This window comes from Porphyromonas miyakawae (assembly GCF_045865415.1).
Taxonomy (GTDB): Bacteria; Bacteroidota; Bacteroidia; order Bacteroidales; family Porphyromonadaceae; genus Porphyromonas; species Porphyromonas miyakawae.
The window spans coordinates 970,858-1,028,528 of sequence record NZ_BAAFSF010000001.1; the positions used below are offsets into that span (position 1 = coordinate 970,858).

Genomic DNA, 57,671 nt, shown 5'->3' on the forward strand with positions numbered 1-57,671 from the left:
ACATTTTAAGGACGTGTACGACTTTTTCAAGCGAGTCCCCTATCAGTCACTTAACAGAAAAACAATCGAATGTTTTATCAAGAGTGGTACTTTCGATTGCTTTGATCTCAATAGAGATGACTATTTTGCTATTCCGAAGAACGGCACTGATGCAGACTTTATAACTGCATTAATAGCCTATAGCAAGACCTGTCAGCAAGAAACAAAAGAAAGTAGCATATCGCTGTTCGGAGAAGCCCACCCTATTGATATTAACAAGCCGGAACCTACTGCGGGGGCAAGGCGTAGCCGTTTAGAAGAGCTACTTGATGAGAGCAGTCTCATCGGTATATTTTTAAGCGGCAATCCATTAGACCCATATGAATTCATTATCAAAAACTATTGTACCAATACAACTGACGATCTAAAGAATCCTGCGGATTTAGTTGGTACGGAAGTGCGTGTTGCCGGTTATATCTCCAAGGTAACTTCGGGAACATGGCAAAGTGCAAATGGAAATATTACAAAGGAGTACTCCTCTATTGTAATCAACGACTATTCCGGAAGCCATGAACTGCGCATCTGGGGTGAAGAAAACTATAAGTTTAGAGGCTACTTCAAAGAGAATGAATTTCTCTTACTTACACTCAATGCCAGCCGTCCGAAATATGATAAGACAGGAGAACGCGTTTACCTAAATGTACAGGATGTAAATGCACTGCCCAACGTGGCAGATACGCTTGTTAACGAAGTCATCTTACAATTAAACTTGGCTATGGTAGACGAAAGTTATATTGAGGACTTCATCGAAGAGTTAGTGGATGGGTGCAAGGAGAACAAAGGAAAATCTGAACTTTCATTCAATTTGTGCGATCCTCAGAAACATTATTCCATAGATGTAGCCTCCAGACGGTTTCGGATACATCCCGGATCATGGCTATGTCGAATAATTGAAAAGTATGAACTTCGCTGTAAAGTCAAATAGATTAGCTATTTTTGCAATTGTAAAGGCTCTCTTTGTGGATAGCACAGGTAGGGTGAGGTTAAACTGATTAATATCAAAGCAGATTTATTTTATGGCAATGGAAATAACGGACGCTTCCTATGAAGCAATTATGGCAGAAGGACTTCCTGTAATCATCGACTTTTGGGCTACGTGGTGTGGTCCTTGTCAAATGGTTGGTCCTATGATCAACGAACTCGCTGATGAATATGCCGGGAAGATCATTGTTGGTAAGATTGATGTGGATGCTAATAGCGAAATACCTGCTAAGTATGGCGTGAGAAATATTCCTACTATTCTTTTCTTCAACAAAAGTGGTGAAGTGGTAAAGAAACTGGTAGGCGTTCAATCAAAAGCAACCCTAAAAGCAGAAGCAGAAAATCTTCTTAAGTAACAAGAAGTAGAGAGAATCGGATTGCAATAGACACTCTGTTGAATATGCTGCATAACTAATATAGCGTAGTTTGACAGAGTGTTTTTATTGTTATTGTATAAAGCATTTTGGACTGAAAAATTAATCAAAAGGATATATTTATGGAATTGATGGATCAAATAATAGCACGAGCTAAAGAAGACATGCAACGGATCGTGCTACCCGAAGGGACAGAACCTCGTACCCTTACGGCTGCAGACAAACTTATTGCAGACAAAGTAGTTCGTCCTATCCTATTAGGCAAGCACGATGAAATCATCGCAAAAGCAAAGGAATTAGGTCTAACTAACATTGAAAAGAGCGAAATTATCAATCCGATAGATAGTAAAAAGCGAGCAAGCTATGTAGATCTGCTCGTTGAACTTCGCAAGAGCAAAGGATTGACTCGTGAGGAAGCTGAAAAGCTTGTAAACGATCCTCTTTACTATGGTTGCTTAATGGTGAAGGCCGGAGATGCTGATGGCTTTGTAGCCGGTGCCATTAGTTATACGAAGGATGTGCTTCGCCCTGCCCTGCAAATCATTAAAACGAAACCCGGGATCAAGTGTGTAAGTGGGGCTTTCCTTCTTCTGACGAATAGCCCCTACGGAGATAATGGTTTTGTACTTGTAGCTGATGTAGCTGTTACCCCACGTCCTACAGCACAAGAAATGGCTGAGATAGCGGTATGTTCTGCAGAGACTGCTCGTGATGTATGTGGCATAGATCCTCGTGTTGCCCTCTTGAGCTACTCTACTTTAGGCAGCGGCAAGGGAGATGACGTAGATAAGGTAGTAGAAGCCACACGCATTGCAAAGGAAATGGCACCGAATTTGGCTATTGATGGTGAACTCCAAGCAGATGCTGCATTAGTAGAGTCTATTGGAAAACTTAAGGCACCTAATAGTAAAGTTGCCGGTCGTGCCAACGTACTTGTATTCCCCTCTCTGGAAGTGGGTAATATAGCTTATAAGATGGTAGAGCGTCTTGGTGGAGCAACAACTATTGGTCCTGTATTCCAAGGCATGGGTGCTCCGGTGAATGATTTGAGTCGTGGTTGTGCTGCTATAGATATTTATAATCTCGTAGCTATGACAGCTAATCAGGCTATTTCACTCAAGAAATCCAATAAGAAGTAATAATCATCTACAGGAAGAACAGACATGAAAATATTAGTACTTAACTGCGGAAGTAGCTCTGTAAAATATAAACTCATAGACATGCCGGAAGGTACTGTCGTTGCACAAGGTCAAGTTGAGAAATTGGGGCTCAAGGGAAGCTTCTTAAAGGTAAAGTTGCCCAATGGAGAAAAGGTTATCCTTGAGAAGCCACTTAATGAGCATACTGCAGCTATAGACTTCATCCTTCAGACTATGCTAAGCAAGGAGTATGGCTGCCTAAAGAGTTTGGATGAAATAGGAGCAGTTGGGCATCGTTTGGTACACGGTGGTGATCGCTATAGTACCAGCACTTTAATTACTGAAGATGTTATCAACGATGTAAATGCCTTTACTAATCTTGCCCCTTTGCACAATCCGGCTACGGTAAGTGGAGTTCGTGCTGTAACGGAATTGTTGCCTAAAGTGCCACAAGTGGGAGTCTTTGATACAGCATTCCAGCAATCTATGCCGGAGTATGTGTATCGCTATGCGCTTCCCTATGAATACTGCGAAAAGTATGGTATTCGTAAGTATGGATTTCACGGTACCAGCCATCGCTATATTAGCAAACGTGCTTGTGAAATAACCGGTATAGATTTCAATCACTCTAAGATAGTCACTGCCCATATTGGTAACGGAGCTTCTATGAATGCCATAGTCAATGGTAAAGTTCTTGACACATCCCTTGGTATGACTACTATGGAAGGACTTATTATGGGAACGCGCAGTGGTAACTTAGATGCAGGCGCGCTTCTTTTCCTTGGTAAGGAAGCAGGGTTAAGCTACGATGAGTTGTCGGATGTTATATATAAGAAGAGCGGTGTAGTTGGCGTTAGCGGGGTTTCTTCCGATATGCGTGAAATAGAAGAAGCTATATCACAAGGAAACGAGCGCGCTAAGTTAGCACTAAAGATGTATGACTATCAGATCCGCAAATATTTAGGAGCCCTTGCTGCTGCTATGGGCGGATTGGATATCTTGGTATTTGCAGGTGGCGTAGGTGAAAATCAAGTTTCTACTCGCGAGTTTGTATGCGATAATATGGAGTTCATGGGCATAGAAATTGATAAAAAACTCAATGCTTCTGTGCATGGTACAGAAGCAGTAATCAGCACTCCAAATAGTCGCGTCAAGGTACTCGTTGTACCGACAGACGAGGAGCTGATGATAGCCTCCGATACTTACGAAATAGTAAATAAGTAACCTTTAGCCTCATTGGGTTGCAACTAAGAAGTCTGTACTAAATCAGTACAGACTTCTTTTGGCACTCATACCTTCATCCCTAAAATAAAATCAAAAACACAATGTTCAAGTTAGAAAAACTACTAACCGTAGCAATTGCTTGTAGCTTCATTCCTTCTCTCATTCATGCGCAATCCGCAACCGATACGAGAGATTCTCTTGCTACTGTACGTCTTGGTGAGGTTGTAGTCACATCTCCGTCTCGAGAAACGAATGCAGAGCGCTCACTCCCCACAGCACGTACTTATATAAACCCCACCGAACTGGAGCAGAGAGGCTTTCGTAATGTAAGGGATCTTTCTGCTATAGTCCCTAATCTTCATATTCCCGAATATGGCTCAGCGGCTTCAAGTGCTTTTTATATTAGAGGAGTCGGCTCACGTTATGGAGGACAGTCTATAGGAGTCTACGTAGATGGAGTTCCTCAGATGAACCGCAATGGACTGCTTTTTTCCACTCCCATGATACATTCAATAGAAGTGCTCCGTGGACCTCAAGGCACACTTTATGGGCGCAATGCATTAGGAGGTATTATTAACGTGCGTACCTATTCGCCTTTTGATCGTCGTTTAGAGCAGTACAGTATAACCGGTGGATATCCGGGGCTCTTTGCTTTTCAAACTGCCACTTCTTTTGTATATAACCCACGAGTTGCACACAGTATAGCGACCAAGGGAAGCTTTCGTAAAGGGTATTGGACAAATAGTGTAACAGGTAAACCTGCCGATTCTGAAAAAGACCTCTCTATCTTATTAAAAGTCGGCTGGCATCCCAATGCAATTGACAATCTCTCTTTCCAGCTCTATGGCAATTGGGTGGATCAAGGCGCCTTCCCATATCGTCCCTACAATGCAGAAAAGGATGTTATGGAACCACTTGCACTCAATGCTCCCTCCAATTATGAGCGTGGTATAGCTTCAATGCGTTTGCTATGGCTTCGTCAACGTGAGCAGACCTCTTTCAACTTAGCGTTAAGTGGCGAGTATCTTACAGATAAGATGCAGATGGACCAAGACTACTCTCCTCGGGATTTATTTACGGTTCAACAGCGTCAAAAGGCTTTTGCCACTACAGCTGAAGCCCTTTTCAAGTGGCACAGTAAGGACAACCGGCATCAGTTATCCACAGGCGCATTTGCCTATTACAAAGGGGTAGATCTTAATTCTCCTATCACATTTGGAATAGATGCTTTGAAAGGTATGTTTGCTCCTCAGTTTAATAAACTGTATGATAAGCTGCCAATGCCTGCTCGCTTAGTACTGCGCACCGATGCACCACAGGGAGTGGACCTTTCTTTTAAAAAGCCTGAGTTAGGCGGGTCTATCTATGCACAATATGCACTCAATGATCTCTTTACCCTTCGTGGTCTAACCTTAACCTTAGGCATGCATCTTGGAATTGATCGCTTAGCCTTAGACTACGACACGGGCATGGCGCTTTCATTTGATCTCGTAGATAAGGATGGTAATAAAAAGCCCTTTTCCGCCCCAACTCAGCTAAACGGCAAGCTGCATCGAACATTCGTACAGGGCTCGCCTAAGGTTGCTCTTCAGTATAGCTGTACTCCGAATGTGATGACCTACTTCTCATATTCACAAGGATATAAAGCCGGTGGCTACAACGAACAGGCCTTTGCTGAAGTGTTACAAGGGCGACAAGTGACCGATATTGTATCTGCACTAATGCATAAACCTGCAGCCCCACAGCCGGATCTGAGTGAACGCTTGAGCTACAAGCCAGAACGGAGCAATAACCTAGAACTTGGATTCAATAGTCTCCTATTCAACAAACGCTTACAATTTGATGTGGCACTCTTTGCCACGCGTACGTCAGATCTACAGCTTACCGACTTTGTGGCCTCAGGCCTTGGTAGACAGCAGACTAACTATGGAACGGGGAAATATCTTGGTGCAGAAGTAAGTTTGGTGTACAAGCCCATATCCTCTTTATTGTTGGCTGCTGATTATGGTTACACCCACGCTCGCTTACGCATTCCGGAGAGAGAGTCTAATCCGGCCTACGAAGTGAAAATTCCATATGTACCTGCACATACCCTTTCTCTACGCGCTAACTATACGCACCACCTTAAGCCAAGTGCCTTTATCAGCAGCTGGAGCATTGGAGCAGATTTAAATGGCACCGGCTCTATCTATTGGAGTACGAAAGAGGATCTCAAAGAGCCTTTTAATGTAGTCCTCGGAGCACAAGCCTCCGTGACTAAGGGGCATTTCACATTAAGTGCGTGCATACGTAACATCACCAACAATGAGCGCCGCGCTTTCCTCTTCTCTTCTTTAGGACGGAACTTATTCCAGTCTATTGCTCCGCGTCGCATAGAGTGTACGCTTACTTATACGCCTTGGAAGTAAGCTAACTAAATGCTCTCGATACTATTCGTTTTCATTGGAGGAGGTGTAGGTGCCTTGTTGCGCTACGGAGTAACGGCAGTTGCAAGTGGCTTGGGATGGCATGGTCGGACTGCTACTTTGTTAGTCAATGTAGTAGGATCATTTCTTCTAGGTTGGATTGCGACACGCTATTCGGCACCTATTCACCGAGATAACTCTATACGACTTCTACTCGCTGTGGGGCTGTGTGGGGGATTCACCACTTTCAGTACATTCTCAATGGACACAGTTACACTTCTAAAGAATGGCGCTTGGCTACAAGCTTTAGGATATGTCTTCTTGTCCTTAACATTGAGTTTTCTTGCATTGGGATTGGCGATTTATTTAGCCTCAAACCTTCGGACTTGACTTTCAGTATCGAAATTGCATTTATACTTAGAGAGGGTACTACGTAAGTGGCACCCTCTCTTTTTCCCAAAGCACACCCATGGTGGATTTATAAACTGATGCTCAGCCTATCACGATACCACTCCACTCTATTATATGTCGTTCCTATTTGTAGACAGTTCCAAATAAGGTGATACTTCAATCTCCTCAGCAGTCGGCCAAATTAGGTCACGTACAAAAATATTTTTCTTTGTGATGAAAAATATTTTTGTTCACGAAGAAAAAATTTTTTCTTCGTGATGTAATTTTCGTTTAGTCACGATATTATTTTGCTACCCTGTGGACAACTTAGTTACAACAAACGACCCTATTCATCCGTTATAAAACTAAGCATTAGGGAATGTAAATATGAAGTATAAGTTGCCCACTCAATATAAGAAAAGGCAGTGTTGCATAGATGTTCCAATCTTTATTACCTCTATGCCCTATAGCAAAAGCTATCTCATTCGCGTAATGGGCATGATGGCTTTGGAGGGCTCTATTTCTTCCCTCAGAGAATGGTCTCCCGGTCTGAAAGGTTGCGATGACGTAGCTCTGATGCAACAAGCAGTACTGTCTCTACTTGATGGAGAGAGTAACTCCATATTTGTAGGTGCATCGGGTGCTGTTTGGCGCTTTATGATAGCCATTGCTTCTCTGAAAACGAATCGACCTATTCATTTTGAGACAAGCGGCAGACTTGCACAAAGACCCATTCTACCCCTAATTAACCAACTCAATAAGTGGGGAGCCCGTATTCATTGGCATAAATCTGACAAAGGAATTGAAGTAACCGTATTCCCTGCCGAGAAAACACTTAGCGGAGGGGTATTGGACAGTGAAATAGACCGTGATACGAGCCAGTTTCGCTCTGCAATCATGCTTATCGCCCCCTACTTATCCGAATCGCTTACCCTCTCTCAGCCTACGGAAACACTATCAGGCAGCTACTTGGCTTTAACCCAAGCTCTTATGTGCAAAGCAGGAGGAATAATAAAAGAAAGGAGTAACGGCCTGATCATTCAACCTTCATCCTACAGTGCTGCAACACTACGACAAATGCTCCTCTGCCCGGAGCGAGACTGGTCTGCAGCCTCCTATCTATTCGGATGGGTAGCTCAAGAAAAGGGCCCTACTACTCTACTATTGGAGGGCTACAAGTGCGGTGATCTTCAGGGGGATAAACGAATTGCATACGATTTCTTCCAACTGGGCGTAGTAACTATTTTCGGAGAGGATGGCATACTCCTACAGCGCAATAGAGAACTATCTATAGCTAGTAAACTGCAGTTTCAGTTGGATGAATGCCCCGACTTAGCGCCTGCCTATTTAGCTGCCCTATTAGGTCAGCATAAGCAGTTTACACTCTCCGGATTAGCACGGCTCGCACACAAAGAAAGTGATCGATTTGAGAGCCTTGTGGGCTTAGCTGCTGCATTCGGCTACAAAGTGACGCACGACTCGGACAGCCTTAGCTTCGAAGGTCAATGGAGTGCGCCAAAAGGCCCGATTCATATTGATCCAATAGGCGATCACCGCATCGCTATGGCAGCAACTATCCTCACGGTAGCTACCGAAAGAGAGACTATTATCCTTGAACCTGAAGTTGTGAGCAAGAGTTTTCTCTCTTTTTATACAATAGCCCGACAAGTTGGCTTTACTACATAGCCTCAATTGATTAACTTTGGAACATGATTTGGAAGAGTCTTATTACCTTCTTGCCCGGTATTGTGCTTTTAGCACTGTTCATCTACTACTGGCAAGTTAAAGCTAAGCGGAGAGGACAACGCACCCTGCATCTCAACGACCTTGACAAAAGTATTGAATCATGGGGACAAAAGCCAACTCCCTCAACTCCCTGCTCTACTTGTGTAGGGGGAGATTGTTGCACGGAGCACCACAAGCCAATAAAGAAATCCAACATCGTGTACTATGATGATGAGGAGTTAGATCTATACAAAGGGCGTACCTCTACCCAATACAAAGACGAAGAGGCCGAGGAGTTTCGTGAGGTATTTGAAACCCTACGACCCGAGGAGAGGCTCGATTGGTTGGCTAGCATATCCAAAAGGGGCATTGCGCTTCCTATACAACTTAAGACAACGATAGAAAAGGCGACTCAACCGGAGCTATAGTGCGAGATGAAACATTTAGCCTACCTTGCTTTCTCTCTGTTGTTTATTTTGCTGCTCTCATTCGGCATAGGTTGCTCTGTACAAAATAACACCGCTTCAACTCGTTTCTATCATAACTTCACCACACGCTATAACGTTTACTACAACGGAGCAACCGCCTTCGATCAAAGCTACACGACACTTCTTCAAAACTACAGCGAAAGCTATACAGAGCGTCTCTCTATGGAACCCCTGCAAACTAAAGCCGCAGAGGAGAAAACCACTTCGGGAGGAGCCTTTGATGGGGCTTTAGAGAAGGGCAGAAAGGCTATACGTATGCACTCTATTCGTACAAAGCCTAAGCAACCGAGAGGTAAAAGACAAGCCAATACAGCTTTTTATCGAAAGAAAGAATACAATACATTTATCTACAATGCTTGGATACTGGTAGGTAAGTCTCAGTACTACAATGGGGACTTCTTAGATGCTATGGCTACCTTTTCCTATATGGCTCGTTTGTATCGAGACGAACCGAATATTCGTGCCATAGCACGTCTTTGGCAGTCTCGATGTTATATTGCATTAGGTTGGGTGCCGGATGCAGAGCGCACCCTTGCGACAGTATCATCGGAGGATACTCGAAAGCAAAAAGGACTGTATGCAAAAGCATTGGCAGATGTAGCGCTTACTAAGGACGATCATTCAGAGGCAATAGAACCGCTGAAACGGGCAATCAAATATGAGAAGGATAAGCTCACCCGAATACGACTGCGCTTCCTATTGGGACAAATACAGCAAGAGTGCGGACAAAATAGTGAGGCAAAGCACTCCTTCAAGAAGGTTATCTCCGCTGCTCCTCCTTTCGAAGCCGAGGTAGCCGCCCGACTGAATATAATCGGTATTGATGCGGCATCGAACAAACAGAATGCCCTTCGCCAGCTGAAGAGTATGCAGCACAATGGGCGCTATAAAACAGTTGTCGACAGAGTATCTTATACGAAAGGAATGCTTCTGCTTGAAGCAAGAGATACCATTAAAGCGATCGAAGCTTTTTCCTATGGAATAGAACATAGTACCGAACAAAAGCACGCTTATGCACTCAATGCAATTACTTTAGCAGAGATATATTTAGCACAAAATGACTTTATCGCAGCCCAAGAGATGCTTTCTTTAGGAATGGGAGCTCTGGATCATAACTTTGAACGTTATGACACGCTCTCAACGCTAAGCAAACAGCTTGATAAGCTCGCGATACACTTTCGCAGTGTAAGGGAGCAGGATAGTTTGCGCGCTTTAGCTTCTATGCCCGAGCAAGAGCGCTTTCGAATTATAGACAGTGCCATTACTGCATACAAAAAGGAACAGCGTGAGTCTAAGCGAACGGCCCAAATGGAAGAGCAACAATCGCGTTCGCAAAGCTTCAACGAACAGATGGGAGAAAGGAATACCGGGGAAATCCTTCCTCCTTCCGGCACAATCAGTGATAATTCATTCTATTTTTACAATCCTCAACTAATCGAAAGAGGAAAGGCTCTATTCAAAAAGACCTGGGGGAGCCGTGCATTAGAAGATGATTGGCAGCGACGTAATAAGCAGCTAGTACCCGGGAAAGGCTTCTCTACACTGGAAAGCACTTCACAGCCTACTCAAGGAGATGACAGTACAGCTACAGAGATCAGCAATACCCCCACAGGGGAAGAGCAAGATGCCTCACAAGACCCAACGAAACGAGAGTACTACCTTGCACAGCTTCCTTTTTCGGAAGAGGCTATTACGGCAAGTGATGCTATTATACAAAAAGATCTATCTGAGGCAGGTGCTATCCTAAACGAGGAAATGGAGCTCTTTGAACCGGCTATACACACTTATGAAGACCTGCTCAGGCGTTATCCGGATTATGAAAATCGATTCCGAGTTTATTATACTCTTTATATGATTTGCGAGCGAATCAATAAAGCGGAGGAAGCGTTGAAGTGGCGCAATATGATGATCAAGTACTACCCCAACGAAGTACTGACTAAAAAAGTAGCTAGTCCTGATTACCTTCTCTCTCTCAAGCAACAAGAAGATAGAGAGAATGAGCTCTATCAACATGCTTACGATGCCTATTTCCGAGGAGATGCCTCTTCTGTACTAACGACTCTCGATTCATTGATAAGCACATATCCATTAACCGAACTAAAGCCAAAGGCACTCTTTTTACAAGGACTTGCCTATGCCTTAAAAGGAAATGCAAATAACTTTTCAGAGAAGCTAACGGCTCTCGTTAGCGAGTACAGTAAGGACGAAACTGCACTCATAGCTCAAGAAATGCTTGCCGGACTTAAAGCCGGACGAACGTTGGTTCCCGGTGGCTACTCAGGGTTAGACTACTCATCAATCTTTGGCACCGGAGATAATGAGTTTGCAGTGGATAGTCTTACTTTCTCCCACTCATTTGAAACCGATAAGTACCATGCTTTACTCGTAGCTTCACCTAAGATTGAGCGTAATGCCCTTCTATTTGCTATTGCCACATTCAATTTTGCGCATTATACAGATTATATAATGGACTTAAAGCTTGAGGAGCATGCCGACTATCTACTCATTGATATAGCTCCTATACCTGATAAGACGATTATGAGAAGCTATATGCGTAAAGCCTATTCTCCGGAAGGGTTCATGAAAGAGTTGTCCGATAATGCCCTATTGCTTCCCATCAGTGAGGATAATCTGCAAAAGATTAAAGCGGGGCTTTCTCTACCACATTACATTAACTATTTAGCCGATACACTAATTACCTCCCTACCGGAAGCGGCTATTCCGTTAGAGCATTATGCCGAACAGCGAATCCTCAAAGAGGAAGGAAATAGTAACGCAGAGCCTACTACAGATAGGCCAAAAGATACAGTTAGAGAATTACCTGATCAGCCTAATGAGGTTCACAAGGAGGTTAAGCCGATTGAACCGCTTCCGCTACCCCAGGACTCTACCACCTCAAGAAATAAAAACCTCCCTCTCCCTGTAGACTCCGTAACTATTTCCACAGGAGTGGTGGATAGTGCTATAGTGGACAGTGTTCTCATTCTCACTGACAGCACTACCATAGCCGAAACTCCTATTAAATATGAAGATGTACGCAAGCTACGTCAAGAGCGTATAAAAGCGGAACGAAAAGCGAAAAGGGAGCGTCAGGAGGCCCTGAAGAGAGCAAAAAAAGAGCGTGAAGAGCAGCTTAAAGCACGTAAAAGGGAAAGAGAAAAGAAAGAGCGATTACGCAAAGAGCAGCAACGGCAACGCGAGAAAGAACGCAGAGCTCAGCAGCGAAGTAAACAGAGGAAAAGATAATAGGGAATAAAAACAGTAATGAGAAAAGGAGTGGAGCGTATCGGACTCGAACCGATCACCTCGACACTGCCAGTGTCGCGCTCTAGCCAGATGAGCTAACGCCCCTTGCGACACGCCACTTTCGTTGCGTGCGCTGCAAAGATAGTAAAAGAAAAGGGAATTCACTACTTTTGCCATCCGTAAGGATACCTCTACCAAGGCTGAATAAATACATAATGGACCTGAGCAAAATAGAAAAAATCAGAAGGGAGTTCCCCATATTCAATAACGGATCACAGGAATCGTTTATTTATTTCGATAGTGCAGCCACAACACAAAAGCCGGCTTGCGTTATCGATTCTATTTCAGAGGCATACCGCTTCTGCAACGCAAATGTTCATCGCGGCACCTACAGGATGAGCCGAGAAGCTACTGAGCACCACGAAAATGCTCGTCAAACCATTGCTAACTGGATTGGAGCTTCTCCGGAAGAGATCATCTTTACTTCCGGTACTACTGCCTCTCTCAACATGGTGGCTTATTCGTTTGGTGATATGCTTCTGAAGCAAGGGGATAGTCTCGTGACCACGCTGATGGAGCATCATTCCAATTTTGTTCCTTGGCAGCAGTTGGCTCTTCGTAAGAACGCTCTTTTGCATGTAGTTTCTCTCACAGAAACAGGAGAAATAGATCGTGAAGCCTTTACAAAGGCACTTTCAGACCATCCGAAGATAGTAGCCATTGCCCATGTAAGCAACGTACTGGGCACGGTAAATCCGGTGAAGGAATTAGTGGCTGAGGCACATGAAGCCGGAGCTTTTGTCGTAGTAGATGGAGCTCAGGCAATCGCTCACAGGGCAGTGAATGTAAAAGAGATTGATGCCGATTTTTATGCGTTTTCGGGACACAAGATGTACGGACCAACAGGAATAGGGGTTCTTTATGGGAAAAGAAAATTGTTGGAAGAGATGCCGCCATTCTTCTTTGGAGGAGAAATGATTGACAAGGTCACAACTGAGCGCACCACTTTTGCTCCACTACCCTATAAGTTTGAGGCCGGCACTCCCGACTTCGTATCCTCTGTCGCATTAGCTAAGGCTGTGGACTTCATCACCCGCATAGGATTTGATACTATCTCTCAGCACGAGCAATTACTACTCCATAAGCTAACCGATGGTTTGGCGACAATTAAGGGTATCAGCATCCTTGGAGCGGCTCCCCGTAAAGAGGCTGTGGTCACCTTTGTATGTGATGGTGTCCATCCCTACGATTTGGGAATTCTTTTAGATGAGTTAGGTTTTGCTCTACGAAGTGGCCATCACTGTGCTGAACCTCTTATGAATGCTTGCTCAGTAACCGCTACGCTGAGAGCCTCTATGGGTATCTATAATACAGAGGAAGAGGTGGACAAACTTATTCAAGCCGTTCAACGTGCCGTAAAAATATTACGTCGCTGATGCTGGCACCCTATTTCATTAATGATGGCTTATTAGAAGCAGGATGCGATGAAGCCGGTAGAGGGGCCTTGGTTGGAGGTGTATATGCAGCTGCTGTCATATGGGATCCCGAAATAGCTCTTCCCGGCATCAATGACTCTAAGCAGCTTACCAAGCATCAGCGAAATAAACTGAGGACTTTAATAGAGCAAGAGGCTATTGCATGGGCCGTAGGAGTAGCCACACAAGAGGAAATTGATCGCATCAATATACTGCATGCTTCATTTTTAGCAATGCATCGTGCGATTCAAGCCTTGCAGCAAATTCCTGACAGACTGCTTATTGATGGCAATCGCTTTACCCCATATCCGAGTATTCCTCATCGATGTATTGTCAAAGGGGATGCCACACTTCTTCCTATTGCTGCAGCTTCTATTCTTGCTAAAACACACCGTGATGAGTACATGGATCGTTTAGCTATCGAGTATCCCCAATACGGCTGGGAGCATAATGCCGGGTATCCCACCAAAGAGCATCGTGCAGCTATCGCCAGATATGGACTGACTCAATACCATAGAAAGAGTTTCCGATGCTTGCCGGAAGAGAATCTATTCGTCGAAAAAGACTCCGTAAAGGGCGTCTAAATCGGATCTCAAACGGCCGACCTCACTCTGTCTAAGCCGTATTTCAAGCAGAGACAGCCCATCCGCATAACCGTGAGCTATTATCTCTCCGCTTGCATTATGCACTCGGTTCATCACGATGCCGGTTAACTCGGGATTGAAGCGTATGGAGAGCTGCTCTTTAAGTATGATTTCCTTCTTGGAAGCGCTCTCTAATGCCATTTTAGCACATTCTCCATAAGCACTGATTAATCCGGATGTACCCAATTTAACCCCACCAAAGTAGCGAACTACCAAGACAACAACGTCACTGACATTCTGTGACAGGATGGCACCATAAATAGGCCGCCCTGCTGTACCGGAAGGCTCTCCATCATCATTGGCCCTATTGGGCTCTCTATCAATTCCTATTGCGTAAGCCCATGCTACGTGTGTAGCATCAAAGAATCGCTTTTGGTAGACAGCAATAATAGATTTTCCTTCCTCTTCACTTCGCACAGGATGGGCAAAACCAATGAAGCGACTACGCTGAATCGTATAGCGAGCTTCACTCTCTTCAGCTATCGAGTAATAACTATCCTTATCGCACATATGCAAAAAAGAGGAGGTAATGGCATGAATACATGATCATTTCCTCCTCTTCACTTACCACTAACTCTCCCGGGTGGCCGGTGGGGCTCGAACCCACGACAACCAGAACCACAATCTGGGACTCTGCCAGCTGAGCTACGACCACCATTTTACTGCATTTTGCAGCAACTGTTCTCCAAACAGTGGTGCAAAGATAGAGAAAGACTTTAACATGACAAAATTTCCGCTCCCCTTGAACCTCACAAAGCAGACTACTTTCGTACATATGCGTAAGTTAAATGTATACTTGTATAGGCGAGAAAAAGATATTGAACAAAGTAATTAAAAGGTATAGATGTTTCAATTGAAAGATACAGATCTATTATTCAAAAGGTATAGACAAGTGAATCAAAAGATACAGATGTTTTTTTGGAGTAATATGGGTTGAAATATAATATTGATCATAGGAATAATGAAATTTAGATAGAGAGCGTGATCTAAGTGTACGCTAATCGTAAAAAGGACCTTACCAGATGAAAGAGATAGCCACCATCAAGAGAGCACTCATATCGTGCAAAGTATCCCTTTGTCAATACATTATTTATGGTTACTTTTGAGGTAGAATAAGAATAATGGCAAATGCCAAAGATGCGTTTGTTACACACTGAGTGAGCAACAATAACAACCCTTTCACTTTCCTTTCGTAATAGGAGCTTATCGATGGACTTTTGAGTAGTAAACTCCGCTATCCAAATAGGTATCAAAGAGAGAAGCTAAAAACTCTCACGAAAACGGATGACATCGGTATATGCCAAACGATTTTTTTAAGTAAAAGGGGGAAAGAAGAATCGCTAAATGGACAAAATAAAAATTAGACACCTCGTTGTAATAGTGCTATGGAGTATGCTGAGTTGTATACTTCCTAAATGGAGCAAAGGAGAAAATATATTGTCGCACGAAACCGTAGTAGCCGATACGCTTTCACAGCCGGTTCGACACACCATAAGCTTGCTTGTAGTTCCCTCTCTGGAAGAGCATATTTGGACTATCTATGGGCATGCAGCAGTGAGAGTGGTTAGTAGCGATGGGCAAGACCGTGTATACAATTGGGGTATTTTTGACTTTGAGGCGCCCGGATTTATACCACGCTTTGTAGCAGGTACAAGTACAGACTACATGCTGGCAGAGCAACCTACAGAGCAATACATATACAACTATACCTCTGATGGCTGTGAAGTAAGCGAATTGGTGCTCAATCTATCTCAAGAAGAGGCAGAGCACTTTCTCTCTTTAGTAGAAGAGAATCTCAAGCCGGGGAATCGTTTTTACCACTATGACTTCGTTTTTGATAACTGCGCTACCCGACCTATTGTTCTCTTAGAGAAATCGTTACAAGGAAGACTTATTCTACCACAAAACACCCCTACCACTACACGCCGCACCATGGTTGATCAAAGCAGTAAACAGCGTCCGTGGCTTAAGTTTGGGACGGATATGGTATTAGGCAAACCGGCTGATACACCAATTGAAGCTCATGATCAGCTATTTCTTCCAATCTACATGAGAAATATTATTAGAGAGGCACAGTTTGAGGATACAGCAGGAAACGTGCGTCAGGCAGTAATAGCCGAGCAAACCTATCCACAGCTAAAGGAGCAGGAACCACTCAAAAGTACTCCATGGGTATTTCAACCCTTTGCGGTATGCCTTTATCTACTGCTTATAACCCTCATTGGGGCACTCACTGCACGAGGGAAAGCTTATTTCATGCGTACATGGAGTGCAATTATGCTGGGGGTTATGGGATTAGCCGGCTGTCTTACCTTCTTCCTAACAGTAATATCGCTACACCCACTAACAGCTCCAAATTGGACATTAGTAAGCATTCATCCGCTCCACTTCTTTTTGGGACTACCCCTGTTGCTTTTCTTCCGCAATAGCCTCGTCGCACATTTGTATCATTATATAAATATATTGCTACAATTACTCTTTCTCTTAGTGCTCTCGTGGAGTACGGGGCAGCATTTCAGTCCCTCTCTTTATATGCTGTCAGCAGCTTTACTACTTATATCTTTTTGGGTATCTCGTTACAATAAGTTGTTACCACGCACAACACCTCGATTAAGGATAAAAAAGCAACAATATGCGTAAAGCACTACTTAATAGGGTGATGAAAGCAGTATTGCTCACTAATAACTAAAAATGACCTAACTTTGCTTCTTGTAAGCACTAAATAAAAGAAACAATGGCATTGACCCAATTCTTATCCAAATTATTTGGAAATAAGTCACAACGTGACCTTAAAGAGGTTACTCCCTACGTGACTAAGATCAAGGAAATATATCCTACTATAGAGAAACTCTCCAACGATGAATTGCGAGCTCGCACCGATGCACTACGCAAACGTATCGCAGACTATACGCAAGATAAGGTAGACGAAATAGAAAAGCTTAAGGAAGGTCTCGAAGAGCTCAATTTAGAGCAACGTGACGAGGCTTGGAAGCATATAGATAAACTAAGGGAAGAAATATTAGACAAGAATGAGGAGATCCTCGATGAAATACTTCCTGAAGCATTTGCTATAATGAAGGATACAGCTCGTCGCTTTAAGGAAAACGAGCATATCATTGTTCAGGCAAACGAACAAGATAAAAAATTAGCTGCTACGAAGGACTTTGTCACTATTGAAGGAGATCAGGCCATCTACCAAAACCACTGGATGGCAGGAGGTAATGAGATTATATGGGACATGGTTCACTACGATGTACAGCTCATCGGAGGTGTAGTTCTTCATAAAGGAAAGATCGCAGAGATGGCCACCGGAGAAGGAAAAACACTCGTCGCTACCCTGCCGGTATTCCTTAATGCACTCACCGGACGAGGGGTTCATGTGGTAACCGTAAATGATTATCTTTCCAAACGAGATGCTGAGTGGATGGGGCCTCTCTACATGTTCCATGGACTCACGGTAGACTGTATTGACAACCATAAGCCCAACTCGGATGGGCGTCGTACTGCCTATAATGCAGATATAACCTTTGGTACAAACAATGAGTTTGGTTTCGACTACTTGCGTGATAATATGGCAGTGTCTCCCTCCGATTTAGTTCAGCGGAAGCATAACTATGCAATTGTCGATGAGGTTGACTCTGTGCTCATTGATGATGCGCGAACTCCGTTGATTATCTCAGGACCCACCCCAAAAGGTGAAGAGCAACTTTTTGAGACCTATCTTCCTAATGTAGAGAAGGTAGTAGAGGCGCAGCGCAAACTTTGCAGTCAACTCTTAATTGACGCAAAGAAAAAGATGCAGAGCACAGATAAGAAGGAGCAAGAAGAGGGAGCTCTACTTTTATTTAGATCATACAAGGGACTTCCTAAGAATAAAGCTTTAATCAAGTATCTCAGTGAACCTGGCGTCAAGAGCACAATGCTCAAAACAGAGGAACTCTACATGCAAGACAATATGCGCCAAATGCATATTGTAACCGATCCTTTGTACTTTGTGATTGATGAAAAGATGCAAAGCATCAATTTGACAGACTTAGGGCAGGAATTCCTTTCTCGAGGTACACAAGATTCGCAATTCTTCGTATTGCCTGACATAGCTTCACAGCTCTCTATGCTCGATGCTGAAGAACTTACTCCAGAAGCAAAAGCAGAAAAAAGAGATGAGATAGTTACTGATTATGCTATCAAGAGTGAGCGCGTACACACAGTCAACCAGCTTTTCAAGGCCTACGCATTATTTGAAAAGGATGACCAGTATGTAGTCATTGACAATAAAGTGATGATTGTTGATGAACAGACCGGCCGTATAATGGAAGGACGTCGCTATTCCGATGGGTTACATCAAGCGATTGAGGCAAAGGAACGAGTTAAAGTAGAAGCAGCCACGCAAACATTTGCCACTATTACGCTTCAGAACTATTTCCGTATGTATCATAAGCTCGCAGGGATGACCGGTACAGCTGAGACAGAAGCAGGTGAATTCTGGGATATATACAAACTTGATGTGGTCGTTATTCCTACCAACAAGCCGGTTATCCGTAAGGATATGAATGACCGTATCTATAAAACAGCTCGTGAGAAGTACAAAGCTGTCATTGATGAAATAGAAAGCTTGATTAACGAAGGACGTCCTGTATTGGTAGGTACTACCTCCGTGGAGATCAGTGAATTGCTCAGCAAGATGCTTTCTCTTAAAAAGATTCCTCACAATGTATTGAATGCTAAATTACATCAGAAGGAAGCAGAGATCGTTGCAGAAGCAGGAAAGAAGGGAACAGTAACCATAGCCACCAACATGGCCGGCCGTGGTACGGACATCAAACTATCCCAAGAAGTTCGAGATGCCGGTGGTTTAGCTATCATAGGCACAGAGCGTCATGAGTCACGCCGAGTAGACCGTCAGTTGCGAGGACGAAGCGGACGTCAGGGAGATCCGGGTTCATCCGTCTTCTTCATCTCATTAGAAGACCATTTGATGCGCCTTTTTGCCAGTGATCGAATAGCTAGCTTGATGGATAGAATGGGCTTTAAGGAGGGAGATGTATTGGAAAATAAAATGCTCTCTAAGAATGTTGAACGAGCCCAAAAGAAAGTTGAAGAGAATAACTTCGGTATTCGTAAGCGTTTGCTCGAGTACGATGACGTAATGAATTCGCAGCGTGAAGTGATCTATACACGTCGTCGCCACGCATTGATGGGAGAACGTATTGGATTGGATACGCTCAACACTCTCTATGATGTCACAGAGCAAATTGTAGAAAAAAACAAAGAAGCCGATGACTTTGAAACCTTCAAACATGAGATGCTCAGCACCCTCGCTGTTGAAAGCTCAATAAGTGAAGAGCAATTCCATAAGACAAAGGCGGATGTATTAGCAGCGGATGTATTTGATCAGGTGTATGCAGCTTATAAGAGAAAGCTTGATGCTATTGCTGCTATTGCCTATCCTATTATACATCAGGTGCGGGAGCAGCGCGGAGATAAGTTTGAGCGTATCATTGTACCCATTACTGATGGCAAGCGTGCCTACAACATTGCGACTAACCTTAAGGAATCAGATGAAACAGAGGGTCGTGCACTACTCAAAGATATTGAGAAGAGCATTTCTCTCTATACGATTGATGAGGCGTGGAAAGAGCACTTGCGGGAAATGGATGAACTGCGCAACTCTGTACAAAGTGCTGCTTATGAGAACAAAGATCCTCTACTCATTTATAAGCTTGAAAGCTACGAACTATTTAAGAACATGGTAGAAACCATGAACAGAAAGACCGCTTCTATTCTAATGCGTGCACATATTCCCATGCCGGATCAAGGAAGCGGTGAACAGAATGTAAATGTTCGCGAAGCTGCTCCTGAACGCAGAAGCGATATGAGCCGATATAGTACTCGTAAGGATGACGTATTGGAAGAGTCGCGACAGATGCAACGCACTGCCTCTCAGAGTGCCGGTGGTAATGCGCCTCTTAAGCAGCAGCCAATCATAGCAGAGAAAAAAATCGGCCGCAATGACCCATGCCCTTGCGGAAGTGGGAAAAAATATAAGAACTGCCACGGCAAAGATCTGTAATTGATATGATAAGCTCCATGACAGGCTTTGGCACAGCCACGGCTACCTTGGACAACAAGAGCTACACGCTCACTATAAAAACTCTCAACAGCAAGCAAGCGGATATAACTATCCGCTTGCCTCAGTCCTATAAGGACCTGGAATCTGTTATTAGAGCCACAGTTGTACAAGCACTTACAAGAGGGCGAATAGAGGTTGCTCTAAATATCTCGGATATATCAACAGACACTCCCTCCCCAATGAGCAAGCTAATTGATATGACTTGCTTAACCTCTTATAATGAGGAATGCCAAAGAGCGGCAATGAAACTTGGGTTGACTGTACAAGATCCTTTCTTTATTAAGTTGCTCTCTATGCCCGGAGTTATTCTCCCTCGCGAAGAAACACAATACAAAGAAATGACACCTGAGGAGGAACAGCTTATTCAACAGCTTACTGAGGAGGCTTTACAAGGCGTTAATGCTTTCAGAGCAAGTGAGGGTAAGATGCTTGAGAAGATCTTAATGGATAATCTGCACGCTATTGAGCAAGAGCGCATTGAGACTGTAGCTTTAGCTCCGCAACGCATCACTAATATTCGGGAAAAACTGAGCGAAGCTCTCTCTCTCACAGAAGGAGTAGTGGAGTATGATAAAGGGCGTTTAGAACAAGAGCTCATCTATTATATTGAGAAGCTTGATGTAAACGAAGAGGTAAACCGTCTTGCTAAACATATTGCATATTTTACCGAGACAATCAATAGTAATATTGCTCAAGGGGTTGGGAAAAAGCTTGGCTTTATTGCACAAGAAATGGGACGTGAGATCAATACGTTAGGTTCAAAGAGCAACGAGAGTACTATGCAACACAAGGTGGTTCGCATGAAGGATTATTTAGAGCAAATTAAAGAGCAGATTCTCAACGTACTTTAATACTCATGGCAGATACTCAACCAAAAATCATCATCATATCAGCGCCCAGTGGGACAGGAAAGAGTACAGTTATTTCCCGCATTATAGATGATCCTACACTGAATCTCAGTTTTTCTATATCTGCTACTAATAGGCCGCCTCGTATAGGCGAACAAGACGGAGTTGACTACTACTTTCTCTCTGAGGAGCGCTTGCAAACGCTCCGTAATGAAGGGGAGTTCATTGAATGTGTAGAAGTTTATCCGGGGCGTTTTTATGGCACGTTGCATAGTGAGTTGATTCGCATTTCAGAGGCAAATAGGAATCTCCTTTTGGATATTGATGTCGAGGGCGCGCTAAGCATCAAAGAGCGATTTGGAGCTACAGCATTTGCTATTTTCTTGGAGCCGCCTTCCTTAGAGATACTGCGTGAACGCTTAATAAATAGAGCTACTGACTCGGCAGAGGTAATTGAGCAGCGACTAAGCCGTGCAGCTTATGAATTAAGCCTTGCACCACGCTTTGATATTGCTATTATCAATGACAACTTAGATAGAGCGGTTATAGAAGTTGCTGACGCTATTCGCACGTTCTTAAGAAAAGAATAGTATGATAAGGGTTTATCCATTATCCGACAATTCCATTGAGCAGCAAATACTCCCTCTTGTAGATGGCGGAGTCAAAGCCGGATTTCCCACACCGGCTCCGGATGTGGAAGAGATTGGCATTAACCTTAACGAAGAGCTTATTCATCATCCTGCGACTACTTTCCTTGCCAGAGTGGATGGGAACTCTATGGAAGAGGCCAATATATTAGACAAAGATATCCTTGTGGTTGATAGAGACCTTGATCCCCAAGAGGGGGATGTGGTCATTTGTTGTCTTAATAACGAATTCACTGTCAAGCGTCTACAACACATTAACGGTGTCCTTTACCTCGTTCCTGCCAACAAAGAGTTTGAGAAAATAGAAGTGGTAGAAGGGGACGATCTCTTTATTTGGGGAGTTGTAACTTATTGCATTCACAAAGTCAGATAATTGTCTGCAAGAGCACCGGCACTCTATGATAGGGCTCATTGATTGCAATAACTTCTTCGTGTCATGCGAACGGGTCTTTCATCCCGAATTGAACAACCTTCCCGTTGTTGTATTGTCTAATAATGACGGCTGCGTCATAGCCAGATCCGAAGAGGCTAAACAACTTGGGATTCCTATGGGAATACCTCTATTTAAAGCGTCTCCGATAATCAAAGCACATAATGTAATCGTACGCTCTTCGAATTACGAACTCTATGGCGATTTATCCCTTCGCATCATGACGTTAATAGCAGAGCATTTTCCGGAGCAAGAGATATATTCTATTGACGAGTGCTTCGTGATGATGCCAAAGCTTCCATGGGCTGAAGAAGAAGCTCGTGCACTACGCAAACGTATTCTGAAAGGGATCGGTATTCCAGTAAGTATAGGAATTGCCCACACAAAAACTCTTGCTAAAATAGCCTCTAAAGAAGCTAAAAAGCACATTGAGTTAGGAGGGGTAAAAGTACTTACTGATGGGACAGAATGCAAGGCAATTCTTCAGCAGGTACCTATAGGAGATGTATGGGGAATTGGCCGACGTCACACAGCTCGTCTTATGGTTAAGGGAATTCTTAATGCCTACGATTTTACGCAACTGAGAAGTGAGTGGGTGCTAAAGAATATGACTATACAAGGGGAACAAACCCGCTTAGAGCTTCTTGGTCAGAGAGTTATTCCATTAAAAAGAGAGCGACCCCGTGCCTCTATATCACACTCTCGCTCGTTAGCCATTCCCCTCACAGAGTTTGATCCGCTATTCTCCTTGATTATACATTTTGCAGATCTCTGTACTACAGAATTACGGAAGCAGGGATTATCTGCGACAAGATGCTCCCTATTCATCGCTCCCAGTCGATTTGACGAACGATACAAAGGAGAGGCCCGTATGATTGAATTTCAATTCGATAATTCCACTAATTCGCTTAGCATCATTGCCCCCCTACTCCGCTCTGCCTTGACCTCTATTTTCAAAGAGGGAATTCCATATAAGCAATGTGGTATTGTATATACCCACTTGGTACCGGAAGGTACAAATACCAATCTTTTTGTTTCTCACGAAGTAGAGCAAGCGGCTAATAGACTTTCAAAGACGATTGATACACTACGAAATCAATTCGGTAAGAACGCTCTTATGCCTGCATCTGCCGTTACTAATACTTTGGAAAAAGTTACCAACCACAAAAACGTATCGCCTCGTTACTCTACACGCTGGGATGAAATTCTAACGGTTAAATAAAGTCCATAATGGCTAGCGCTTTATGCGGGCAACTACTTCTTTATTTTTATTTATACTTACATGACCTATTGGCTTATTAGGTCGTAATAAAAAAGTGGAGTACCGCATCAGTACTCCACTTTCATTATAAAACTTGCTTATCGCTTTATTTACTTGATAGAAGCCTCATACACCGACTCTATAGAATCAGCAAATAGCTTATTAAACTCATCATCTGTCTGGCTTGCCTTTAGTCCCTCGCACAGAGCACGCGAGAAAGAAGCAATCATACCATGATTAGCCGCTAACTTCTTGTTAGCATCTTCGCGGGTATACCCCCCTGAGAGAGCTACCATGCGAATTAGATTGGGATGAGAGATCAACTCTTCATAGAAATTTGCTTCTGTAGGTATGCTCAGCTTAAAGATTACAGGGGCACTTACTTTGTCAAGATGACGCTTCAGTTCATCTCTAAGGATTACTTCTGCTTCCTTTTTATCAGTTGCATGAATGTCCACTTCAGGCTCAATAATAGGTACAAGACCTGCTTTCAGAATCCGCTCAGCCCACTCAAATTGCTGATCTACGATAGCTTTAATACCTTCTTTATTAGCCGACTTGATGAAGCTACGCATCTTAGTACCAAATACATGATACTTGACACCATCGGCAAGAAGTTCTTCCAAGCCGGGGAAGTCCTTCATCAGCTGAACACCATTCTTTTCCTCTTGTAGACCCTTATCCACCTTAAGGAAAGGAACAATGCCTTTCTTCTCCCACACGTAGTCAGCCGTTGGCATTCCTTCCACTTTATCGCGCATGGTACGCTCAAACAAGATTACACCAATGATGCGATCTCCCTTGAATGCAGGAGAAGTCATCATACGCGTTCTCATCTCGTGAACGAGCTTAAACATTTCTTCATCTCCGTTGTATTGATCAGCCTCAATACCATACGTTCTAAGGGCCTTAGGCGTTGAGCCTCCACTTTGGTCAAGTGCAGCGATGAAGCCTTTTCCTTGCTTCATTTTCGCGAGTTGTTCTTTGTTCATGTCGATTTGTCGAGGTTTAGAAATTTGTTACTTCCTTCTACCACAAAGATACGCTTTTAATGCGAGAATAGAAAGCCGGCAATTACTTTTGGTATTATACCCCATCTATTATTATCTGCTTTACAGATTACAATCGAAACGATGCCCTATTATGTTTTGTTAAAGAGTACGATAAAATTCCCTTCTTTCATCATAGTTCTCTCACAAAACACTTATACTTTTTCCCAAAAAGGCTATAGGGTTTCTGCAAATACCCTATAGGGTTTCCATAAATACCCTGTAGGGTTTTTGTAATTCACACTGAAGGAAAAAACAGCAATAGCTGAATTAGAGAAATACATTATCGTGGTATCAAAAAAAAAGAGCCCTCGGGGAAGTTCCCGAGAGCTCCTTTATTTGCTTCTAAGCTATTAAATGCTTAGCTACTTACTTAATCTCTATACTTCTACTTTCTATCTTTTGCACTTCCGGCTCCCTCTTTGGGATCAATACTTCAAGTACCCCATTGTCAAACGAAGCTGCAATATCCTCACGTTTTATCTCTTCAGGTAATGCAATACGCTTTACAAAGCTCTGGTGAGAGAATTCACGACAGAGATACTTTACCGGTCGATTTGTTCCATTCTCAAACTCTTTCTCTTGTTCATTCTCCTTTTGAGCACTAAAGGATACCTCTAAGACATTATTTTCATCAAGATCTATCTTTATATCCTCTTTCTTAGCACCCGGTACAGCTATTTCCACCTTGTAATTTTTATCTCCCTCTACAACATTCATCGCAGGAAAGAGTGTATTGTGCGTCTTCATCATCCCTTTAGGGAAAAAGCTATCTCCCCAGAAGGAATCAAAAAAATCATCTCCAAACCAATCGTAATTACTTCTATTACTTAAACCACTTTCGTTATTTCTTTTGATCAAACTCATAATCATTCCTTTCTTATTAATGTTTACTTTTCTATTTCACTTTCTTATAAGCAATAACTATACCAAATTAGTATTTCGGTCAAATAGTAGTATAATTTAAGCAGAGCATACCGCCAACAGGTACAATGAATTATAAGGGTGCAGAAGCTGCTTCATACTGTATACAAACCGTTTTCACTACTCTACCATCCCTATCACACACTGCGTAAAGCTGCATACTAGCCGTCCGTGTACACCGGTACGCATCGTGCTGCTGCGCACTTATCGGATTGCCTAATGCTTTCCAAGCTTCGTCTGCTTTTTGTCTCAAGTAGCTTTGAAGTGAAAGAAGTTTCATATCTTTGCCGGTGAGGGCAGAAGATGGTATTGGTTCACCCGCCGTTGCAGTAAAGCCCTCGGCAGGCTGATTGAGTATATCGATTAGCCTGTCTTTTCTATATCAGTCAGCTCCTAATCGTAGGATCTCTTACGCCTCCAATTTTGAAAGCAAGACAGAAGAATTATGAGCTGAAAGAAAAAAAAGGCATCTCCAAATCGAGATACCTTTAATGAGCTTATATTAAGATAGAATGGTTAGAGAATCTCGCCAATACTATCGAGATGATGCAATATAAAGGATACTAACTTATCCTCATCATCGTCCGGAATAATCTTCAATACGGGGAGTGACAGCTGGGCTTGACTATAAACACTCTCTCGTTTGGCTAACTCTTGCTGAACAAAGGGAAATATTTCATCACTTGACAATGCCTTAATAGCAGGGCGAGTACGCTTACATTTCTCTAAACGAACCGCTAGCTCCTCAGGTGTGCGCTGTAGATAGACAGTATATCCGGTTTCATTGAGTACTTCCATAAGATTATTGTAGCAGGGCAATCCTCCTCCGGTCGCAATTACTGTCTGGGGCATACCCGCTATTTCCTCCATAATGGCAAACTCACGCTTTCGGAAGGTTGCTTCACCTTCGTGAAGAAATATTTCGTCTACACTCTTTCTAAAACGATTAACTATATACAGATCCGTATCTATAAAGTTGTAGCCAAGTCCTGCAGCTACTTTCCGACCGACGGTACTTTTACCCGATCCCATAAAGCCTACAAAATAAATTGGTATGCCGCTAACCATTACACAGAAATTGATAATTTATTCTTTCTCAGAGTTCTCTTCTACAGCAGACCGCACGGCTTCCCCTTCTTGGTAATTCATCTTGGGATAGGCGATACGTGCGTGGTATATAGTCTGAAGCTTTTCAATGAAGACTTGCTTAATCTGCGTGATATCTTTAAAGGAAAGAGGAGTTTCATCCAGTAGGCGGGACTCAATAATACCATCAACTATACGATTGACAAGCTCTGTAATAGTCTCTTCGTTGTAGTCACCTAAACTACGACTTGCTGCTTCACAAGCATCGGCAAGCATGAGGATACCGGTCTCTTTAGTAAAGGGATTTGGACCGGGATAAGAGAAGGGCTTAGGATCAGGGGTCTCTTCTGGATGCTCATTGTAGTATCTCGTATAGAAATACTTAGCAACTCCACAACCATGGTGGGTGAGTATAAAGTCCTTAATGGCTTTGGGGAGATTGTTCTTCTCAGCCATTTTCTCTCCATCTGTCACATGTGCAATAATGATAGCGGCACTCTCTTTATAGTCTAGGTCATCATGAGGATTAGTTCCACCTTGATTCTCAGTAAAGAAAGAAGGATTGAGCATTTTGCCAATATCATGGTATAAGGCTCCGGTACGAGTCAGTTGCACATCCGCTCCTATACGCTGCGCTGCCTCCGTGGCTAAAATAGACACTTGCATAGAGTGCTGGAATGTGCCGGGTGCCCGTTCGGAGAGCTGTCTAAGAAGTGGTGTGTTGACATCGCTCATCTCAACCAAACTAATATTCGACACGTAGCCAAAGAGCTTTTCTACAGGGTATACAAGTGTATAGGTAAACATCAAGAATATGAGGTTTATTCCGAAATAAAGCAGGTTTTCCCAGTCGCCTGCCTCAAATTCTCCATTTTGCATAATGGAGATAGCTAACGAAACAACTACATAAGAAATGAATACAAGAAAAGTTGCTTTAATAAGCTGTGCTCTGGAGGTAAGGCTCTTCAAGCTAAACAAAGAAGCCATTCCGGCAGTCATTTGTAGCAAAATAAAATCCAATGGAAATGGGACAAATAAAGCAGAGGTAAGTACCGTTACAACATGTATAAAGAATGCAGTACGAGAATGTAAAAAGGTACGTAGCAGGATAATAAAGATCACGTAAGGGATCACGTACACACTAAAGAGGGATAGCGATACGGCCAGCTCGGTAAGTACCACAAAGAGGACAAGCCCCAAAACGATGAAAAGAGTATTCTTGAGCCTTACCAATAAGACAGGCACAAAGGAGAGGATAAAAAGCCAAATGGATACTAACAACAACGCAACAATAATGAACGTACCCACGAAACGTCCAATCTGAACCGTATCGGCTCCTGTTCGCGACTCATATACCTTCTTGAAAGAGTTAAGTACGTTGTAGGTATAAGCATCTACAATCTCTCCCTTATCCACAATACGTTGACCGGCTTGTACTACACCGGTTGAGTTGGGAATATTTCGTATCTCCTCTTGAAGCACGCGAGCCTGCATTACCTCATTGGGTATCACATTCGGTTTTAAGTAGTTGGCTACGTTCAGAGCAGCAATATTAGCAGGATCTAAATTATCGGGTACGTCCTCTTTAGTAATAGCGAGATAAGCTTCTTTGATATTGTAAAACAATCCTATTGGATGCCCTTCTTGAACGGTATTTCCTACCATTAAATTAACCTCACGAAGAGTATTTTCATCCCTTATCTTGGTTAATTCTTCATCCGTTATAACCCCTCTTTCGTAAAGTGCAGTCAGCTCATGCTTTACATACTGATAATAGCTCTCATCTACCGTAGTATGCCAAATGCTTTGATAGTCAGTTTCCCACTTTTCAAGCATTTCTTCAGCGATCTGTGCATCAAGTGTATAATAAGGACTAATTGAATTACGCACGCTGTCCTGCTCCATCTCAAGTTGCTCAGTTGGCTTATAGATGGGGAAGCTATAGGGAGCAGTTAGCAATTCATACTGCCAAGGCTTGCCCTCCACGAAGGTATACATAAACTTATGTTCTCGTGGCGCAAAGAAAAGAATCACGACCGCTCCTAATAGGAATAGGATAAAAGACTGATACTTTGGACTTATTCGTCTTTTAAGTTTTATCCTATTTTTTCTATTGATTGAGTCTGCCATTGATTTAAATAGTTCTCATTATGATGCAAAGATAGTCGTTCCCAACCATTACGCTGCATCTACTCCATTTCCATAGATACCCTATAACGTATCTGTCCTCTATAAGAGGGAACGCTTTTCTGACGCCGTAAATAATGTATTAATGCGTCTGCTGAAGTACACCCTACTGAAGAGGCCGGCTGGACATGATCAAAGGGATAGGAAGCATCAATATAAGAGTTATAAGCGACCTTGTAACGTCTATTGTTATCAAGGAGCTTACCATCAGGAGTGTATAGCTCAATAGAGGTTAGCTTTCTATCTTTAGAGATGGTATAAGCTATTTTCACACCGGAGCAAAGCATAGGTTTTTCCCCTTCGCGGATCCAACAATAGCGCAAGAAAGATTTAATTTCCTCTACACTTAGCTCTACTTTCATAAGCTCATTACCGAAAGGATCCATCGTATACACATCCAATACTGATATAGGACCCTTTAATAGATTAGACGAACGCACCCCTCCGTGATTATGAAATGCAAAATCCGCCTGTGCTTCTTCACGCATAGCATCGCACATTAGATAGCCCAATTCCGTTGGATTAGTAAAATGGTCTTCTGCCTGTGAAAGCTTTTCTTGAAAGATAGGATTATTTCCAAAAAGATCTACTGCCAAGCGATAAATAGCACTCTCCTGTCCATGTGCTTGGTCAATCTCAAAAGAGTGAATTTTTATATCAATTGGCTTCCCTCTTTCATCCAAAGTCACCAAAGTAAGTGCACAATGCTTGAGCTTATTCTGAGATTGAGTGATAGCCACTCCATTAACTTCTAGTTTGCCGTTTATATAGGTATGCGAATGCCCTCCAACGATCAAGTCAATCCAAGGGTTTAGGGAAGCTATATATTTATCCTCTTCCACTCCTAGGTGCGTAAGCATCACTACCAAGTTAGCAGAATCTTTAAGCGGTCTAAATTGCTCTACCATTTCTCGCATAGGACGAAATGAGAAGTCTTTTACGCGAGCAGGATGAGTAGAGGGTATTCCTCCACTACCAATTTCAACTCCTCCAAATACGGCAACCTTGATTCCATTAGAGAGGGTTAGTATTGTATAAGGTTTTATATGACCTTTCCACTCCTTTGAGGGGAATATATTTGCGCTCAGAAAAGGGAACGTAGCCTCTTTAGTAATCTCTGCAAATCGCTCAGGCCCTACATCAAATTCATGATTACCTACCGCAGAAAGGTTGAAGCCCAATGCATTCATTAGAGCAATAATAGGATACCCTTTGGGCTTATATTGGTCATTAATCGGATTTCCACTCTGTAAATCCCCTGCACTGAATAGCAATAAATCCGGATAAATAGTTCGCAAGCTGTCTACTATGTAGGCAAAGCGGGGAAAACGTTGCATCTCTGCATGAATATCATTCACTGACACGATAGCAACTTGTGTCCGCTTCCTCACACTCTGTGCAGTAGCAACTTGTGAAAGAGTGAAGAGAGAAAGCGAGATAAAGAATGGAAGTATTAGCCTTGATTTCATAATTGTTTCTATATACTGAGATAAGTTGAGGAATATATAGGAGAGAATTTACGCATTAGAAAAGTGCAGAATATGGTAATAGTGATCTTCTCCACGTATAATACGCAAAGAAGGACAAGCACCTTCCAATACGTTGGCGTTAGCAAGAGCATTCAGACTCTGAGATGGCTCTGCTAGATATAAAGAGAGGGATGCCATAAGTAGCCATGGCATCCCTTCAGTCTGAGTTCCCATCTGTGCATATAGGGAAAGAAACTCCATATCAGTAGCAGGCAGTTTATTAAGCAATACCGCTACTCCATCACCTTTCATGTATCGTCTAGCGTCAATGTGCCCTAATACGATGCGTTGTGCCGATAGTGCAGAGCCCAATAATAAGACCACAAAAGCACTGCAAAGGACTCTCCTAATCGACCTACTAGTAAGCATTTTTCGGGAAAGGAATGAGCTTAGAAACCCATTAGAAAGGTGATTCAGTTATCATTAAAGGTCGTACAATTCCTCTAAGTCAATATTGTCAATATTGTTTCCCCCTAAGTTTACTATCACAGTGTACCATACGATAAAGAGTACTACTGCAAGCACAAAACCTATCACAGCAGTCCATATAGAGAAGAGCTTTGCATTTTTACTTCTACGTTTAGCGGTCTCTATATCCCCTCTTGAAAAAGCGGAACTAACCCCTGACGCATTAATTATGGCAGCTATACCTAACGGCCAAAAGCAAAGTATCGTTGTAAGGATGGCCCATACCAAGTAAGTTGGAGGCATTGGCTCATTAGAAGGAGTCATCTGCGCTTGTGGCATAGGTGGTTGCTGAGGAGTCGGAGGGAAATTAGACTGAATAGGGTTAACTGGAGCTTGAGGAAAGAGATCTGCCAATTCAGGCAATTCACACGCTTGCTGCCAATCTGTCATTCCCTCATGCCATACAAGGGTATTCGGAGTCAAGCCAACGCTACGAAGAGCATCTAAGTCTACGGGTCCTACAGGTTGCCCTCCTTGATTGTAATAATATTCCATATATAATGTTTATTTGAAGTTCTAATTGAGTATTTCTTATAGATTAGCAGCTCCGAACAGAGCCACGCCGGAAACGGTAAAAAAGATCACTATGAGGTAGACAACCAGAACAATTACATTTGTCAAAGCACTCCACATAGCCCACATACGTGCTTTCTTACTCTTCTGCTGTGCAGCCTCATAGTCACCCCTATTATAGGCATCATCTACTCCGGCAGCCATTACAATAGCCACAATACCAAAGGGGAAAAAGCAAAATATAGTGCTCAATATGGCCCAAACCAAATAATTCTCCGGCTTGATCGGTTTGTTCTGTAGTGTATTGTAAGACTGCGCACTACTTGCATTATTATATTGAGTATAGGATTGCTGGGGGAAGGGAGGCTGCACTGAGGCATTATTATTTTGGAAAAGACTGCTTAGCTCCGGAAGCTCACCAGCTTTTACCCATGTGCTTAGTCCCTCTCTCCACACCAAAGTGTCGGAAGTTATCCCTCTTTGCCTTAAAATGTCCAAACTAACGGGTCCGTACTGACTGCCGTTTACATAGTAAAAGTACTGCATCTGAATAGAATTAGCTTTTTATGTCCTTCTTACAAAGCAAAGGTAAGAAGAATTATAAATTAATCCGCTACACCTTCTTTACGTACTGCTACCTCAACTAATCGATCAAATATTTCACCTCTTGAGATAGTTCCATTTACTACAGCTACAGCTTCTACAATTCCCTTGGAAATGGGGGTGCCATCTGTTAGATATATATCTTGCTGAAAGCACAATTTAGCTCCACTTCGCCTCATAGTAAGCCCACTTACAAATAGGTCTCCACTCCTTAAGGAACGCAAATAAGTCACCTCAACTCGTCTGACAAAGAGATCAATTCCATCTTTGTGAAGTGACTCAAAATCCTCGTCCAAAGTAAGTAAAAACTCATGCCGGGTATGCTCCATGTAATGCAGATAATTCGCATTATTCACTACCCCCTGCAAATCGCATTCGTAATCACGCACTTTCATTTCTAAGGTATAAAGATAGTCTTTAGGAAGCTTCATATTGTATGTAGTTATCTAGTAGTTGTGTTCATCGAAACTTGAAGGATAGGTTCAAAAAATGATAGTAAATAGTAAGATTGCGCAGAGAGAATTTCATACGAAGGTCACTAATTAGGAGATTATCGATAAGTCAGAGTAAGCATTTTGTTAGCACCAAATAGCTCTTTTGCCACTTGAACAATATCGTCAGCCGACACAGCGGCATAATGTGCAGCCACTTCTTCTCTTGACTCATAACGATTATAGAGCATAAAGCTTTTTCCCATGGCCAAGAAAGCATTCTCGCGATTATCTTCCGCTACGGCCATCTGTCCCATTATTTGCCTGCATGCCGCTCGTAAATCAGACTCCTCGATTGGTTCATTAATAAATCGTCTCAGCTCTTTCCACACTCGCTCCGTAGCTTCTTCTAAATGCTCTTTAGCAGCACCGAAATAGATGGAAAAACAACCGGTAGTTGCATAGGGAGAGTAGTTACTTTCTACTGAGTAAACGACCCCTAAATCTTCGCGGAGAATCAAGTTAAGACGTGCATTCATTCCCCGTCCTCCCAAAATGTTATTTAGTAAAGCCAATGCATAACTGCGTTTATCGTATAAAGAGTAAGCCTCACAGCCCATTACACGATGCACCTGATGCGTATTGAAGCGATGAGTTACTCGCTCCCGAAGCATTGGCTTAACACGAATTTCTTGCTGCTTCTGCAAAGTCCTATTCTGTACTGATGGGGGAAATTCTTTGAGAAGATAATCAAACAGTGCATCCAATTGGACTTTTCCTCTAATACAGAAAACCATTCTCTCTGGTCGATAGTATTGACTCATAAAGTTCAGAGCCACCTCTCTGGTAATACGCTCAAGAGAACGCTCCGTACCTAATATGTTATGCCCCAAAGGAGTGGCATGGAAAAGTAGATTTTCAAATTCATCGAATATCATCTCAGAAGGAGTGTCCTTATAGCTATTCAGCTCTTCGAGAATTACATTTTTCTCTTTGGCCATCTCTTCGAGTGGAAATGTACTGTGCTTAACTACGTCTGTCATAAGTTGAATCACTCGAGGCGCATGCTCAGCAAGGGCAGCTGTGTAGATAAAGGTTTCCTCCTTGGTTGTGTAGGCATTAAAGTCCGCCCCAACCTCTTCCATACGATTAATAATAGCCCGCGCAGAACGAAGTTTGGTACCCTTGAAAAGCATATGCTCTATAAAGTGTGCCATTCCATGGTAATGCATTGGGTCATTGCCTGATCCGACTGCCACTATATAACCCATGTAGGCAACAGGTTCTTCGTCCGGACGATAAATAAGCCTTAAGCCGGAGGGAAAGCGCCATGCCCGATAGCCAATAGCTCCATCATGGGTTATCTCTACTATATTTTGAGATGTACCGCTCTGAGGAGAAGGATCTTCTTGTGACATACTATTAAAAAGAGACCCTCGCTACAAAAGCAAGGGTCTCGCTTAATTCATATTACAAAACAGAAGCAGAGGAATGGGTCTGCTTACTCTTCTTTTTTTAAGCTTCAGTAGCTTCAGTAGCTTCAGCCTCAGGAGCTGCTGCCGGTTCTTCTGCAGGAGCTACCTCAGCACTAAGTGCTTCGGCTTCAGCAGCACGCTTTGCTGCCTCTTCTTCCTCCTTCGCCTTTTCTTCTGCGCGCTTGCGCTCAGCGATTAGTTCCTCGTTCTTTCTGTTTATCTCTTCTTCAGCTGCCAAACGCTTCTTTTCTTCTTCACGCTTAGCTGCTTCGTCCTTACTACGTACTGTATCTAAACGCTGCTGACGCTTTTCCTTCCAAGCTTCAAAGCGTTGCTCTGCCACAGCTTCATCAAATGCGCCCTTCCGGACACCACCTAAAAGATGCTTCTTCAGCAGCACTCCCTCGCGAGAGAGTATGTTGCGTGCAGTATCGGTAGGTTGTGCACCTACAGTAAGCCAATAAAGAGCTCTATCGAACTTCAAATCTACTGTAGCAGGATTGGTATTGGGGTTATACGTGCCTATCCTTTCAATAAACTTTCCATCTCGTGGAGCCCTGCTGTCTGCCACTACAATCTGATAGAAGGGATATCCCTTCCGACCGTGGCGCTGCAATCTAATTTTAGTTGCCATTTAACTCTTGTTCTATTCGTTTCTCTTTATTATATAGCTCGGCAAAGGTACTACATTATTTTGAATTAACCTCTCTTTCAAACTATCTGAACCTTTTGATCAAAACATATAGATGTTTCAACTAAAAGGATCTAATCTTTCACTTGAAACATCTATATCTTTTTTCAACCCACTTGCTATTTCTCCTAACGCACTATAAATCAATTAGTAAGCACATCTACCAACAAATAGCCTCTTTACCCTGTGCCACTAAATATTGATTGGCTTGCGTAAAGTGCTTGCACCCGAAAAAACCTCGCGATGCAGAGAGCGGAGAGGGATGTGGAGCACATAGGATTAAGTGCCGTCCCTCAGGGATCAAGCCAATCTTACGCTGCGCATAGCTCCCCCATAACATAAAAACCAACCCGCTTCGCTCTGTGGCCAGACTCTTAATGGCAGCATCTGTAAAAGTCTCCCAGCCATGACCGGCATGAGAGGCGGCTCGTCCCTTCGCTACGGTAAGCGTACTATTAAGCAATAGTACCCCTTGCTGTGCCCACGGACCCAAATGACCTCCTACAATGATTGAAGGGCTACCCGTATCCTTCTCAATCTCACTCAATATGTTGCGTAGGCTGGGTGGAATCGGCTTATCTTGAGGAACTGAAAATGCTAACCCTTCTGCAGCTCCTGGAGTATGGTAAGGATCCTGACCTAAGATAACCACCTTTACCCGACTAAAAGGCGTCTCATCAAAAGCTCGGAAAATATACCTTCCGGGCGGATAACACTCTTCACTTGCATAAGCATGTTTTACAAAGGAAACAAGCTCTTGAAAATAAAAGCGATCAAACTCTTTACAAAGATGCTCTTTCCACTCCTCATTGATATGTACATTCATGATAGCGCTTTGCTTCTCTTTATACCCATACTTCCTACTTGTACAAAAGTACGTATTATTATTCATCAACAGAATTTTGAATCCATGAGACTCACCAAGCGATGGTATAATAAGGAGCAAGAATAAGAGAAAAATATTAGCGTGTTAGCTACCTAATGAGACTTTTCGAAGTGCTTTGTAACCGACATTTAATTAATATCATGTACATTTGCAATTGAAGGGTGGGTAAACACATCTAAATTATACTATCGAGTAATCAATTAGAGAGATTAACCTTCCCCAAATTATGTAGCCGGAATAAATAATACCAAATATAGATAGAAGAGAATTAGAAGAAGACCAATTCTATATAATATGATGAAATCATTCTTTCGTACTTCACTAACCGCTTTAGCGGTCGTTGCTGCATTCTCGTCTTGTAATTCAGACAAAGGAGTATGCCCTCGCGACACAATCATGGTTGGCGATCAACCTATTACACTTAGCTCCAATATTCGCACTAATCCTCTCAAGGCATATGATGCCACTTGGGAAGCGAACGATAAAATTGGGGTTTACATGGTTGCCTCCGGAGTAGCCCTTGATCAAGCCACTCCCGAACAACTCTACGCAGACAATAAGGTATATACTACTGCCACCGGTGGTGATGGAACGCAACAATTTAAAGCTGCGACAGATGCCGACAAAATGTTCTTCCCCAAGAACGAAGCCAAAGTGGACTTTATCGCCTTTTGGCCACAAGCCACTCCCGTATCTGCCGATAGAACCATCACCATTAACACAGCAGGCGAACAGCCCGGACTGGATCTGCTTTATAGCAATAATTTAAAAGAGAAAAATAGTACAGCAACTATCGGTCAGCTGGTACTCACTTTCCGTCACGTACTCTCTGCTGTACGCATAGAGCTAAGAGACGAAGCTAATAACCCGCTTCCGGGTGCTACCATTAAGGTTGAAGGGTTCAATACAAAAGGTACTTTCGCATTAGCTAACGGCTCATTCAGCAACATCAACACCCAAGCTGACATGAACCTCAGTGAGAGCACTAAAACCCCGGCCCAATTCAATGCCTACGTATTACCTCAAACTCTATCCGATGGTAAAATAATTGCTACAATTGCTAGTAAACAATATTCCTACACCATTCCGGCCAATACTGAGTTTGTGGATGGAAAGCGCATTTCGTTTGTACTAAAGCTTCAAGGCGAGTCGCTTATTGAGGTGCCGGGCTTAAATGGTACTATCACAGACTGGAATGACGTTGAACCTATCAATGGCGAACTTACTCCGGACGAAGCAACCTCCTCTACGCTTACTATCACAGGTATTCAAGCTGGCGAAACTATAGAAGTAGGCGCAGAAGCCGCTACGAAAAACTATCCTGTCGTTACTAATGCAGCAAGCTGGACCGTACAGTCTTCTAACGAAAGTGCTGTAGTAGCTACTAAAGAAGGTGAAAATCTGAAGCTTGACATAAAGGCAAATACTACTGCTACTGAAAGGACTGCCATTATCACAATAACTTACACCGTTGCGACAAAGACACGTGGAGAAGAAAGTAAGACTTTCACATTCACCGTCAAGCAGGCCGGAAAGTCAGAAGAGCCCAATAAAGAATTAGATGGTGGATTAGCTGCAATACTAGCTAAATATCCCGGTGCCGGAACGGTCACAGAGGATGTAACAATTCGTGTTGTGCGTATCAGTGGGAAGGACAATATGAACAGCTTATCTAACCTCTATTTAGGCGATAGTAAAGCGGGAGTAATGGTTCGGCTTAAAGAAAAGGCAACAAAGGAGATGAATGAATCTATCCCGATGAACAAGATTATCTCAATCAATCTGAAGGACAAATCATTTACTCTTTATAATTCGACTCAGCAACTCAGCCTTTCAATAAACGATCTTGTAATCACTGACGAAGAATTCGTTCTTAAGCCTATCGTATTTGACACTCCGGAAGAACTCCTTGCCCGTCGGACAGAGATGAATAACCGCTTAGTTACACTTCGCGACGTGCAGTTCTCCGGTTGGAAGGAAGGGAGCGTATATAACCCCATGCCGGATAAAGGAACTTTCCATGGCAAACTTGAAAAGAGCGAAGCGGATGGAGCTTCAGGCATTTCTGCAGAAACAAGCAAATTTGCACCATGGAAAAGCGATGCAAGACCAGGAGGAAATGGTTCCATCACGGGTGTATTCGTTGCCAGTGGCTCTTTCAACAATATTTGGTACCGTACTCTTGACGACATCCAATTCACGGGTGCCCGCAAGTAATAGTCGGTTACACAGCATCTAATCGTACAAGGGAGAGCTTCCACCGGAAGCCCTCCCTTATTCTTTAGCAAAGGCACCTACCGAGCATTGCCGCCAACTCCACCAATCCTTCCCGATAAACTCTGATAGAAGTTGATAAACTCCGATAAGTTCCGATCACACAAATACACGTATCCCCTCAACCATTTATACGTACATCCTCAATAAATCCTTTTAATGATTTGTACGAATACTTTTCTCATACTGTACTCAGGAGGGTTCGTTCCATCGGGAACGAGCTAGTCAAGAATAGGAAGAAGACAATCCGGAAGATACCCCCGAATTGCCTTCTCTAATGCAAAGATGTGCCCCTTAGGGTTATTCCTTGACGAGCAGTTGCGTGTACTCGTTTATACGCAGGAGGTAGATTCCCGAGGGAACGGTTTCCGCATCAATAACGGTTGTAGCATCAAGCAGCCTGACCTGCTTCATAGTTTCTCCGCGCATGTTGGTCAGGAATACCGTTTGTCCCACAGCTTGTTCCGGCACCTTTATGATGATACGGTCTGTAAAGGGATTGGGATAAGCGATAAAGGTAGCATTGTTGAATGCATCCAAAGCTTCGGCATGGTAATTTATCTTGACCAAGGATGCCGGCTTGCTCGCTTTGTCAAGTACAAACGCAAGGGTGTAGTCCGTGCCTCCGAAGGTAAAGGAATGATTGCCGGCCACACCCTCTTCGGGAACAGAAACCTTGGCGCGTACAAGCTCTATCTGCTTAAATCCGCCAATTGCATAAGGGAACGGCACTTCCGCAGTACCGGAAACAACCGATTCGGCATTAACAGAAGCATCTTCGATACGTAACGTGCATCCGGCACTCCACACCCCGTGAATGGCTCCTACACCAGTTTCGGAAGTGGTTTTTACCTCCACAAAGCACTCTTTGCCCTTTATCACGAGCGAAGCTCCACTACCTACGGAGATACCGGAACGTTCCTCGTTGGCAACGAGCATCTTGCCCTGCCCCCTAATGGTCAGATTGCTTTCCGTGGAGAGCTGTCCCGTTAAGTTGTTGGTTCCGGATAGTTCCACGGTAAAGCTATCGTTACTTTTAGCGAAAAGCAAGGCCGATGGGGCTTCCAGAGTTACATTCTTGAGTGATAGTTTGCGTGTCTCTGCATCATAGCGGATATAGCCTTCTCTACCCACCGATACGCCTTCCAGCCTATCGAGCTGTTCAACGTTGGCGGAAGTAACCGGAATTCCTGCAATATCAATGCCGTATGCCTTGGGACCATCTCCTTTGAAGAAGGCAGCTACAGTTACGTTTTGCTCCAAAGTGATAATCATTTTGGCGCCTTCAAGCTTCGTTTTTTCCGATTCAACGGCCTTTTGTCCGTTCAAAGTCCAGTAATCGAATTCGTATCCCTCCAGAGGAGTCGCTTCGAACGTAACTTTCGTTTGCGCAGGGAGCATATCACCGGAAGCAATGAGCGTAGCTATGTATTGGAAGTTTATGTTCTTCAGATAGGTAGCCTTAACAGAGCCTTTTTCGGAAGTTGCCTCGTAGTTTACGGTGTACTTCACGATTTTGTGATATTGAGCTTCTATGCGGGAATCTGCTTTAACTGTAACTGCCGGCTTGAGATTGTCTGCAGTAGCTAAAGGTTCTCCGTTGCAAGTCCAGGAATCGATTACATAATCCTCCTTGAGGGTAGCAATAAACTCCACAAAAGTGCCTTCAATAACCGTCTGCTCCGGGCTTACATCGTATTTTTTGCCTTTATCGTAGTAGAATGCTTTAAGCGAGCCCCACTCGTTGTCAGCAGTAAAGCTTACCTTGTACTGAGGCTTTTGCTTGGCTTTATATACGGGATGTACATAGGTATCGTCCGTAATAACGAGATTGGCAAGGCGAAGGGGTTTGTATTTGTCGCATGCTTTTTTTTCGTCATTTACTTCCCAATGGTCTAACTCAAAGCCTTCGTTAAGCGTAACTTCAAAGGTCATTTCGGTACCGGAGGGGACTTCGCCTCCGGACTTAATATAGACCTCTTTATATCCGCTGAATCCTTCGTCTTTAAGATAATATGCCTTCATCTTACCGCCTTTTACATCCTCATCAAAAATCACGATGCAGAGCTCGACTTTGGAGCATACTACCGCCACAGTCATATCTTCCGTAGCTTTTACGGTAAGCATTTCGGGATTTGGCGTTGGGGTCTTTTCTCCGTTATAGGTCCAATGATCTATAGTATATCCTTCCTTAACGGTAGCGCGGAAGGATATCATATAGCCGGCTTCCACCTGTTCGCCCGGTTGGATATTTACCCTACCACCTTGCTTGTCGTAATAGGCAACGAGTGTGCCCCATTCATTATCTTTGGTGTAGTTAATGGTACATTGCTTATTAGGCGTTTCTGCTTTGAAAGAAACCGTAACGTTCATATCCTTGCGAACGGTACGTTGCAATTCGGGTTTTCCGGCAAAGAACTGCTGATTTTGTCCGTCTACCATCCACTGATCCACTACATAACCATTATCGGGTTTTGCCTTAAAGGTGACATAGCTATACTGAGGTAAGCGATCGCCACTCTTAACAGCGGTCTTTTCTTTGGTTAATATGGCAGAAAGGCTTCCGCCCGTTCCGGCAGAATAGGTTACCACAAAAGTAGGTTCATCCTTCGCAAATACAGCTTCAACGGTAGTAACGGAGGTAATTTTAACGATAGTCATCCGACGCTGTTCCTCGGATTCCTTTTCATCATTATCCACTTTTGTGCCGTTAACGATCCAATACTTAAAGGAATAACCCTCCTTAGGCGTTGCTTCAAAGGTTACTCTCGTACCGGAGTTTATCTCTGCTCCGGAGAGCACTTCTATCTGCTGGAATACCGGTGTGTACTGTTGATAATAAGCCTTCACAGCTCCCCCTGTGGCGGAACTATTATACGTTACCACATACTTTGGTATTTGATGCGCATTTACGACAATAGTAACATCATCCCGAACAACGATACTATAGCTACGCTTTTCATTATAGGAATCCACGGGATTACCGTTACAAGTCCAGCTATCTATAATAAAACCCTCATTGGGAGTAGCTGTAAAGAATATCTCCGTACCTATGGGAACCTGCATTCCCGTGGTAACATTTACCTCAGCTCCGTTAGGTTTATTGTAGGTTGCCGCTAATGTACCCCAATCGTTCTGTGCTGTGTAAGTAACCGTATAATCTCTGTTTTGTTTAAAGAGCACTTCTACTTTCAGCGGAGCACTGCCCAATCGTTCATAGATTGAACTCTTTCCTGTATATCTTGAATTCTCACTTCCGTTAATTAGCCACTTATCTATCACGAATCCCTCATCGGGAGTTGCCGTAAAAGTGATATACGAACCTTCGGGCACTTCGTCTCCCGAAGCAAACGGGGAGCCTATTATTTCCGCCTTTATGCTTCCTCCCGCACCGGCGGAATAGGTTACCTTTTGTTTGGGGGTAGCCGTCATTGCCACACGAATCGTGCTATTTTCGTTTACGGTGAAGGTGTAAGTTTTCTTTCCCTTGGTACTTGCCACGGGTTGATTATTAAGATACCACACGTCCACTTTATAGCCTTTTTGCAATTCAACCTCAAAATCCACCTCCACTCCTTTGGGAATATTGCTACCACTTTGGAATGCTATGTAATTATAGGTGCTCCGATCGTAGTACGTGGCGTTTTTCATTGTACCGCCCTCATCCACAGTATATGTAATGGTAACCATATTTTCCTGTGGTTGCTGCGTAAGGTATATAGGTTTTCCAGAGTCCTTGGGGATAAGAGTATTATCAAGAGCCCCGTCAGGGAGCCATGCAACGTAGCGCGAAGCCGATCCCCATTGAGGAAGCATGTAGTTTACCGCCTTGAACGGTTGCTCTGTTCGAGCCTGTACGCCCATCGTCCAGCCGCAGAGGAGGATTAAGAGCGTAAAGACGAACAAATAGTGTTTTTTTCGTGTCATAGTTATATTGTTATTAATTAGGGTTATTGTTTTTTACTCTATTATGATCTTACGGACGTATGTACCTATCTGCAAGATGTATAAACCATAAGGAAGTGCTACAAACTGCTCATTTTGGTTTAAAGGGATATGACGAATTTGTTCCCCGAGTAGCGTATAAACGGACAACACCCCCGGATCTTCTTTACCTAACGGATCAATGTAGATTCCGCGGCTATCAGTACGTATTTTGTAAAGAGCATTCTTTGTTGCCGAAACGGCTACGGACGGTGTTTCCTCAAATGGTATCCATTTATTGTCTTTAGCATCCCACTTGCATGCCTGCCATCCCTTTTCCTTTGCTTCTTTGACTCGCTTGTCGCTCACAAGATTCCCTTCGGGCAGGGAACTATCATCGTAAATCCCGAGCAATCCCGGCTTCTTTTCGCCCGCTATGGTGGGTAATGCGATCAAAAGAGAGCCTAACGCCTTATCGCACAACTGGTTTTGGCTGCAAAGAAGCGTCCTGAACTCCGCGTTTTCACTACCTGTAATTAAAGCAATGATATTGTTCCGACAATCCAAAGCAGTGATGTATTTTGCCAAAGTAAGGTCTACCACCTTCAAACCGCAGTGATCCACCGTCACTTCACGTAAATGATGCCCTGTGATATCAATTATCGGTCCCGTAACAAGATAGGATACGCGCTCACCATTATGCCATTCCCCTTGAATGCCTTTACCCATATTAACGGTTTCGCCTTCCGGTACCGTAACGACAAAAGAGATGTTTTTATCGAGCATATCGTTCCCAACCTCAAGCAGAACGGACGTACGTTCGCCGGGAGGAACTGTTCCGTTGTGAGCATACTCATCGAGATAAGGTTGGTAATACTCCTTGTCCATACGGCATTTAAGCGTCCATCCTTTTTCCTTCATGACTGCGGTTTGCGCTTCTGTAAAGTAGTTTTTCTCGCACGGATCAATGGTACTGAGCAATACAATCGCTCCTTTTTGATCATTGATTGAGAGCTTGGGCATATGAGCGATAAGGGCATCAACGCCTTTTCCCCGAAACCTATTGGAATACACAAAGAGCTGGTTGAGATACGGACACTCCGAAAGATCCAGCGAGGAGAGTAAATTGTTGCTACAATTTACCGTTGAGAGCAACGTACAAGCGGACAAATCAAGTTCTGTCAGGTAGTTATTGTCGACAAAGAGTTGCTGTAGCGATTCGTTTTGCAGTAGATTAAGCTCCTTAAGCTGATTATTAGCACATTGCAACTGTGCCAAAGCGCTGCATTCGGAGAGATCCAAGTACCTGAGCATATTGTCATTCAGCGAGAGCCAAACGAGTGATTTCGGGAGAGTTATGTAAAAACTGGTAATGGAGCACCCATTGGCATTAAAGTCGGTTATAGGTCCACGCAGGATTATCTCCTGAGATACCACCTTGTAGGAAACATCCACTGCCGGATCGTACTCACCCTCTAAGCCCTCAATAGTTATTTGGTCGTCTGCTATGATATTGAGGGTAATGGTTTCGCCTACCGCCTTGGCAGTAGTAAAACTAATTGTTTGCTCCTGTTGCCCCCATAGATTGAGGGAAGTAAATATGGATATCAGCCAAAAGAAACATTTATGCATCTTCAAACTTTTCTAAGATTATGTGATTATTGTATGCATGGAGCGTATGGCGGTATTCCGACAGGGTGATTTACCTTAGGAATATCGCCAAACTGATCTCCGGGAAAAGGTATATACCTTTTCAGCGAAACTTATATACCTTTCGCATCAAACTTATATACCTTTCCTACAAGACTTATATACCTTTTATGGAGCGATACACATTAGCGTATCAATAGCTTGCTTTCGCCTCCGTAATAAAGCACTGCCCGATGGAGGGGCGTATTTAGTTCAATGCGCTGATTCAAGGCACCTTTATAGAGCAATGTACCCTCTAAAGAGTAGACAGAAAGCGCTGTGTCGTGTGCAAAGCTTTCTGTGGATTTTATAATCCAGCCCGTCTCAGTAGGCAAACAGATTACTTGCTCGGGATGGTTGCGTGCTATACGCTCTGAAGCGGTAATCTCAATTACGCCACCACCCTCCTTCCAGGCATTAACGGTCCATTGCTTTGCTTTTGCTTCTTCCACCAAAGCATCGTTTACTTCATTCTGTTCCAAGGGGGAAGGAGCTCCGTCCGTTTTCACAAAAACGACATTGAAGATTTTGCCTCTGAAGCGTGATGAGGGAGCAATGCTATTCATTTGCGAGATGAGCTTTTGCATCTCTGCAAGCTTTATTTGGTTACGGAATACCGCCAACGTTTCCAACTTTGCTAACGCACTTACATCTACGCTTTTCAATTGGTTGTAAGGCAAGTAGAGCTCTTTTAGGTTGCTGCAGCCGGACAGGTCTATTGACGTCAGTTTGTTTTCTGAGAGCGAAAGTACGCTAAGATTACTCAATCCGTTTACGGAAACGGCTTCGTATCCGTTGGTAACCAAGAAGATTTCTTCAAGTGCGGTATAAGGGGTAAGGTCAATTGTACCCGAAAGTTTGTTGTCGGTAAGGTCAAGGTTCTTCAGAGTATTACCTTTAGGGAGCTTTATTTCAGTCAGTTCGTTCTCTCTAATCCAAAGCAATTCAATCGAATGAGCTTCAGAAGCATCTGCCTGAACTACATGCATTTGCTCATTGATGCGTAACTCCGTGATTTTCTTGCCGTACAATTTGACTGTTCGCTCCGAACCTAAGGCAATTTGTTGCTTATTTCCTTCAGTAGCATCTACCTCCTCACCGGGGTCACAACTATCGTTTCCGTTTAGATCTATCCAGCAATCCTCGCCTTTTGGGAAGCAAGTTAGAACCGACGGTGCATCCGAAGCGAACGTCAAAGAGATACATTCGGAGTGATCGCCTAAATGGGTATCTTCTTCTCCTTCGTACAGTGTGCGTCCGTTGTATACATTCCATCTTTTGCTTTGAGCCGTAGCGACCATTGATTTAGCTATATGATTACCTTCGTTGGTATCTGTCGTTTTCACGGCGTAAAGCTTATGTGGGGGCATTTCGGCATCGCCTTGCGGAAGCGCAAATACCAAATTGCGCATGGCCTTCAGACCGATTTGATTCATTTCGATATGCAACTCCTGCAATGCCTTCATTCCTTGCGGGTTAAATGCAGTAAGCAGGTTGTTGTTAACCCATAGTTGCTGCAACTTTGTGTAGGGAAAAAGCTCAATGGAAGCAAAGCGGTTAAAGGCAAGATTGAGCATGGTCAGCGGTGCCGCATTGGGTAGCAGTACACGCGTCATCTGATTAGTGCTAAGATCCAATTCAGTGAGATTCTTCAGCATGGATAAATCAACGTACTCCAAGGAATTATTGTTTAGATCCAGCACCTCTATATGCGGAGCTTGCGAAAAATCTACCTCCGTCAGAGCATTAAAGGCTAAACGCGCCTTGGTTATATGACTTCCGTAGACGGTAACAATACTTCGTTCTGCCAAACGAACTGTATTTTGCCCGACTTCCAGGGCTTCGCCAGAATCTTGGATGTTGTTTCCGTTTAAATCGATATATAAGTTTTCGCCTTTAAGGTCAATAGTCAGTTCTTCACCAGAGGTACGTGTTGTGGTAAGAATGAATCCTTCTTTGCTCGGATCAATAATGGGATCCGCGCTTCCTCCGTACAATTGTTCCGTACCTCCATAATAGTCATATACATCCCAACCGCGACTGTTCGCCAAAGCCACCGCCGATTTGGAGCAAACATTAGCTTCGCGCGGCGTTACGCCCAAGGTATTTATGGCGAAAATTCGCTTTTCTTCCGTTGATTTGTCATCTGCCGGCAACGAGGCAATCAGCTTCTTCATTGCCTCCAAAGAGAGATGATTTTGGTGAATACGTACCTCCTTAAGGCGTGTGGGATTGACATGTAATGGCAAATCCTTTAGTTCGTTGCACGATAAATCCACCTCTTGTAGCAATGGTCCTCGGGATAAATCCATAGACGAAAGCCCACAACGAGATGCATAAAGAGCCTCCACAGTTGACAGAGCACGTATAGATAGTTCCTTGAGGTTTGGGTTGTTGGATACGCTTACCACCTTAAGATTGGCGCAAGCCATCGGTATATTCAGCTCGGTAAGCATATTGTTTTCAAGATAAATACGCGATAGCGATACGTCACCACGCAGGATAGGATTTTCAATAATGCACCCTTCGGCTTCGAGATGCGTTAGGCGATTACAGTCGGTAAGATTTAGTGTTTTGAGCTTCGGACTACCGGAAACATATAATTCCCTTAGGGAATAACAGTTCACGGCATCCACAGCTTCAAGGAAAGAGCTCTCTGCCCTAACCTCCTCTATAGCGGTGCAAGGCTTGAGATCCAATATACCTTCTAACGGATTGCCATTAACGAAAAGCTTACGAAGGGAGGAGGCTTTTGCCAAATCTATCTTCTTGATTTGGTCCGGTTGCTCCGTATCCCTAATTGATAATTCCTCTATAGTTTTCCCGTATAGTACACAGGGAGTGAGACGATCCGATATACTTTTCACGGATTTTTCACCGGAGAGAACTTCTTCTCCTGTATCCTGTACACCGTTGTGGTTTAGGTCAATCCACAACTCAATACCGGTAGCGTGGAAGACAAAATCCGTATAGTTGCCGGTAAAGGTTACTTCTATGCATTCCGCTTTATTCTGTGCGTAAAGCCGAGACGATAGTGCTAAGAATAGTGTGGTCAATACTATTCCCAAAATGGTAAAATGTTTGCTCATAGGCGATTGTATAATTAAATTAGATTTGAACTGTAAGGGTACAACGGAAGCCATACGAGTGGCTTCTTGATGGTATATTTTCGGGATTACTGAAGATACCTGATGTGGTGGAAGGCGTCCCTTTGTATAGGGGAAATCCACGCATCAAAGTTTCCGGAGCATAGAATGCCTCTACACCGAAAAAAAGACACTTTTTTCGCGGTAGTGATATACCTATGCGGTTACTCCAGCGTAACTCTATTCCGGACTTTAGTTGTCCCACAAAGGGGAGGTATGCCAATTGATAGTCCAACTGATCTTTGAATCCGCTCTCAACCTTATAGGTTGCGGAAAGGGGTATGCGGTACGCAGCCGAAAAACAGGAAAGAATATGCTGCTTATATCCGTACGAAATGCCCAACCACGGTCTCAGTACGGCGTAATTCGTAATATTGTCGCTTCCTTTGTAGCATTCTTTACGATAGCGATACCCCGTTCCCAAAGTAAAATCGATATGATGATTGGACGCAAATGGCATCCGGAAGCCACCTTTTACCTCAGCATTATACTCAGCGAGTGTATAGGTTTGCCGCTTGCCGATAAGCCTTTGGTCTGTAATGGTCAGATGCTCTTCGTCGGGTTGATGTACCGCATAAATATACTCCGTACCGAGACGGTGCAATAGAACACCTTCAGCGGTAAAATACCAACGAGCCTTCTCCACATGGGCAAGGAGGCTTAAGCGGTGATTGGTATGCCCAAAAAGCCCTATGGAAGAGGCCTCTTCAGTGCGCATCGTGTAGAGCTGATACGAAAGTAACGCTGTGTACGAAAATGCATCGGGGGAGTTTAGTTTGCTCCGAATTAGTAAATCCGCGGCTCCGCCTCCCATATAGTGCATTCGGGAAGTGCCGAAAAAGATTTTTGTATGCTGAACATCCACCATACCGAATCCGTATGTGAGCGGAAACTTATCCTGCTGCGACGGTCGCCACAACCATAGATGCATGTATTTGCGGTGATAGAGTGCGTGCAGTGTTGCGGAGCATTCCAATTGCGATAAGTACCTTTTGTAGCCAAGCGTAGCCTGCAATGTGCCGGTAGTATTGTACACTCTCGGATCTTCGTACTTGTAGGCAATTTCACCGGCAAAGTGCAGCCCTGCGCCAAACTCCGAAGCCCCGCGCCGAAGCGCATAGAGAGCTCCGGCGGCATACTGTTCGTAGCGGAAATTGCCCCCTGATGTATCCGCAACAAGGTAGGGCAGATAGAAGTCGGGGTGACGTATTGCCGAATAGCCGATTCCCCCTTCGTAGCCGGCTCCCAATACAGCGTATCCGCTCAGCCTACCACTTTTCCCAAAGTTTTTAATACCGCTTGCCCTCAATTGTCCCGAAGCAACCGTAGCTCCTTCATAGGGAGCACGCACGCCGCTTCGGGCACCATAGTCGCCCAATACGCCAACACTTGCCCACGATGTATCGGCAGCCGTTTCTGTGGGTAGGGAATAAAGCGCCTTATCCAGACTTGTATGCTTTAGAGGAGTTATCTCTTCAAAGTATCGCCATAGGGCAGATTGATACAGAGCACTCGGTTCACCAGAAAAAGGAGATGCAAGTGTTTGCGCCCGAAGCCATAGAGGTGCGCACAAAAACAGTGCAAAAGCGAACAGTCGAACCGACATACCTAACTTAACCAAGGGTATCTCCCGTACCGGACAAGTTGCTTTGTTCCGATACGTATATACCTTTTCATCAATATGTATATACCTTTCGTGCGAAAAGTATATACCTTTCATCTGAAACATATATACCTTTTTCCGCGCTCTATCCATTCCCTCATAAAGGAGAGTTATTATTGGGGATACACATGCACTCATGTTCTTTTTAGTCATTGTCTTACATTGCTTATCAGTGAGTACGCTTCCTTAAAAACTGATCGTAGTTTCCATTCCAAAGTAGGGAATGACCCACTCACGCGCAGTAGTCTGATCCTTTTGGAGGTATTTAGGGGATATGTCAATTATATTATCCACAAAGAACGAAAGGCGCATATGCTCACCCAACTGTTTTGTTCCTTTGAAGCTCATCCGTACAGAAATTGGCTTGACATTCGCCCTATAGTACAAATCATCCAGGGACATATTGAGGTAGCGAAGAGGCGATGCGGGATCGCGCATCGCGGCGATTTCTTTATCTCCTACCGGTGTTCGATTACCATCCCTATCCATCAGCTCGTATGGAAAGGCACTTTGTTCTCGTCCGTAGTATGATTTCTCAAACCAGATAACTTGAAAAAAGTTGGTAAGAATAACGCCCCACTCTGGAATGTGCGTTGTAGCCCACAGATTGGTATTCAAACGATGAAAATGACGATGATTCCCTTTTCCGTAGATACCCACATAAGGGAATTTTTCCCCGAACTCAATTACCTCGGGACGATACATAACCGGTATGGCTGAGGCATAGAGCGTATGGTAGTATGCACCATTCAGCTCAAAGCGTGTGCGGATAGCTTTGTAATACGGGGTACGGAAACGGAACTCTACCCCCTGCTTCACTGTTCGCTCTGAGTTTTGTACAGTAGCAAGCGATGTAAAGTCTTTTAGCACATCCTCATGGAAGTTTTCCTTTACGGGACGCACATTTGGCGGTAAAACACCGCCTATGGGACGTTTGTACACAGGATAGGCAATAGGATAATATGCCCCCGAATAGGCATAACCGTTATTCATATCTTCCCGGAAGACGGTTAGCGCCAAAGTGTACTCTTTATAGGATAAATCAAGCCCAATCTCCTTCTTTTCATTGCGCATCGCCTTTAGGTCGGGATTGGATGGATTATGCCGAATGGCATAAGTCATCAGATGATCGAGCTCCGGGTTACTGTAATAGGCATTGAGTGACGAAAAGAAGCGATAGGCATAGTCCGGATAGAGGTAATCACCGGTCGGGAGCTTGTGCGCTATGCCGTAGCCAAGCCGAATGGCGGTAGAGAAACCGGTGGGAGCGGTATAACTCCACGACAGACGGAGTCTCGGATCGAGCAGAATCTTATGAGCCAATGCATAGTTTTGTGGCAAATTAAGCATCTGCGTGGCTCGTAGCCCCAATGTGCTTTCAATACGATGTTTGCCCATGGGAATGAAGATTCTATCCTCAATATAAGCAGCTATGTGCGAAAGCGCCGGAATAGAATAATTGGGACGAGGCCATACGAATGTATTATCCCCCGGATAGGGCGGACGCGAAAGATCCATTACAGCACCACGTCCCAGGTTTTTTGCTACTGAATAAAAGATACCGTAGCGCACGGATTGTTGCAGTGGCGCAAACCATGGTAGAGCAGTTTCAGCCGAAAGATGCGTTTGGAAAGTCAGCGGTTGGTTATCGATTTTGTAAAAAGCATAGTACGAAGTGGGCAAAAACTCCCCCTCTTGCAACCCCATTTCTCTACTCATCGGCATAAAAGCAGGTCCTTGACCCGATATGTATAGATATTTACGATCCAAAAGATCATAAGTATAATCCAAAGTACACCGCCATGACAAGGAGCGGAAGATATTCGATTGTGGCGTCCATAACGCATTCGTTACCAGTGTGGTACGGTAGTACTTTGTGTTGTAACGCTCATCCCGTTCCTCAATCAACTCGTCCGTGCGGCTATTTTGTATTGAAGCGGTTTCATGTAAAGTAGCCGTTAGGTCAAGACGTCCGCCACTATCGCCCAAATCTCTGTGAAAAGCATACGCAAATTGAGCGGTAGCACGCGTATAACGCTCCAACTTTTCGCGCGGATCACTTCTGTAGTCCACCACATCGGCACCGGCGTGAAGGCTACTATAACCACTCTTTCCGAGCGAAAATCCTTTACCCAAATAGGCTAACTTATAGAGCGGATCCACTTTTACACGCCCCTCCCACGGCGTAACCCCTCGTTTAGGATGCAATTTGATAGCTCCGCTGCTCAAATTACCTTCCGATGCCGAACTGATTCCCTGCTCAATGTCAATCCGATCGTAGTGATTCGTTGAGAGCGTGCGCAAGTCAATTCCAGAGTTTAGAGCGCTTCGCCTTGTGACTATTCTATCCGGCAAAAAAGAGGAAAAACGGCTGGAGCCGGTCAACCCCTGCATCTGTACACGAGTAGCGTCGTTAGTAATGGGTGCTCCGTCCAACATAATTGCCGTACCTAACGAACTGTTATCGTCCTGACCGACTTGCCTGTTGCTGACTCCTTTGAATACACCTATTCCCGGGGTCGTGGTTACAGCTCCCGGCAAAAGAAGCAATATATCTTTGAGAGAAACCGGTTGTATATGTTGCATTGCTTCCTGCTCAATTACCACCTCGCTCTTATTTTTGCGGTATTGCCCCAGTACCTCCACCTCAGGAAGCTCTATATTAAGCGGTTGGAGGTATATACGCCTTTCCTCCATCTTATGCACTGGAACAGTACAACTATACGGAGCAAAACCAACACAACGCACTATTAGTGTGTAGGTTCCCTCCCGATTTAGGGGCAACGAGAAGCGTCCTTCCGCATCACAAACCGCGCCCTGCCCGGTTTCGGCAATACCAACCGTTGCCCATCCTACGGGGTCTTTGGTTTTGGCATTGTATACCACACCCATCACTCCTTTGCGAAGGGGCGGTGCTTCTTCCTTAGGAGCGGCACAAAAGCCCCATAGGAAAAAGCCTAAGTATAGGGTAATAAACAGCGGAAATATTCTGTGATGCATGGAAAGCTATAAGATTTTTGCGTAAAACTGAAAACGGGAACGGGAAAACCGTTCTCTTACGTATAACGAATATGAAAGAATTGCACTCTTTCCCCACTACACTTTGCCTAACAACAAAGAGTAAGGGGAAAGCGTGCACTGAACGATGTTATTTCTTTGGATATGCGTTTTGTCCTTTAACGCGTTCGTAATCGTTCGTTGAATTGTTAGTATCTATCCAATGGGTTCTACCATTGCGCATTTCTGTTTTACGATGCGCCAATTGCTGACGATGGCATCCGGTTACGAAAAAGTTACCCTGATCAACTGTAACGGGCAGAGCTCTGGTTTTGAATTGTCCCTCACAACCTGTTTCAACTCCATCCAAAATCATATCCGTAGGTATCGTATAGAAGTTATGCAACTTACCGTTTTTATCTTTTACCTGCATAATATGTTGTTGCAAGAATGTCTTAACATCGCCCTTTATCTTAAAGAGGCACGGAGGCCAAAACCCACGAGGATGAGCAATAGCTGTACCGGAGAAGGCATCGACAATGATATTGAGATTGGGAACATCCGGATTATCTGTATCGGTAACCTTATATCCGTTCGGAAGTTCGGCATCGGGGAAAACAAGCTCAAAGTCGGCTCCGGAAAGGTCTACTGAATTGGGTTGATCCTCCGTGTGATGGTTAATAGCCGTTGCGGCAATAATGACGTATTTACCCGGTTCCAAGGGATAATCCTTGCCGTTTCCGGGAATCTGATAGATGCAACTCAGTGGCAATTCATTCTTTTCCATAAGAAATTTGCTCCAAGGGGTCTCCGGCTGCGGATTGCCATGTGCGGTGAGTCCATAGCAAAGTCCATCGAGATACTCTATTTTATCTCCATTATTCACTACCATAAAATATTGGTCCGGATGCATCATTTGGGAATTAGTTTCGCCATTAAAGAAAATGTCACCAAATATGAGATGACACGCTTCATCCGTAACAGGAGGTTCACCGAGGCGTAGCGGTAGTGTCAGGCTCATCGCTTCCTTAACTACTACACTTTCTTTTTTTCCTATAATGGCACGCTTATCTGCGGTTTCGCCGGATACGGAAAAGTTGTATGTACCAGCATCCAACATAATTTCCGCAGAAAGACTCTTTTTATCGACATCTTGCTTTGTTTCCTTAAGCGTACGCATATCAGTTACAGTAAGCGTAAGGGTTTCGGGGTCAACCTTTTCGGAAAACTCCATTTTCAGGGTTACCTTGCATTGTTTCGCTGTTTCGCCACCGCCTTTCGGCTCCTGTTTACAGCTTACCGCTAAAAGGAGGGAGATTGCGCTAAGCAAAAGGGCGTGAAGAATAGATTTTGATGTTTTCATTTTCATTTTAGATTCGATTTTTTCTGTTCTTTTTTTCTGTTCTTTTTTCTTATGTATACTTTGTTTGGAAAGGGATTCGCTTTTCCCTTACCAATTATTTTGCAAAGGTAGGAGCTTATAAAGCGCTTAAAAAACGATATTTTTAGGTATTTCGCACCTTTTTATTTACTCAAATATGGCTACACAACACTGCTTTTTACCGTTCCCGAAATGGCGCAACATCCTTTTGCGCCAAGTATAGGAAATTTGCTAACTTTGTACTTTGTAACAAGAAGAAAAGAAGAAATAGCAAACCAAATGAATAGCTCAGTTAAAAGAGAGGAGCCGCTGAGAGCGGTGATCACGATAGAAATAACGTCTGACGATTATAAAGACGAGTATAAAACGCGTCGCAATAAATTAGCACGCGATGCTAAGTTCCCCGGATTCCGCCCAGGTAAAGTCCCTACCTCTCTTATTGAAAAGCGTTTTGGCGCCGGCTTGAAAGCAGAAGTAGTCAACGACACCCTCAATAAGGAGCTTATGCGACTCGCTGATGAAGAAAAGCTACACCTCTTCGGACAACCATTGTTAATCAATGAGAAAGAGCTTTCTTTTGATGCAGATCCTATTACATTTATCTTCCATGCGGCACTGCGTCCGGAAGTAAATATACCATTGGATAAATCAATTGAACTTCCCTACTATACAAGCACTGTTTCCGAAGCTTCAATAGATAGGGAAGATCAGCGTCTTCGCGACCGCAATCGCAATCAAATCAATCCGGAGAGCGTTTCTGTAGAGGCTAAGGATATGCTAATCGGTAAGCTGACAGAAGTAGAACCGGAAGAGGGACAAGAGCCGGTAGTGGTTGAAAAGACTTACCTTATGCCCTCTATGATGAAAAACAAAGCGAGTGAGGCTTTTGAAGGTAAGAAAGTTGGCGACATCGTTCGTTATAATCCCTTTAATGCAGCCGAGGGCAATGAGCAAGAGCTTGCCTCTACCCTTCGCCTTGATAAAGAAAAGGCAGTAAACCATAAGGGTGACTTCGATTTCACAATAGAAGAAATCTCTCGTTCAATAGCTCCTGAGTTAGGCGAAGAGTACTATAAGAAGTGCTTTGGGGAGAGTACCGATATAAAGGAAGAGACATCCTATCGTAATAAGTTGAAAGAGCTAATTGAGGAAAGCCAAAAAGAACGTGCCAATACCATATTTGAGAATCAACTTCAAGAAGTATTGAAAGAGCGCTTGGGTAACCCCGAATTAGATAAAGAAACACTTATGAAGGTCTTCTTCAAAGAGGAAGAACTAGAAAAGCTAAGTAAGGACGAAGTTGAGAAGCGCTATAACAACTTAACCAAGGCTCTCTTGCACACAACGTTAATTGATGAGACAGCTCGCAACAACGATATAAAAGTAGAGCAAGAGGAAATAAGTAAATACATTGCCGACATGACGTGGCGTCAGCTCCTTCAATATGGAATTTCACCCGAAATGATCGGACAGTTTGGACAAGACTTTCTAAAGCGTAATTTGGAAAATGAGGAGATGATCTACAATGCTCACTACTCTGTACTAAGTCGCAAACTAGCAGAAGCAGCCAAAGAACGTATAAGCGTAAAGGAAGAGTCACTTAGCGAAGAGGATTTCGAGGCTAAATTCAACGAGATCCTTGCAGCTCAAGCAGCTGAAGAAGAAGAGCAGAAGACTCAAGAAGAGCAGACTGAAAAGATTGACAATTAGTATATCGTTCCCACTGGATTATAGTTATGGGCATTTCCTATGACTATGTACAGAGGGGAAGCTCTATACAAAAGCCCCACAGGTGTCTTTTAAAGATCCTGAGGGGCTTCGCTCTTCAAATAGGATCTATGTTATGGATCCAAATTCTCTTTTGGGAAGCCCCTACACATTTCTCCGAGCGAGGGGCTAGAGCATCCGACAAAAGTCTCTAAATAGAGGTAATATTGCTATCTTTGCTTCGTAAAAACAGATAAAGAACCGAGAGCAAATGACCAGAGAGGCATATTTGGTAGCGGAGCACGTTGTGAAACGCTACGCAAAGCATTTGGCATTGGATGATGTATCCATACAAGTGCACCGGGGAACTGTCTTTGGACTATTAGGACCCAACGGAGCCGGTAAAACGACACTTATCCGAATTATCAATAGAATCACCGCTCCTGACTCAGGTAAAATTTACCTGGATGGGAAGCCATTCAGTACTGCTGACGTGGCCCGCATCGGGTATCTTCCAGAAGAGAGAGGGCTCTATCGCAAAATGAAAGTTGGTGAACAGGCCATCTACTTGGCACGCCTTAAAGGAGTAGACAAAGCAACAGCCACAAAACGCCTACGCGAGTGGTTTGAAAAGTTTGATATCAACGACTGGTGGAACAAAAAAGTAGAGGAACTGAGTAAAGGGATGCAACAGAAAGTGCAATTTATTTGCACCGTTATCCATGACCCCGACTTACTTATTTTTGACGAACCCTTTAGTGGCTTTGACCCTGTGAACGCGGAGTTACTAAAGCGCGAGATACTTGCTCTAAGAGATAGAGGAAAGACGGTTATCTTTTCCACACACAATATGCAATCAGTGGAAGAACTCTGTGATGATATAGCTCTGATCAACCATTCAAAAGTTGTGCTGAGCGGCCAAGTATCTGAAGTAAGAGAGCAATTCGGTAAGGGAATTATCAATGTAATACTCCGTTGTAGTACACCGCTGACAGATGAAGAACTATCTGCTTTCGTTGTGCGAGAAAAGAAGTTTGAAGGAGATAAACAAACGCTTCGAATAGAACGAAACAGAGAGCAAAGCAACCGTTCAATCATTGAGGCTCTACCGACTCGCTGTGAAATACAACTCTTTGAGGAAGAGATTCCTTCGATGAATGATATCTTTATTTCTACAGTAGAACAACAAAAGGAGATAGTAAGATGAAGAGAGGAAATAAAATAGGTATTGTCATTGGGAGAGAATTCAATACTCGTGTAAGGAAACGCTCCTTCATTGTTGTAACTTTGATTGTTCCTATTCTGATGATTGCTTTAATCGCATTACCCATCTTTTTAGGAATGCTAAGCATAGGAAAAGAAAAGATCGCTGTTATAGACCATACAAACGAACACTACGCGAGCGTTCTGCAGGGAAATAGCGACTACAGCTTTGTAGAAACGCAATACACCCTTGAAGAACTGCAGAAAACAGAATTGAATGGTGAAGAGGACTTTACCGGAGTACTCGTCATTGATAATGATCTTGTCACTCACCCGGATGCTATTGCTTTGTATTCATATAAGCAGATGCCGGCTACTTTGACCGGGTATATCACCGACAAGCTCTCTGAGCACGTATCAGATCTCAAATTAAAGGCTTATGAGACAAGCGATATAGAGCAAATCGTAGCAGATATTCGCTTCACCCTATCCATACCTACCTACCGATGGAAAGAAAATGGAGAGATACAGCGTTCAAGTGGTACAATGGCCGGTATAATCGGTATGATTTTCGCATTTGTTAGCTTCTACTTTATTTCTTCATTCGGCGGTTCTGTCATGAACGGAGTAATGGAGGAAAAGAAGAATCGTATAATGGAGGTAATGGTTTCAAGTGTTAAGCCCTTTGACCTCATGGCTGGCAAAATATTGGGAATAGGATTAGTTGGATTACTCCAAATGCTACTATGGATTGCCTTTGGAGGTCTATTACTATTCATACTGATGCTAATCATGGTGGGTTCTGCAGTAGATTTAAGCTCCTTAGTAACGATGCAACAGGCTGATATCACCGGTATGGCGGCTGGGATGGGAGCTGATAGTTTCAAAGAGTTACAGGATTCTATTAGCATTCTCTCTTCAGTCAACTTCCCACACTTGATATTGATGTTCATTCTTTTCTTTGTTGGGGGCTATCTGCTTTTTGCAGCTCTCTTTGCAGCCCTTGCTGCTTCTGTATCAAATGACGAAGATAGTGCACAATTCATTATGCCGGTGATGATACTGCTAATGTTCGGTTTCTATGCCGGTTTTGGTAGCATCAATAATCCTGAGGGGCCACTCGCTATATGGTGCTCCTTTATACCTTTTACCTCACCGGTTGTGATGCTTGTACGCATACCTTTTGGAGTGCCTATCTGGCAACAAATACTAAGTGTACTGATACTATACGGCACTGCATGGCTTATTGTCTGGCTTAGTGCACGCATATATCGGATTGGAATACTTATGTACGGCAAGAAGCCAACCTTGAAAGAGATAGGTAGATGGATCTCCTATAAGTAAAACACCTACAAACTATTGAATATGGACGCAATAACGCTCTTTGGCAAAAAGTTTGTACCCTATATCACTGCAGAGGAAATAGAAGTACAGATTGCTCGCTTGGCTAATGAGATAAGAAAAGATGTAGCGGATCGCGATTGCCTTTTCGTATGCATTATGAATGGGGCTTTCATGTTTGCTTCGGAGCTAATGAAGCAAATTGATATTCCGGCAGAAGTGGGCTTTGCACGCTACTCAAGCTATCAAGGGCTTCATTCATCAGCTTCTCTAAAGGAGATTATGCCTCTTGGAATACCGGTAAAGGGTCGAACCGTGATTATAATAGAAGATTTGATTGATACAGGGTATACGATGGCATGCCTCAAAAAGAAGTATCTTGATGAAGGGGCTGAAGAAGTACGTATAGCCGCTATGCTAATCAAGCCGGAAGCCTTGACTAATGTGGTCACTTGCGACTATGTGGGATTAGAAATTGAGAATAAATTCATAGTAGGGCATGGACTTGACTTCGATGGTCGAGGCAGAATGCTAAAAGACATATACCAAATAGAAGAATAAATATATGATTAATCTAATACTTTTTGGGCCTCCGGGTAGTGGTAAAGGTACGCAAGGAAAGTTTATTCAAGAACGATATAAACTCTGTACTATTTCTATGGGGGATATACTCCGCAATGAGATTGCTTTGGGTACCGACCTAGGCATAACGGCAAAATCCTATATGGACAAGGGCAACCTGGTGCCGGACGAGGTCGTTGTGGGGATTATTGAGCACACCATGGAACAAAAGAAGGATTGCTCAGGATTCCTTTTTGATGGATTCCCCAGAACAGTTGCTCAAGCAAAAGCTTTGGATACGATGATGCACCACCATGGTATTCAAGTAAGTGCGCTGCTTGAATTAGATGTTCCTGAAGAAGAGTTGGTAAAGCGTTTACTCCTCCGAAAAGAAATTGAAGGGCGTAGTGACGATAATATTGATACTATTAATAATCGTCTGACCGTTTATCGCACACAAACAGCTCCCATCGCTGACTACTATCGTAAGCAGGGCC

At 43.6% G+C, this 57,671-nt stretch carries 42 protein-coding genes and 2 tRNA genes (2 of these 44 only partly in view); 23 read left to right on the top strand and 21 right to left on the bottom strand.

Annotation, left to right across the window (positions count from 1 at the left end; genetic code table 11):
- The 9 genes from dnaE to porW form a co-directional block, all read left to right on the top strand.
- Positions 1–964, top strand: the end of a protein-coding gene (gene dnaE / locus ACLWMH_RS03960) for a DNA polymerase III subunit alpha (protein WP_411915449.1). 2,777 nt of this gene lie to the left of the window's left edge; only the last 964 of its 3,741 coding nucleotides appear in the window; its start codon lies off the left edge, out of view; it ends in the stop codon at positions 962–964.
- 91 nt (positions 965–1,055) lie between these two features.
- Entirely contained in the window at positions 1,056–1,376 is a 321-nt protein-coding gene (gene trxA / locus ACLWMH_RS03965; protein ID WP_411915450.1) for a thioredoxin, read from the top strand.
- 140 nt (positions 1,377–1,516) lie between these two features.
- Entirely contained in the window at positions 1,517–2,533 is a 1,017-nt protein-coding gene (pta, locus tag ACLWMH_RS03970; RefSeq protein ID WP_411915451.1) for a phosphate acetyltransferase, read from the top strand.
- Between the two features lie 24 nt (positions 2,534–2,557).
- Entirely contained in the window at positions 2,558–3,757 is a 1,200-nt protein-coding gene (locus ACLWMH_RS03975) for an acetate/propionate family kinase (protein WP_411915452.1), read from the top strand.
- Between the two features lie 101 nt (positions 3,758–3,858).
- The gene (locus tag ACLWMH_RS03980) at positions 3,859–6,165 is read left to right on the top strand and encodes a TonB-dependent receptor (protein WP_411915453.1); all 2,307 of its coding nucleotides are present in this window, start codon (positions 3,859–3,861) and stop codon (positions 6,163–6,165) included.
- Between the two features lie 9 nt (positions 6,166–6,174).
- The gene (gene crcB / locus ACLWMH_RS03985) at positions 6,175–6,552 is read left to right on the top strand and encodes a fluoride efflux transporter CrcB (RefSeq protein ID WP_411915454.1); all 378 of its coding nucleotides are present in this window, start codon (positions 6,175–6,177) and stop codon (positions 6,550–6,552) included.
- Positions 6,553–6,939: 387 nt separating this feature from the next.
- Positions 6,940–8,238 carry a hypothetical protein gene (locus ACLWMH_RS03990; RefSeq protein ID WP_411915455.1) on the top strand — a complete coding sequence of 433 codons (1,299 nt, stop codon included), beginning with the start codon at positions 6,940–6,942 and terminating at the stop codon, positions 8,236–8,238.
- 23 nt (positions 8,239–8,261) lie between these two features.
- Positions 8,262–8,705 (top strand): hypothetical protein, encoded by a 444-nt coding sequence (locus ACLWMH_RS03995; protein ID WP_411915456.1) that lies wholly within the window; start codon positions 8,262–8,264, stop codon positions 8,703–8,705.
- A 6-nt stretch (positions 8,706–8,711) separates the two neighbouring features.
- On the top strand, positions 8,712–12,011 hold the full coding sequence (gene porW, locus ACLWMH_RS04000) for a type IX secretion system periplasmic lipoprotein PorW/SprE (protein WP_411915457.1): 3,300 nt from the start codon (positions 8,712–8,714) through the stop codon (positions 12,009–12,011).
- Between the two features lie 31 nt (positions 12,012–12,042).
- On the opposite strand, the gene ACLWMH_RS04005 is transcribed toward porW, so the two are convergent.
- Positions 12,043–12,116, bottom strand: a tRNA-Ala gene (locus ACLWMH_RS04005).
- A 110-nt stretch (positions 12,117–12,226) separates the two neighbouring features.
- Between ACLWMH_RS04005 and ACLWMH_RS04010 the strand changes: the two genes are divergently transcribed.
- Positions 12,227–13,447, top strand: coding sequence for an aminotransferase class V-fold PLP-dependent enzyme (locus ACLWMH_RS04010; RefSeq protein WP_411915458.1), 1,221 nt, complete (start codon positions 12,227–12,229; stop codon positions 13,445–13,447).
- Entirely contained in the window at positions 13,447–14,070 is a 624-nt protein-coding gene (locus ACLWMH_RS04015; RefSeq protein ID WP_411915459.1) for a ribonuclease HII, read from the top strand. Before ACLWMH_RS04010 ends, ACLWMH_RS04015 begins: the two co-directional genes overlap by 1 nt.
- Here ACLWMH_RS04015 and ACLWMH_RS04020 read toward each other — a convergent pair.
- Both ACLWMH_RS04020 and ACLWMH_RS04025 read right to left on the bottom strand, forming a co-directional pair.
- Positions 14,035–14,640: an IMPACT family protein gene (locus ACLWMH_RS04020; protein WP_411915460.1), complete on the bottom strand. Its 606-nt coding sequence runs from the start codon at positions 14,638–14,640 to the stop codon at positions 14,035–14,037. The two genes, ACLWMH_RS04015 and ACLWMH_RS04020, sit on opposite strands and share 36 nt — an antisense overlap.
- A gap of 72 nt (positions 14,641–14,712) precedes the next feature.
- A tRNA-His gene (locus ACLWMH_RS04025) sits at positions 14,713–14,785 on the bottom strand.
- A 689-nt stretch (positions 14,786–15,474) separates the two neighbouring features.
- On the opposite strand from ACLWMH_RS04025, the gene ACLWMH_RS04030 reads away from it, so the two are divergent.
- The 6 genes from ACLWMH_RS04030 to ACLWMH_RS04055 all read left to right on the top strand — a co-directional run bounded on the left by ACLWMH_RS04030 (position 15,475) and on the right by ACLWMH_RS04055 (position 23,407).
- Positions 15,475–16,770, top strand: a complete 1,296-nt coding sequence (locus ACLWMH_RS04030) for a lipoprotein N-acyltransferase Lnb domain-containing protein (RefSeq protein WP_411915461.1) — start codon at positions 15,475–15,477, stop codon at positions 16,768–16,770.
- Positions 16,771–16,864: 94 nt separating this feature from the next.
- Positions 16,865–20,200 (top strand): preprotein translocase subunit SecA, encoded by a 3,336-nt coding sequence (secA, locus tag ACLWMH_RS04035; RefSeq protein ID WP_411915462.1) that lies wholly within the window; start codon positions 16,865–16,867, stop codon positions 20,198–20,200.
- 5 nt (positions 20,201–20,205) lie between these two features.
- Positions 20,206–21,111 (top strand): YicC/YloC family endoribonuclease, encoded by a 906-nt coding sequence (locus ACLWMH_RS04040; protein ID WP_411915463.1) that lies wholly within the window; start codon positions 20,206–20,208, stop codon positions 21,109–21,111.
- Positions 21,112–21,116: 5 nt separating this feature from the next.
- A complete protein-coding gene (gmk, locus tag ACLWMH_RS04045; protein WP_411915464.1) occupies positions 21,117–21,698 on the top strand; it encodes a guanylate kinase in 582 nt (193 codons plus the stop codon).
- A 1-nt stretch (position 21,699) separates the two neighbouring features.
- The gene (locus ACLWMH_RS04050; protein WP_411915465.1) at positions 21,700–22,128 is read left to right on the top strand and encodes a LexA family protein; all 429 of its coding nucleotides are present in this window, start codon (positions 21,700–21,702) and stop codon (positions 22,126–22,128) included.
- Between the two features lie 25 nt (positions 22,129–22,153).
- Positions 22,154–23,407 (top strand): Y-family DNA polymerase, encoded by a 1,254-nt coding sequence (locus ACLWMH_RS04055; protein ID WP_411915466.1) that lies wholly within the window; start codon positions 22,154–22,156, stop codon positions 23,405–23,407.
- Positions 23,408–23,556: 149 nt separating this feature from the next.
- Here the strand turns inward: ACLWMH_RS04055 and ACLWMH_RS04060 are convergent, their stop codons facing one another.
- From ACLWMH_RS04060 to ung, 12 genes are all read right to left on the bottom strand, one after another.
- Positions 23,557–24,438 (bottom strand): fructose bisphosphate aldolase, encoded by an 882-nt coding sequence (locus ACLWMH_RS04060; protein ID WP_411915467.1) that lies wholly within the window; start codon positions 24,436–24,438, stop codon positions 23,557–23,559.
- 426 nt (positions 24,439–24,864) lie between these two features.
- On the bottom strand, positions 24,865–25,362 hold the full coding sequence (locus ACLWMH_RS04065) for an Hsp20/alpha crystallin family protein (protein WP_411915468.1): 498 nt from the start codon (positions 25,360–25,362) through the stop codon (positions 24,865–24,867).
- A 573-nt stretch (positions 25,363–25,935) separates the two neighbouring features.
- Positions 25,936–26,487, bottom strand: a complete 552-nt coding sequence (locus ACLWMH_RS04070; protein ID WP_411915469.1) for a shikimate kinase — start codon at positions 26,485–26,487, stop codon at positions 25,936–25,938.
- Positions 26,488–26,505: 18 nt separating this feature from the next.
- Entirely contained in the window at positions 26,506–28,635 is a 2,130-nt protein-coding gene (locus ACLWMH_RS04075) for an HD family phosphohydrolase (protein WP_411915470.1), read from the bottom strand.
- Between the two features lie 59 nt (positions 28,636–28,694).
- The gene (locus ACLWMH_RS04080; RefSeq protein ID WP_411915471.1) at positions 28,695–30,161 is read right to left on the bottom strand and encodes a bifunctional metallophosphatase/5'-nucleotidase; all 1,467 of its coding nucleotides are present in this window, start codon (positions 30,159–30,161) and stop codon (positions 28,695–28,697) included.
- Between the two features lie 48 nt (positions 30,162–30,209).
- On the bottom strand, positions 30,210–30,545 hold the full coding sequence (locus tag ACLWMH_RS04085) for a hypothetical protein (RefSeq protein ID WP_411915472.1): 336 nt from the start codon (positions 30,543–30,545) through the stop codon (positions 30,210–30,212).
- A gap of 99 nt (positions 30,546–30,644) precedes the next feature.
- Entirely contained in the window at positions 30,645–31,184 is a 540-nt protein-coding gene (locus tag ACLWMH_RS04090) for a CD225/dispanin family protein (protein ID WP_411915473.1), read from the bottom strand.
- A 36-nt stretch (positions 31,185–31,220) separates the two neighbouring features.
- Positions 31,221–31,748, bottom strand: a complete 528-nt coding sequence (locus ACLWMH_RS04095; RefSeq protein ID WP_411915474.1) for a CD225/dispanin family protein — start codon at positions 31,746–31,748, stop codon at positions 31,221–31,223.
- A 59-nt stretch (positions 31,749–31,807) separates the two neighbouring features.
- On the bottom strand, positions 31,808–32,236 hold the full coding sequence (locus ACLWMH_RS04100; RefSeq protein WP_411915475.1) for an acyl-CoA thioesterase: 429 nt from the start codon (positions 32,234–32,236) through the stop codon (positions 31,808–31,810).
- Positions 32,237–32,355: 119 nt separating this feature from the next.
- Positions 32,356–33,654, bottom strand: coding sequence for a M16 family metallopeptidase (locus ACLWMH_RS04105; RefSeq protein ID WP_411915476.1), 1,299 nt, complete (start codon positions 33,652–33,654; stop codon positions 32,356–32,358).
- Positions 33,655–33,751: 97 nt separating this feature from the next.
- Entirely contained in the window at positions 33,752–34,345 is a 594-nt protein-coding gene (locus tag ACLWMH_RS04110) for a 30S ribosomal protein S16 (RefSeq protein ID WP_411915477.1), read from the bottom strand.
- A 217-nt stretch (positions 34,346–34,562) separates the two neighbouring features.
- Complete coding sequence (gene ung / locus ACLWMH_RS04115) at positions 34,563–35,231, bottom strand: uracil-DNA glycosylase (RefSeq protein WP_411915607.1); 669 nt, start codon at positions 35,229–35,231, stop codon at positions 34,563–34,565.
- Between the two features lie 351 nt (positions 35,232–35,582).
- Here ung and ACLWMH_RS04120 point away from each other — a divergent pair, with 351 nt between their 5' ends.
- Positions 35,583–37,505, top strand: a complete 1,923-nt coding sequence (locus tag ACLWMH_RS04120; RefSeq protein WP_411915478.1) for a fimbrillin family protein — start codon at positions 35,583–35,585, stop codon at positions 37,503–37,505.
- Between the two features lie 357 nt (positions 37,506–37,862).
- Here ACLWMH_RS04120 and ACLWMH_RS04125 read toward each other — a convergent pair whose 3' ends face one another.
- The 6 genes from ACLWMH_RS04125 to ACLWMH_RS04150 all read right to left on the bottom strand — a co-directional run bounded on the left by ACLWMH_RS04125 (position 37,863) and on the right by ACLWMH_RS04150 (position 52,344).
- Complete coding sequence (locus tag ACLWMH_RS04125; RefSeq protein ID WP_411915479.1) at positions 37,863–41,489, bottom strand: InlB B-repeat-containing protein; 3,627 nt, start codon at positions 41,487–41,489, stop codon at positions 37,863–37,865.
- Positions 41,490–41,522: 33 nt separating this feature from the next.
- Positions 41,523–43,124, bottom strand: coding sequence for a hypothetical protein (locus tag ACLWMH_RS04130; protein WP_411915480.1), 1,602 nt, complete (start codon positions 43,122–43,124; stop codon positions 41,523–41,525).
- Positions 43,125–43,321: 197 nt separating this feature from the next.
- The gene (locus ACLWMH_RS04135) at positions 43,322–46,264 is read right to left on the bottom strand and encodes a leucine-rich repeat domain-containing protein (protein ID WP_411915481.1); all 2,943 of its coding nucleotides are present in this window, start codon (positions 46,262–46,264) and stop codon (positions 43,322–43,324) included.
- A gap of 19 nt (positions 46,265–46,283) precedes the next feature.
- The gene (locus tag ACLWMH_RS04140) at positions 46,284–48,137 is read right to left on the bottom strand and encodes a DUF6850 family outer membrane beta-barrel protein (RefSeq protein WP_411915482.1); all 1,854 of its coding nucleotides are present in this window, start codon (positions 48,135–48,137) and stop codon (positions 46,284–46,286) included.
- 33 nt (positions 48,138–48,170) lie between these two features.
- A complete protein-coding gene (locus tag ACLWMH_RS04145; protein WP_411915483.1) occupies positions 48,171–50,984 on the bottom strand; it encodes a TonB-dependent receptor in 2,814 nt (937 codons plus the stop codon).
- 148 nt (positions 50,985–51,132) lie between these two features.
- Positions 51,133–52,344, bottom strand: a complete 1,212-nt coding sequence (locus ACLWMH_RS04150; RefSeq protein ID WP_411915484.1) for a DUF4876 domain-containing protein — start codon at positions 52,342–52,344, stop codon at positions 51,133–51,135.
- Positions 52,345–52,641: 297 nt separating this feature from the next.
- Here ACLWMH_RS04150 and ACLWMH_RS04155 point away from each other — a divergent pair, with 297 nt between their 5' ends.
- From ACLWMH_RS04155 to ACLWMH_RS04175, 5 genes are all read left to right on the top strand, one after another.
- Entirely contained in the window at positions 52,642–54,072 is a 1,431-nt protein-coding gene (locus ACLWMH_RS04155; protein ID WP_411915485.1) for a trigger factor, read from the top strand.
- Between the two features lie 268 nt (positions 54,073–54,340).
- Complete coding sequence (locus ACLWMH_RS04160) at positions 54,341–55,276, top strand: ABC transporter ATP-binding protein (RefSeq protein ID WP_411915486.1); 936 nt, start codon at positions 54,341–54,343, stop codon at positions 55,274–55,276.
- Complete coding sequence (locus ACLWMH_RS04165; protein ID WP_411915487.1) at positions 55,273–56,616, top strand: ABC transporter permease; 1,344 nt, start codon at positions 55,273–55,275, stop codon at positions 56,614–56,616. The genes ACLWMH_RS04160 and ACLWMH_RS04165 overlap by 4 nt, the downstream gene beginning before the upstream one ends.
- Before the next feature lie 21 nt (positions 56,617–56,637).
- On the top strand, positions 56,638–57,174 hold the full coding sequence (locus ACLWMH_RS04170; protein WP_411915488.1) for a phosphoribosyltransferase: 537 nt from the start codon (positions 56,638–56,640) through the stop codon (positions 57,172–57,174).
- 4 nt (positions 57,175–57,178) lie between these two features.
- On the top strand, positions 57,179–57,671 hold the 5' portion of the coding sequence (locus tag ACLWMH_RS04175; protein WP_411915489.1) for an adenylate kinase. It continues 77 nt past the right edge of the window; the window shows 493 of its 570 coding nt (coding positions 1–493); the start codon lies at positions 57,179–57,181; the stop codon falls past the right edge of the window.

Excerpts from the sequence above, each read along its gene's own strand:
- ACLWMH_RS03975 (WP_411915452.1), top strand. The coding sequence starts at position 2,558 with ATGAAAATATTAGTACTTAACTGCGGAAGTAGCTCTGTAAAATATAAA.
- ACLWMH_RS04055 (WP_411915466.1), top strand. The coding sequence starts at position 22,154 with ATGATAGGGCTCATTGATTGCAATAACTTCTTCGTGTCATGCGAACGG.
- gmk (WP_411915464.1), top strand. The coding sequence starts at position 21,117 with ATGGCAGATACTCAACCAAAAATCATCATCATATCAGCGCCCAGTGGG.
- ACLWMH_RS04150 (WP_411915484.1), bottom strand. The coding sequence starts at position 52,344 with ATGAAAACATCAAAATCTATTCTTCACGCCCTTTTGCTTAGCGCAATC.
- ACLWMH_RS04065 (WP_411915468.1), bottom strand. The coding sequence starts at position 25,362 with ATGAGTTTGATCAAAAGAAATAACGAAAGTGGTTTAAGTAATAGAAGT.
- ACLWMH_RS04095 (WP_411915474.1), bottom strand. The coding sequence starts at position 31,748 with ATGCAGTACTTTTACTATGTAAACGGCAGTCAGTACGGACCCGTTAGT.
- trxA (WP_411915450.1), top strand. The coding sequence starts at position 1,056 with ATGGCAATGGAAATAACGGACGCTTCCTATGAAGCAATTATGGCAGAA.
- ACLWMH_RS03995 (WP_411915456.1), top strand. The coding sequence starts at position 8,262 with ATGATTTGGAAGAGTCTTATTACCTTCTTGCCCGGTATTGTGCTTTTA.
- ACLWMH_RS04155 (WP_411915485.1), top strand. The coding sequence starts at position 52,642 with ATGAATAGCTCAGTTAAAAGAGAGGAGCCGCTGAGAGCGGTGATCACG.
- ACLWMH_RS04145 (WP_411915483.1), bottom strand. The coding sequence starts at position 50,984 with ATGCATCACAGAATATTTCCGCTGTTTATTACCCTATACTTAGGCTTT.
- secA (WP_411915462.1), top strand. The coding sequence starts at position 16,865 with ATGGCATTGACCCAATTCTTATCCAAATTATTTGGAAATAAGTCACAA.
- ACLWMH_RS04100 (WP_411915475.1), bottom strand. The coding sequence starts at position 32,236 with ATGAAGCTTCCTAAAGACTATCTTTATACCTTAGAAATGAAAGTGCGT.
- ACLWMH_RS04165 (WP_411915487.1), top strand. The coding sequence starts at position 55,273 with ATGAAGAGAGGAAATAAAATAGGTATTGTCATTGGGAGAGAATTCAAT.
- ACLWMH_RS04105 (WP_411915476.1), bottom strand. The coding sequence starts at position 33,654 with ATGTCACAAGAAGATCCTTCTCCTCAGAGCGGTACATCTCAAAATATA.
- ACLWMH_RS03990 (WP_411915455.1), top strand. The coding sequence starts at position 6,940 with ATGAAGTATAAGTTGCCCACTCAATATAAGAAAAGGCAGTGTTGCATA.
- ACLWMH_RS04060 (WP_411915467.1), bottom strand. The coding sequence starts at position 24,438 with ATGAACAAAGAACAACTCGCGAAAATGAAGCAAGGAAAAGGCTTCATC.
- ACLWMH_RS04160 (WP_411915486.1), top strand. The coding sequence starts at position 54,341 with ATGACCAGAGAGGCATATTTGGTAGCGGAGCACGTTGTGAAACGCTAC.
- ACLWMH_RS04090 (WP_411915473.1), bottom strand. The coding sequence starts at position 31,184 with ATGGAATATTATTACAATCAAGGAGGGCAACCTGTAGGACCCGTAGAC.
- ACLWMH_RS04070 (WP_411915469.1), bottom strand. The coding sequence starts at position 26,487 with ATGGTTAGCGGCATACCAATTTATTTTGTAGGCTTTATGGGATCGGGT.
- ACLWMH_RS04030 (WP_411915461.1), top strand. The coding sequence starts at position 15,475 with ATGGACAAAATAAAAATTAGACACCTCGTTGTAATAGTGCTATGGAGT.
- ACLWMH_RS04170 (WP_411915488.1), top strand. The coding sequence starts at position 56,638 with ATGGACGCAATAACGCTCTTTGGCAAAAAGTTTGTACCCTATATCACT.
- ACLWMH_RS04125 (WP_411915479.1), bottom strand. The coding sequence starts at position 41,489 with ATGACACGAAAAAAACACTATTTGTTCGTCTTTACGCTCTTAATCCTC.
- ACLWMH_RS04040 (WP_411915463.1), top strand. The coding sequence starts at position 20,206 with ATGATAAGCTCCATGACAGGCTTTGGCACAGCCACGGCTACCTTGGAC.
- ACLWMH_RS04110 (WP_411915477.1), bottom strand. The coding sequence starts at position 34,345 with ATGGCAACTAAAATTAGATTGCAGCGCCACGGTCGGAAGGGATATCCC.
- ACLWMH_RS04120 (WP_411915478.1), top strand. The coding sequence starts at position 35,583 with ATGATGAAATCATTCTTTCGTACTTCACTAACCGCTTTAGCGGTCGTT.
- crcB (WP_411915454.1), top strand. The coding sequence starts at position 6,175 with ATGCTCTCGATACTATTCGTTTTCATTGGAGGAGGTGTAGGTGCCTTG.
- porW (WP_411915457.1), top strand. The coding sequence starts at position 8,712 with ATGAAACATTTAGCCTACCTTGCTTTCTCTCTGTTGTTTATTTTGCTG.
- ACLWMH_RS04135 (WP_411915481.1), bottom strand. The coding sequence starts at position 46,264 with ATGAGCAAACATTTTACCATTTTGGGAATAGTATTGACCACACTATTC.
- ACLWMH_RS04015 (WP_411915459.1), top strand. The coding sequence starts at position 13,447 with ATGCTGGCACCCTATTTCATTAATGATGGCTTATTAGAAGCAGGATGC.
- pta (WP_411915451.1), top strand. The coding sequence starts at position 1,517 with ATGGAATTGATGGATCAAATAATAGCACGAGCTAAAGAAGACATGCAA.
- ACLWMH_RS04020 (WP_411915460.1), bottom strand. The coding sequence starts at position 14,640 with ATGTGCGATAAGGATAGTTATTACTCGATAGCTGAAGAGAGTGAAGCT.
- ACLWMH_RS04080 (WP_411915471.1), bottom strand. The coding sequence starts at position 30,161 with ATGAAATCAAGGCTAATACTTCCATTCTTTATCTCGCTTTCTCTCTTC.
- ACLWMH_RS03980 (WP_411915453.1), top strand. The coding sequence starts at position 3,859 with ATGTTCAAGTTAGAAAAACTACTAACCGTAGCAATTGCTTGTAGCTTC.
- ACLWMH_RS04140 (WP_411915482.1), bottom strand. The coding sequence starts at position 48,137 with ATGACTAAAAAGAACATGAGTGCATGTGTATCCCCAATAATAACTCTC.
- ACLWMH_RS04075 (WP_411915470.1), bottom strand. The coding sequence starts at position 28,635 with ATGGCAGACTCAATCAATAGAAAAAATAGGATAAAACTTAAAAGACGA.
- ACLWMH_RS04010 (WP_411915458.1), top strand. The coding sequence starts at position 12,227 with ATGGACCTGAGCAAAATAGAAAAAATCAGAAGGGAGTTCCCCATATTC.
- ACLWMH_RS04050 (WP_411915465.1), top strand. The coding sequence starts at position 21,700 with ATGATAAGGGTTTATCCATTATCCGACAATTCCATTGAGCAGCAAATA.